Raw genomic sequence first — 56113 nt, 5'->3', positions numbered from 1 at the left:
GTTGTTGCGGCGTGGCAGTCGATCGACCGGCTCCTGCACCCGCAACCGTTGCAGAACGTCTGGTGGGTGGTCGTCGCCGGTGTGATCGGCTTCGCCGGCAACGAGCTTGTCGCGATCTACCGGATCCGCATCGGGAGACGAATCGGGTCGGCAGCTCTGGTCGCGGACGGCGTCCACGCGCGTACCGATGGCTTCACCTCTCTCGCCGTGGTCATCGGCGGTGCCGGAGTGCTGCTCGGCTTTCCCCTCGCTGACCCGATCGTCGGCATCATCATCTCCATCGCGATCTTCGTCCTGCTGCTCGGCACGATCGGCTCGATTGGACGCCGACTCATGGACGCGATCGAACCAGAGCTTCTCGAACGCGCCGAGCACGCTCTCGCCCACGTCGACGGCATCGATAGCGTGGAGCGCATCCGGCTACGGTGGGTCGGTCATCGCCTCGAAGGCGACGCGCTCGTCACCGCCGACCCGGAGCGCACCGAGATCGGCGGCCTCGCCGAGGCAAGCATCCGCGCGCACCTGCCCCACGTCGACGAGTTCCTGATCAGCGTTCGAAGCTCATCGGCCGCTGCACGATGACCTGCGGGCGCACGGTGCTCGTGCCCGTCAGGGCGTGGGGTCGGTTTCGGCGCGGGCGGCCATCCAGACAGCTCGGGCGGCATCGGCGTTGAGGAGGCCGATGCCAGCGTCCACGATGATGTCGAGCCAGCCGGTGGCGAACCAGAACGTGAGGATGCCGACGGCGATGATCGCCAGATCGGCGAGGGCGTCGTTGCGGGCGGAGAGCCATGCCGCCTTCGTGAGGCTGCCGCGGTGGTGGCGGTGACGCACGAGCAGGAATGCCGCGGTGAGGTTGACTAGGAGGGCTCCGATGGCGGTGATCGTGAGAGCTCCCGGCGGCGGGGGCACGGGGTCGAATGCCTTCGCGACGGCAGGCCCACTGACCGCAGCGGCTCCGCCTCGCCCATCACACGCCCGCGTCCACGAGCACCGCGCGAGCAGCGCGCTCGCCGGAGGCGAGAGCGCCCTGGATCGACGCCGCATGTCGGTGGTCGCCGGCGAGGTACATCCGGTCGGTGACGCGCGGCGGGCGGGGCGCGCGCAGCGGTGCCGGTTGGGCGGGAAGCGCATCCGGGATGTCGTCGCGACGCAGCAGCTGCCAGTCCGTGACTCCGGCACCCCACAGCTCGGCGAGGTGCCGGCGCACCTCGTTCTCGCCTGCGGCCGCGCCGCCCCGCGGCAGCAGGCACGTCGCCTCGATGAGATGGCGCGCCACGGGCGCATACGACGGCACGGTGTGCGACACGACCGCCGTGTTCACGACCGGCCCGCGGCGGGCGGCGCCGCGTCCGTCGACGCGCAGCAGCGCGGATGCCGAGGGCTCGTGCGTCGCCGCGAACCACCATGTCTGCAGTCCGTTGGTCGCCGGTCGCGGCACCGGCGTCAGCTCTGCCACCGCCTCCGGCCCGACAGCCACCACGACCCGCCCGGCGCGAAGGGCCTCGCCACCCGCGACACCGACCTCGACGATCGGGCCGTCCGCGTCGATGCGCTCCGCTCGCGCTCCGAGTCGCATCTCCGCTCCCGCAGCACGCGCCCGCGCCGCCAGCTGCGCCGGCACCGCCGCGATGCCCTCCGCGGGAAGCCCCGGCCGCCCGAGCGCGAAGTACCGCACCAACTCCTGCGCGAATGCGTTCGAGGTCACCCCCTCGGCCTCGGCGACGACACCGGCGAGGAACGGCTCGAGCACGGCGGAGCGCAGCGGTCCGCGCAGGCCCGCGGCATCCCACGCCTCGCGCAGCGGGCGGTCATCGCGCGCGCGGTCTGACAGTCGCCGCGTGAACGCCGGTGCGAGCCAGCGCGCGAACGCCACGGCATCCGCGGCGCTCACCAGCCCGCTGCCGATCCCGCGCGCGATCGACGACGGATGGCGCAGCGGATGCCGCACCGCGGCCACCCCGCGATCGGTGCGCACCTGAACGCCGACCGGGAACGATCGCAGCGCGAGGGCATCGAGATCGATGGTGCGACGCAGCGCCGGATACGCCGGGTTGAGCACCTGAAAGCCACGATCGAGTCGGAACCCGTCGACGAGGTCGGTGCGCTGACGTCCGCCGACCTCGTCTCCGGCGTCGAGCACGGCGACCTCGAGACCGCGCTCGGCCAGAACCACCGCACAGCGCAGCCCCGCGAGGCCTGCTCCGATCACCACGACGTCATGCATCGCCGCTCCGCCTCCCGTCGTCGGACGCGTCCGGGGTCCCCCGTCGCGCCGTCGCCTGCGGCCAGCATACGGAGGGCGCGGCATTCGATCTCGGGGTTGACGAGCTTTCCGAGACCGCCCTCGCCGCCCGGCGGCGTGCCTACGATGACGGAATGAAGATCCTCCTCACCGGTGCCACCGGCTACATCGGCTCGTCCGTCCTCGACGTTCTGCGCGCCCATGGTCACGACGTCGTTGCGCCGGTGCGCAGTGCGCACGCCGCGCAGAAGGCCACGGCGGCCGGAGCGACCGCGGTGGTCGGCGACGTCACCGACGCCGACTGGTTCACTCCGCTGCTGGAGGGAGTGGATGCCGCGATCCACACCGCCGCACCGGGTGACGGCACGGCCCCCCAGTTCGACAGCGCCGTCGCCGATGCCGTCATTGCCGCGTTCGGCGGCACCGGCAAGCCCTACATCCACACGGGCGGCCTGTGGATCCACGGCCCGTCGGACGACCTCACCGAGCAGACCCCGTTCCACCCGCCCGCGATCGTCGCCTGGCGTGAGGGAGTGGAGTCCCGGCTCGCCGCCGCAGAGCTCGCCCTCACGATCGTCGAGCCCGGGATCGTGCACGGCCACGGCGCCGGAATTCCCGCCATGCTGGCCTCCGCTCCTCGTGACGGCGAGGGCCGCCTCACCGTCATCGGCGACGGCACCCAGCACTGGGCGACCGTGCACGTCGACGACCTCGCCGAACTGTACGTGCGGGTGATCGAGCGCTCCGAGCCGGTCGGACGCGTGCTGGGTCTCAGCGGCCACAACGCGACGGTCACCGAGCTCGGCGAAGCGGTCGCCGGCGGTCCGGTCGTTCCGGAGGGTGTCGAGGCATCGCGTGCACGTCTGGGCGCACCGTTCGCCGATGCGCTCATGCTCGACCAGCAGGGACGCGGCGAGAAGGCGCGCTCCCTCGGCTGGACGCCCACCCGCCCGTCGCTGCTCGAGGAGATCCGCGCCAGCGCCTACGGCTCGGCCGCGCAGGGCTGATCGGGCTGCCCGCGCGCGCCGCCACCTCTGTCGCTGCGGCGAGCCGCGGTCTACGCTCGCCGCATGTGCCGAAACATCCGGGTGCTCCACAACTTCGAACCGCCCACCACCGATGACGAGGTGCGCGAAGCGGCTCTGCAGTTCGTCCGCAAAGTGAGTGGATCGACGCATCCTTCGCGCGCCAACGCCGAGGCGTTCGACGCGGCCATCGACGAGATCGCCGCCGCCACGCGTCGCCTGCTCGACGCGCTCGTGACGACCGCACCGCCGAAGAACCGCGAGGCCGAGGCGGTCAAGGGACGCGCCCGCCACGAGAAGCGGATGGAGCGCGAGGTGCGCATCCGCACGGCATCCTGATCGCCGGCGGCGGCCGGATGCCGCGGCATCCGGCGACTTCCCAGCTTCGCGTCACTTCGCTGCCCTACTGTGTCAGCAGTCCAGGGGGAGTACTCCGACACGGACGGCTCGTCAATACGGTCGCATCGCGGCCCGGGCCGACCGGTCCCGCAAGGGATGGGGGAGACTCTGGCGTCGACCACGTCACGCCATTCTTCGGGAGACCCCTGTGAACATCACCCCGCTCGTGTGGATCATCACGATCGCCGTCACGATCGCCTTCTTCGTGTGGGAGTTCTTCGCGCACGTGCGCAAGCCGCACGAGCCGACTGTCGGCGAGTCCGCGCGCTGGTCGGCCTTCTACATCGGTCTCGCGCTTCTGTTCGGCGTCGGCGTCGGCATGGTGTCCGGCTGGGGGTACGGCGGCGAGTACTTCGCCGGCTACCTCACCGAGAAGGCGCTGTCGATCGACAATCTGTTCGTCTTCCTCATCGTCATGACCGGGTTCGCGGTGCCGAAGATGTACCAGCAGAAAGTGCTGATGATCGGCATCGTCATCGCCCTCATCATGCGCGGCGCCTTCATCGCCGTCGGGGCGGCGCTGATCGAGAACTTCTCCTGGGTGTTCTACCTCTTCGGCGCGCTGCTGCTGTTCCTCGCCTACCGACAGGCGTTCGCGCACGGCGAGTCCAACCCCGCCGACGGCTGGTTCATGCGCCTCGTGCGCCGCGTGCTGCCGGTCAGCGACGAGTACGACGGCGACCGGCTCACGGTGAAGAAGGACGGTCGCCGCTTCGTCACCCCCATGCTCCTCGTCATCGTCGCGATCGGCTTCATCGACCTCGTCTTCGCCGTCGACTCGATCCCCGCGATCTACGGGCTCACCGAGGAGGCCTACCTCGTCTTCACGGCGAACGCCTTCGCACTGATGGGTCTGCGCCAGCTCTACTTCCTCATCGGCGGTCTTCTCGAGCGCCTCGTGTACCTCGCCCAGGGACTCGCCGTGATCCTCGCGTTCATCGGCGTGAAGCTGCTCATCCACGCGCTCCACAAGAACGAGCTCCCGTTCATCAACGGCGGCGAGCACGTGACGTTCATTCCCGAGATCCCCATCTGGCTGTCGCTGCTGTTCATCGCTGCCACCGTCGCCGTCGCGACGATCGCGAGCCTCCTGAAGACGCGGAAGGATGCCCGGGGCGACGCCCTGCCCGTCGCGCGCCATGACTCCCGGTGAGGGGGGCCGTCGCGCCCTGATCGCACGCGCGGCAGGCCCGGGGGCACTTCCGGCCGTGCGGCTCTCGGCTGGACGCGCCCGAGGCGAGGACGTGGCAGGGCTTCTCCGACGTTGCCGAGGTCCTGGCTGTGAACTGCGGCGATAAATGTCGCCCTTATCGCGCCGCAGGTGGGCCAGCCACACGAAGGGAAGGGCGGTACCTCAAGCTTGCTCCGATCGGCGGTTGTTTCCGCTGTGTGCGGCATGTCGGCGCAGAGGCCCAGCCACGTCTCAGGCAGGACGGGAGTGGATCTCAGCTCGTCGCCGAGGCATTGGGATTATGAGCGTCATCGTGGTTCCCTCGTTGGTCGATGACGACACCCGGGCCAACCCGCCGTAGCGGCTCACCGTGTCCTGTACGAGCGACAATCCAATTCCAAACCCGGTTCTTGATGAGCCACCGCCATCAACGGCATCCGCGGACCGAGCGAATCTGTCGAAGACACGACTCGGTTCGATGCCTCGGATACCGGGACCTTGATCGGTCACACTGATATGAACCCGACGGCCCACCTGGCTCGCCCTTACGGTGACGACTGTTCCCACCGGGGAGTGTTTGATCGCATTGTCGAGAAGGGCGATGAGGCTTCGCCGCAAGCTTGTGTGAGGGATCGAGGCAGACAAGTCGGGTGCGATGTGGGCGCCCATCAAGCGCACGCGTCGTTCGCGCGCGAGGATGGACATGGCCGATATCGCTGATGCGACGCATGTTGCCACGGGGGTTGGTTCTGCCTCTGATTCTGTGGGGACTTCGGCCGCGTGCAGGAGGTCAGAGACGACTCCGATGACGGATAGGGTGTCGTGGCGGAGTTGTGTCACGAGTTCCTGGTGGGGATCTGATGCGCGCGAGCTGCGTTGCAGCAATTGGATACGTGCGTCCAATACAGCCAGCGGCGTTCGAAGTTCGTGTGAAGCGTCGGCAACGAATTGCCTCTGTCGTCTGAGGGCATCCACCAAAGGCCGGACTGCCCGGCGCGTGACGAGCCATCCCAAGAGGCCGGCGAGGGCGATCGCGATGAGACCGATGCTGACTCCACCCACGATGATGTCGAGACCCTGAATATCCACGACTGTTTCTTTCTGCTGCGGGTTGAGCAGGTCGGGCAGGGGGATCTGGGTGAAGACAACGGCGAATGCTGCGATTAGGACGGCAACGACGAGTGCGGAAACTGCCAGAGAGATGGTGAGGGCGACCCGTCGCGCGGCGGAGCGGATGAGCTGCGCGTCTGGGTCTTGCGTGGGGCGTCGTCTGATCATCACACCAGGCCCAGCCGGTAGCCGCGGCCGTGGATTGTTTGGACGATGCTTGGCTCGGTCTTCTTCCGCAGATAATGCACGTACGTGTCGACGGTCCCCGGAGTGTCGTCGGAAGAGAAAACGGCTCGAAGGATTGCAGCGCGAGTGAAGGTTTGCTGCGGGTTTGTTGCTAATAATCGCAGGAGCGCACTTTCCCGTTCCGTAAGGATGGTGCGGCCGTCGTAGGGCGAGTAGACCGCGCGTGAGTCCGGATAGAACTCCCATTCGCCGATGCGAACGAACGGGCCTTCTCCGTTGGTGACGCGCCTGATGGCGCGGAGCCGGGCGAACAATTCGTCGAACTCGAACGGCTTAACCAGGTAGTCAGCGGCTCCGGCGTCCAGTCCTCTGACTTTGTCCTGTACGGTTCCCATGGCCGTGAGGATGAGCATCGGCACCTGTGACCCTGCTCTGCGGAGGGACTCAACGAGGGTGAGCCCGTCGACAGTGGGCAGCCGGCGATCGACCACCATCGCATCGAATGACTGTTCCATGGCGATATCGAATGCTTCGCCGCCATCTGCACAGAGCGTCACGTCGTACACCTCCGCAAGGACCTGCGCCATCAAAGGGCCGAGCTGGGGATCATCTTCGATCAGCAGAAGGCGGGGTTGTGTCGGCGCTGTCGCTACCGTGTCGGCCATTCTGTCTCTCCCTCGTCGGCGCCCTCAATCGCGTCGCACTCTGGCTTTTCGTGAGCGTTGGACGTCAACGGAAGTACGGTCGTTGACTCGGTCGAGCCTGCCTCGTGCGCTCTAAGAAATCACACAGAAGCGCCGCGCGTGGGGCAGTTCTGAGCCTTCGCGGTTTCTTAGAGGCCGCCAGGGACCATCTCTTCAGGGCTCACCGAGAGTCGCAGAAGGGAACGACATGAGCACTGTCAAACGCAAGGGGGTGGGCGCCGGACTCGGCGTCGCAACGCTCGTCCTGTTCAGCGCAGGAGGGGTCGCCGCCATGGCCCTGCCCGCATCGGCCGCCACCACATCGGTGGTCTCGCCCGCACCCGCATCCTCCAATCCCGCCGTCGAGGACGGTACGAACGACGGCGAGACCGCCGACGATCAGGGTGTCGAGGACGGCACGAACGACGGCGAGACCGCCGACGATCAGGGTGTCGAGGACGGCACGAACGACGGCGAAACCGCCGACGACGTCGCCGCCACCCCGGCGAACTGATCACCTGAGCACGTGTGGGTGGCCACCAGCCGCCCACACGTGCTCTGTGACGGCTCGCCTCTTCCTGCTCGCACGAGCGAGCGCAACTTCTGAGTCGATTCTTAGAACGCGATCCCTAGCGTCCCGCGTATGACGACCTCATCCGCGACTGAAGCCGCACCTGTCCGGGTCATGCTGAGCAAGGTGCCCGAGATCACTTTGTGGTTCTGGATCATCAAGATCCTCTGCACCACGGTCGGAGAAAGCTTCGCCGACTGGATCAACACCACCCTCGGGGTGGGACTAGAAGCAACTTCCGTGATCTTCACGGTGGTTCTCGCCGCAGTCCTCTCCTGGCAGCTGGCGTTGCGGCGCTACGTGCCCTTTGTCTACTGGCTGACCGTAGTGGTTGTGAGCGTCACCGGCACCCTCTACACGGATATCCTCACCGACGACCTGGCGGTCCCTCTCGGTGTCAGCACCTTGGTTTTTGCCATCGTCCTGGCTGCGGTGTTCGGCGCATGGTGGGCCAGTCAACGCACCCTATCCATCCACAGCATCACCACCACCCGCCGTGAACTCTTCTACTGGCTCGCCATTTTCGTGACGTTTGCTCTCGGAACCGCCGCGGGAGACGGGATCCTCGAGCTGACCGGTTGGAGTCCAGGAGTATCCGTCCTTCTCCCCGCCGGCCTTCTCGTCGCAGTCATCGTTGGCTGGCGCATGGGAGGCAACCCGGTCCTCGCCTTCTGGCTGGCATACATCCTCACCCGCCCGCTTGGCGCGAATCTGGGCGACTGGATGAGCTTCCCTGTCAGCGACGGAGGCCTGGGAATCGGTGTCGGGCCCACGAGCATCTTCTTCCTCGGCGCCATCCTCGCCACCGTGGTGTACCTCACCATCACCCGAACGGATGCCACGGAGAACGCCCAGACCCACCGGCCACAGACAACACCTCGCCGCCGTCGCGGCACGCTCATCTACTTCTCCGCGGTCGCTGCCATCGCCGCCGCCGTCCTCGTCTGGGCGCACGCACAGCCTCACAGTACGGCTGCGGCCAGCGAGGAGGGCCCCAATACAGTCGTCACCCTCGCGCCTGAAGAGTCGGCCACCATCAACTTCCCCAATGGGAGCGTCGCAAACTACCGCTCCATCGTCGAAGACACCCTGGGTCTCGTCATGGCCGGCGATACCGCAGGTGCGCAAACCCGCATCACCGACCTCGAGAAGGCATGGGATGAGGATCAGCCCACCCTTCAACCGCTGGACGGCACCGGGTGGACCATCCTTGACGGGCAAATTGACGCCGTTCTCAAATCCGTGCGCGCCTCCACCCCGGATCCCACAGCCGAGAAAAGCGCCCTCAGCACCCTTCTCAACACCCTTTCCTCATGATGATCTCTCCCGTGAATACTGCCCTCCACGTTCTGACAGCGAGCTTGCTCCCCGACGCGACAGCCATCCTCCACGCCTTCGGACCCTGGGTTCTCGTCGGGATAGCGCTCATCATCTTTATCGAATCGGGCGTACTGTTCCCCTTCCTTCCCGGTGACTCTCTTCTGGTCACCGCAGCGGTCCTCGCCAGCACCCTCGGCATCCAACCGTGGCAAGTTCTCCTCGTCGGAATACCTGCAGCGATCCTGGGGGATCAGACGGGCTACTGGCTCGGCAGACGCTTCGGGCGACGCATGTTCAAAGACGGTGCACGCGTTCTGCGTCCGGACCGCCTCCACGACGCAGAAAACTTCTTCCATAAGTACGGCGGCGCATCCCTCGTCCTCGGACGCTTCGTCCCCATTGTTCGCACCTACATTCCCCTCGCCGCCGGAACCGCTCACATGCCCTACCGGCGATTCCTCCTCTGGAACACCACCGGGGCAACCCTCTGGGTGGTCGGCATGACAGCTATCGGTCTCGCTCTCGGCGGCATCCCGTTCGTCGTCAACAACATCGACGCACTCATGATCGTCGTCGTTCTCGTATCCGTCCTACCCGTCATCATCGCCGTCATCCGCAAATGGAGCACCAACCGCCGCAATCGGCCCACGCCAGACGGTGCCGGAACGAACGAGGCGAACACATGAGAGCCCACACATACCCCGTTGGGAGCGGCCTACTCACGCCCACACGACGCGGTCGCCGCGTCGTATGGCTCGCCTGCGTCGCGGGGATTCTACTCACCGCCCTGGGCTTTATCCTCCGGGTGGCGCCCTTCGACGCACCCGCCGTCGAAGCCCTAAACCGCGCTCACACCGGCGCATGGGGACAAATAGCCGACGCCATCTACTTCATGCTCGAGCCCGTTCCCGCCGCATTCCTCACACTCCTCATCCTCATCACCATCGCGGCCGTTCTTCGATCCGTGCGCACAGCGATCGTCTTCGGCGGAATCGTTGCATTGACATGGCTCCCTACCGCCGCCATCAAGGTCGTCGTGGACAGACCTCGACCGGATATCTTCACCCTTGTCCACCCATTCACGCCCGCGCAGGTGGATGGATCTTTCCCCAGCGGACACACCGCTTTCATCGCTGCGCTAAGCATCGCCTTCTGGTTTCTTCTGCGCGGTACCCGTGGGGCGTCGATCGCTCTCATCACCGGCACTGTGTCTACCGTCATCGTTGGCCTCGCCGTCGTCAGCGACGGGCTCCACTACCCAACTGATGTCTTGGCCTCCATCGCGTGGGCAATCGCGATGGCACCCACCGCCCGATGGGTCATGGTCGACGTCATCGCTCCTCGCTTGGAGCGATATCGAAAGCGCAGCTGATCGACGGATCTTCTGTCTTGCTGACCTCGCGGTCGATCGCGCGGCGCGGTCTTACTGACGACCGTTCATGAGACGGTCCTCCCGCAGCCGAGCTACGTCCGCGAGTCGTGTCTCATAACCCGTGTCCGCAAACTATGTAACGGACGCGGCGTTCGCCTTACTCTGAGGGCATGGCCACGATCGGATACGCCCGCGTCTCGACGCGCGAGCAGAACCCCGACGGTCAGACCGACGCGCTTGAAGCGGCCGGCTGCGACAAGATCTTCGTCGAGCACGCCTCTGGCGCCCTGGCGAAGCGACCCGCGCTGACCGATGCTCTCGGTTACCTGCGGGAGGGGGACTCGCTCGTCGTGACGAAGCTCGACCGGCTTGGCCGATCCGTCCGCAACCTCAAGCAGATCGCCGACGAACTGCAGCAACGTGGGGTGGGCTTTCGAGCGCTGTCCCAGGGCATCGATACGACCACACCGGGCGGGAGGTTGTTCTTCCACATGCTCGCCGCGATCGCCGAGTTCGAGCACGACCTGATTGTGGAACGGACGCATGATGGCCTGGCGGCGGCGCGAGCTCGGGGGCGTAAGGGCGGCCCAAAGTTCAAGATGACGCCGACGAAGATTCGACAGGCCCGCGCGATGTACGACGAGGGTGCGCACACCGTGCAAGAGATCGCCGACACCTTCGGGGTATCCCGGCCCACGATCTACCGGCACCTGGCCGATCACGTCGAGCGGGCCTGACGAGGGATCATGGCGCACCTCAGCGACCGGCAGAAAGCCGAGCTTGTGTGCCAACACCTCGACGGTGTGCCGTGGACGCGGATCGCGGAGCACTCCGGCGTCACGGTGCGAACCTTGCAACGATGGGCCGCTCGCATCGGTGCGGGGCAGCTCGCAAGACCGCCTCGCCGAGATAAAGGTGCCTCCCGTATCCCCACGGAACTGGTCACGGCGATCGAGGCGCTGGCCGTGCGCCGGCCGGCTCCCACCATCGCGTACATCCATCGGCGCGTCGGCGATATCGCGCGCGATCGAGGTTTGCCAGCTCCCGGGTACACGACCGTTCGCCAAATCGTGCACGCTATCGACCCGGGCCTGACAGCTCTCGCTGAGGGCGGTGACGCCGCCTATCGCGACAAATTCGAGCTCGTCTACCGGCGTACGACAACCGCCCCGAATGAGCAATGGCAGATGGACCACACGCTGCTGGACGTGATGATCCTCGACGACAAGCAGACGCCTGTGCGCCCCTGGCTGACGATCGTGCTCGATGACTACTCCCGTGCCGTCGCCGGATACGCCTTAGCGGTTTCGGCGCCCACGTCCGAGCGCTCCGCACTGGCGTTTCACCAGGCCGCGAGCCGGAAACGACATGCCTCGTGGGTGGTGTCGGGGGTCCCCGATGTTCTCTACAGCGATCACGGGTCGGATTTCACCTCTGCTCGGATCGAACAGGTGTGTCTGGATCTGCACGTGCGCCTCATTCACTCGCGGGTCGGCGTTCCGCAAGGACGCGGCAAGATCGAGCGGTTCTACCGCACCATCACGACCGAATTGCTCCCGCACCTACCTGGCTTCATCCCGCACGGCACCAGCGGCACACCCACCAGCGCCCCCATGTTGACCCTGCACCAGCTCGACGACGTCCTCGAGCGGTTCATCGTCGACGAGTACAACGAGCGCCCGCACTCCGCGACCGGGACGGCACCGCACGCGCGCTGGCGCAGCGGGAGCTTCATCCCGCGTATGCCCGCACACTCGGAAGACCTCGACATGCTGTTGCTGACCGCCACCGCCACCAGACGAGTGCAGCGCGACGGCATCCGATTCGCCTCCACCCGATACGTTTCGCCCGTCCTCGCCGCCTACGTCGGTGAAGACGTCACCGTCCGATACGACCCCCGCGACCTCGGCGAGATCCGACTGTTTCGCGACAGCGCGTTCCTATGCCGCGCGATCGCCCCTGAACGCTCCTCCGAAACGATCACCTTCGCCGACCTGCAGAGCGCAAGGAACACCCGGCGCCGGGCGCTGAAGCAGCAACTCCGCTCCCTCAGCAACGTCGCCAGCTCTCTGCCGGAAGACACTCGGCACCGACCCGCGGCCGCGCCTCTCTCTCCCTCCGAGCCCGACGCGCCAGCCCCGCAATCGAAGAGACACAGGCTGAGGACCTATGCCAACGACTGAATCGACCGTCGGAAAGCCGGTGTCCGTCCTCGTCGGCGCGGACGACGACGGGCGACGGTTCCTCAACGGCACCTTCGACGAATTCACCCAGGCGCCCCCACCGCACACCGACACCCGCCCCGCGTTCGTCAGCACCCGAGAGCACCGACGATTCGTGGAGTTCGCCGACACCGTACGCTCACACCGCTACATCGGCCCGAAAGGGTGGCCTGCTCCCTCCCGTCCCCGAGGGCGTCCAGCAGAGTCGAACGGCGTTCTTCACCCCCACCGTCGCCGCCACCATCAAGCAGATCGACCAGGGCCTGCCCCGCGCGTGCCAACAAGTCTCGTGGGCCATTGATTATGCCCGGTACGGTCACGTCGACCCCTACGTCCATCCTGAATCCCAACACAGCGGGAACACAGAACTGCTTATCATCGACGAAGCCGACCGCCTCAAAACCGCCGGCCTCGAACAAGTCCGCGATTTCTACGACCGCCACCACATGGGCGTCATCCTCATCGGCATGCCCGGCATTGAAAAACGCCTCGCGCGCTACCCCCAGCTCTACAGCCGCGTCGGCTTCGCCCACGAATACCGTTCTCTCCGCAGTGACGAACTCACCGCCGTCGTCACGCAACGCCTCCCCGCACCAGACCCCGGTGATTCAGGGCTCGCTCACACCGCCGCCCTCGCCGCGATCGTGCGCGCCACGAACGGGAACTTCCGCCTCGCCGATCGCCTCGTCACTCAGATCCGACGTGTTCTTGACATCAACGGGCACACCCACCTCACGCCCGAGGCCGTCGACGCCGCCCAGGAAGCCCTCCTCATCGGACACTGAACGACGCGACAACCGCGACATCTATCGCTGCAATTCACAGTCCTGGCCGCCGCGGCACAGCATCCTCTTCGCGAACGGCCTCGACCTGCCGTGGGAGCGGGCCCCCACGTGGGATCCCGCCGTGTTCGAGATCGTCGATTCGGCCCTCACCGCCTGAGGCGCACGCCCGGCATCCGTCTGCGAGCATGAGCGTATGACCATGAGTCCGCCATCCCGGGCCGTGCGCGTGCGCCCGGCATCCGTCGACGACGCCCGGGGCATCGCCGCGGTTCATGTCCAGGCCTGGCGCGAGGCGTATGTCCGCCAGCTTCCGGCGACGGTCCTCGCCGGGTTGCGGGTCGAGCCGCGCATCGAGCGGTGGGCGTCGATCATCGAAGACGACGTCACCGACGTCTTCGTCGCCGAGGTCGACGGGCGGATCGTCGGCTGGGCGACGGCCGGTGACGGGCGCGACGACGATCGGCCGACGTCGCGGGAGCTGGAGGGCATCTACGTCCTGGCGGCGCACCACGGTACCGGTGCGGGGCAGCTGCTGCTGGACGCGGCGATCGGTGCCGGCGACGCCTACCTCTGGATGATGGACGACAACCCCCGCGCCGAAGCGTTCTATCTGCGCAACGGCTTCGTCCGCGACGGGCTCGAACGCGATCAAGTGATGGCCGGGCATCCGATCCACATCGTGCGGCTGGTGCGTCACGCCGCAGTGCCGCAGTGGGTCGCGGTGAAGGATGCCGAGACGGCGCTGCTCGATGCCGACGTGCGCCGCGACGCCGAGACGGTCGATGACCTGCTGCACCCTGCGTTCGTCGAGATCGGCCGCTCCGGCACCCTCTGGACGCGGGAGCAGGTCGTCGGTGCGCTCGCCGCCGAGAGCGCGGACTCGCGCGTCACGCCGCAGACCGATGAGTGGCAGTTCCGTCAACTCTCGCCCGAGCTGGTGCTGGTCACCTATCGGCTCACGACGCCCTCGCGGATCAGTCGGCACTCATCACTGTGGGACGTCGGCGGCACCGCACCGCGCCTGCGCTTCCATCAGGGCACGGTCGTGCCGCCGGCATCCGCTCAGTAGCGGGGCGCGACGTCACCCGTCCTTGCGCTCCCACTCCGCGCGCAACAGCCCGAGAACCACCATGTCCTCGTAGGCGCCCCGCACCCACGCATGCTCGCGCAAGCGGCCCTCGCTGACTCCACGTCAACGGCGGAGCGCGTCACCAGCTCCGGTCGATGTCCACGCCTGCTCGTGCCGGCGGCGGATGCCGTCGAGCAGCAGGTCGAGGGCGAAGGCGAACTCCGCGTCGTCGTCGCAGGCCTCCCCGGCGTGCGGCGCCGTGGTGGCCATGCGGATGATCGCGGGGTAGGCCGTCGCGAACGCGGCCATCGTGGCGGCGCGCTCCCGCGGGTCGTCGGGCGGAACCGGCGTCGGCAGCACGTCGCGGGTGAATCCCCACATGCGGGTGCTCAACGCATGCATGGCGTGATGCACGAGATCCGCCGACAGTCCCCCCTCGAACATGTCCGCCATGAGCGCGTCCATGTGCGCGAGGACGCGAGGCGTGGCGCGCTCACGCGTCTCGATCGCCTGCCGGGTCCAGGCGTGCGACGACAGTGCGGCGCGCACGGCCATGATCCGAGAACGCACGGCGTCGTCCCATGACGCGGTCAGCGCGGGTGAAGCGACGCCGGCGAGAACCCGGTCGAGCATCGCGTCCACGAGGGCGGCGCGGTCATCGAGGTGCTTGTACAGCGCCATCGGCGTGACCCCCAGGCGCTCGGCGACCGCACGCATGCTCGCCGCGTCGAGGCCGCCCTCGTCGGCGATGGCGGTCGCCGCGTCGACGATGCGCTCCAGGTCGAGACGCGGACGCATAGTTGACACGTATACACCGTACACCTAGTCTGTTGCCGAATCGGTGTACGCCGTATACCACCCGCGAAAGGAACCCCGTGTCTCAGCTCGCCCGACGCCAGGCCCGCCTCGCCGGCGTCCTCTATCTCGTCACGCATGTCACCTCGGTCGCCGCCGTGATCGCCTACGGCGGAGGTCTCCTCCGAGCCGGTGTCGCCCTGGAATTCGTGCTCGCACTCGGGTGCCTCGGCACCGGCGTGCTGCTCTGGGTGTTGCTGCAGTCGCGCGGTCCTGCCCGCGCCGCGAGCTTCGCGCTGCTGCGCACGCTCGAAGCGGCGGTGATCGTCGCGGGGGCGCTCCCGATGCTCGGACCGGCGCTTGTGAACGCCACGGCCGAGGGCGAGTCTACGGCGATGCACACGGCCGCGTTCCTGCTCGGTCAAGGCCTCGTCATCAGCGTCAACACCGTGATCCTCGGCTGGCTGCTGTGGGACGCGCGGGCCGTGCCCCGCGCCCTCGCCGCACTGGGAATCGCGGGCGGAGTGATCGTGCTCGTCAGCAACGGGCTGCAGCTGGCCGGAGCGATCCCGCTGAACGGCGTCGCCGCCGGCGTCGCCGCGGTGCCCGTCTTCGCTTTCGAGATCTGGTTCGCCGTCTGGCTCATCGCCGTCGGTGTACGGTCGGAGCCCGGCATCCGCGCAGCACACGAAGGGGGCCTGCCGAACTCACCTCACGCCTTGAAGAGGCCCCAGGTGAACACGTAGAGCAGTCCGACCAGGATCAGCGCTGCCAGCGCGGCGCCGGCCGCGTACAGCAGGCCGAGGAGAATTGTCTCACCGCGCATTCTGGGGGGCATGCGCGGTGAGGCGAGTCGGATGCGTCGCATATTGGAAGGAGGACGACACTGGAGCTCGTGCCGGGGCAGACGCTTCACGACCGTCTTGCGCAGAACGCGTTGACCGGTGAGGAGGTCGTCTCGCTCATCATCGGTCTCGCCGGCGCGCCGGCGGTCGTCCACCACGCCGGCATCGTCCACCGCGATATCAAGCCTGCGAACGTGCTGCTGCGCCCTATCCGGCACGGAGTCGTCCCGTTCCGGCCGGCTCTCGTGGACTTCGGCGTCGCACACCTCCTCGACGCAGCCCGCGTCACCTCGCCCGGAGTCGTGATCGGCACGGCCTCCTATCCCGCCCCCGAACAGGTGCGAGGTGAACCCACCGTGCCGGCGTCCGACATCTATGTGCTCGGTCTGCTCACCATCGAAGCGCTCACCGGGACGAAGCAGTTCGTCGGTGAGTCGATTCAGGCGACGATCCTCGCCCGACTCACTCGACACCCCGAGGTTCCCGGAGGGCTCGGCCAAGGATGGAGGTCGATACTCACCGCGATGACCTCCCTCGACCCGTCGTCGCGGCCCACGGCGGAGGTGTTCCAGCGTGTGCGTGCGCGCCTGCGAAGCGAGCGCCCCGGCCGCCGAGACGGGGTGGCAGGCGCAGGCGGCTGTCCCTCATGCGCGACTGTCTGGCGACTCGAGGCCGAACAGTACCGATGCCGCGCGACGGATGTGCGCTTCGGCGAGGTCGGCGGCGCGGGCCGGATCTCCGTCGTCGATGGCTGCATAGATCGCGCGGTGCTCGCGGCGCAGGCGCTGCGCCTCGTCGGGCCACTCCTCGGTGCGTTCGGCGGCGCGCAGGATCGGCACCTTCATGGCGCTGCGGATCGCCGCGGTCAGCGCGGCCGACAGGGCACTGCCCGAGGCCTCCGCGATCGCGAGGTGGAACTGCGTGTCGGCCTCGTTGAACGAGTCGCGGGAGGAGTGCGGCTGATCCATGCGGTCCAGCGCCTCGACCATCCGCGACCGCGCCGTGTCGTCGTGCCGGCGGGACGCCGATGCCGCGCTGGCGCGCTCGAGCACGACGCGCGCATCGGTCACGTCCTGGATCGTGAAGTTCGACAGCGCGACGTGCAGGCGGAGGAAGCGGGTGAGCGCATCGCGCGGCAGGGCCGCCACGAATGTCCCGGCGGTGGCGCCCGCTCCGGGCTGGGAGCGCAGTACGCCCTGTGCCTCGAGCACACGGACCGCTTCGCGCACTCCCGCCCGGCTGACCTCCAGGCTCGTCGAGAGCTCCCGCTCGGGGGGCAGCGCGTCACCGACCTGCAGGGCGCCGGACAGGATCCGGTCCTCGATCGCCTCGATCACGAGCTCGTGGGCGCGCGCCTTCTTGACCGGCTGCCACAGGGAATCGGGTGCGTTCTCCGCCATCGGATCCGCGCCACCTCTCTCGAATCTCTTGACAGCCTAGCGGTCAGTCACATAGATTGCGCTAGCGGTCAGACCTCTAAAAGGGTCCGCATCCGCACCCCGGTCACTCGGCCCTTCGCACAACGACGTACGAAAAGAGACAGAGATGTACACACCCGAACTCGCCCCGGTCGGCGGGAGCCTCGCGCTCTCCGCTCTCGTGGCCAGCCTCCCGTTCCTCACGGTGTTCCTCGCGCTCGGCGTGCTGCGCTGGAAGGCGCACTGGGCGGGACTGACCGGACTCGCGGTCGCCGTCCTGGTCGCGGTGCTCGGTTTCCGGATGCCGATCGACCTCGCACTCCTGGCGTCCACGCAGGGTTTCGTCTTCGGGCTGTTCCCGATCATGTGGATCGTGCTCAATGCGATCTGGCTCTATGAGCTGACGGTGCGCAGCGGCCGCTTCGAGGACCTCCGGCGCGTGATCAACGCCCTCTCCGACGACCCGCGCATCCAAGCCGTCATCATCGCGTTCGGCTTCGGCGGACTGCTCGAAGCGCTCGCCGGCTTCGGCGCACCGGTCGCCATCACGGGCGTCATGCTCATGGCCGCCGGCTTCTCGCCGATGCGTGCGGCCGTCATCGTGCTGCTGGCCAACACCGCGCCCGTCGCGTTCGGCGCGGTCGGCACGCCCATCGTCACCGCCGGGGCCCTCACGGGCATCGACTACCGGCACATCGGCGCCATCGTCGGCCACCAGACGCCCCTGATCGCGGTCTTCGTCCCGCTCATCATCGTGCTGCTCGCCGACGGGTGGCGCGGCATCCGCGAGACCTGGCCCGCGACGGTCGTGTTCGGTGTCGTGTTCGCGATCGCCCAGTGGGTCAGTGCGACGTGGATCTCGGTGGAGCTCACCGACATCGTCGCCTCGCTCGCCGGCATCCTCGCCGCCGTCATCCTCCTGCGCTTCTGGCAGCCGCGCGGCACCGAGGCCGCCCGTGAACGTCTGCTCACCAACGCCGCCGTCGACCTGCTCGCCAGCGAGAAGGCGGCCACCGGCAGCATCCGCACCCGTCGGGCCGGGTCGCGCGCGGCCCGTGCCGGGTCGGCCACGGGCACGTCCTCGGCATCCGCGTCGACGCGCACCGCCACCGGCCCCGTTGCGACCACCGGCACCGTCCCGGTATCGGACGTCCCGCTCGACGCGCGGACGGTCTTCCTCGCGACCTTCCCGTACCTGCTCGTCATCGTCGTGTTCTCGCTCGCCAAGCTCGTCCCCGACCTCAAGGCGGCCCTCGGCGCGACCGACGTGAAGATCCCCTGGCCGGGCCTGAACGGCCACATCCTCACCTCGTCCGGCGCCGCATCCGGGGCGACGGTGTACACGCTGCCGTGGCTGTCGTCGGCAGGCAGCCTGCTCGTGATCTGCGGCGTCGTCGTGGCGCTCGTCTACCGTCTGCCGCTGCAGGACGCCGCCCGAACGTGGTGGCAGACGCTCGTGAAGCTCCGCTTCTCGCTGCTCACGGTCGGATCGGTGCTGGCCCTCGCCTACCTCATGAACATCTCCGGACAGACGCTGACGATCGGCGCGTTCATCGCCGGCACCGGAGCCCTGTTCGCCTTCCTCTCGCCGATCCTCGGCTGGTTCGGCACGGCGGTCACCGGTTCGGACACGAGCGCCAACGCGCTGTTCGCCACGCTGCAGCAGAGCGCCGCGCTCAAGGCCGGCCTCGACCCGGCGCTGCTCGTCGCGGCCAACACCTCCGGCGGTGTCATCGGCAAGATGATCAGCCCGCAGAACCTCGCCATCGCCGCCACCGCCGTGGGCCTGGTCGGCCAAGAGTCGGCGATTTTCCGCCGCGTCATCTGGTGGAGCATCGGCATGCTCGCCGCCATGTGTCTGCTCGTCGGTCTGCAGTCCTCCGTCCTCTCGTGGATGCTGCCCTGATCCGGCCCGCGTCACCACACACCGTCGTCCCCACCTGAAAGGCCCGCCATGTCACCCGTGAAGCGTCAGCTGCCCAAGCCCGGCGAGCTCCTGGAGCTCATGCAGTTCAAGAAGCCCGAACTCGACGGCCGCAAGCGCCGTCTCGAGGGCGCCCTCACGATCGCCGACCTGCGCACGATCGCCAAGCGTCGTACGCCGAAGGCCGCCTTCGACTACACCGATGGTGCGGCGGAGGGCGAGCTGTCGCTGGCGCGCGCCCGCCAGGCCTTCCAGGACATCGAGTTCCATCCCGACATCCTGCGCCCCGCCGCCGAGGTCGACATGTCGACGGAGATCCTCGGTGGCCCCTCGGCGCTGCCCTTCGGCATCGCGCCCACCGGCTTCACCCGGCTGATGCAGACCGAGGGCGAGACGGCGGGGGCGGGAGCCGCCGGTGCCGCCGGCATCCCGTTCACCCTCTCGACCCTCGGCACCACCTCGATCGAGGACGTCAGGGCCGCGAACCCGCACGGGCGCAACTGGTTCCAGCTGTACGTCATGCGCGACCGCGAGATCTCGTACGGTCTCGTCCGACGGGCGGCGGCCGCGGGCTTCGACACGCTGCAGTTCACCGTCGACACCCCCGTCGCGGGCGCGCGCCTGCGCGACAAGCGCAACGGCTTCTCGATCCCGCCGCAGCTGACGGTCGGCACCATCATCAACGCCATCCCGCGGCCCTGGTGGTGGATCGACTTCCTCACCACCCCCAAGCTCGAGTTCGCGTCGCTGTCGACGACCGGCGGCACGGTGGGCGAGCTGCTGAACTCCGCGATGGACCCGACCATCAGCTACGACGACCTCGACGTCATCCGCAGCCTCTGGCCCGGCAAGATCGTGGTCAAGGGCGTGCAGAACGTCGAGGACTCGAAGCGTCTCATCGACCGCGGCGTCGACGGCATCATCCTCTCCAACCACGGCGGACGGCAGCTCGACCGGGCGCCCATCCCGTTCCACCTCCTGCCGGAGGTCGTGCGCGAGGTCGGCAAAGATGCCACGGTCATGATCGACACCGGCATCATGAACGGCGCCGACATCGTCGCGGCCGTGGCGATGGGGGCGAAGTTCACGCTGATCGGGCGCGCCTACCTCTACGGCCTGATGGCGGGCGGACGTCAGGGTGTCGACCGCACGATCGAGATCCTCCGCACCGAGATCGAGCGCACCATGAAGCTCCTGGGCGTGTCGACCCTCGCCGAGCTCGAGCCGCGGCACGTGACGCAGCTCGAGCGCCTCGTGCCGCGGGCCTCGAACGGGGGCGTGCTGACCTCGGCATCCGTGTGAATCGGAGGCCGGCCGCGGCGGCCGACCCCGTGTCGCGCCGCGGGCGCTCGGTGTAGCCTCGGGCCCACATCGACGGCACCGACGCGAAGGAGCGGAACATGGGACTGATCGTGTTCTCCATGTCGCACTCGCTCGACGGCTACATCACGGATGCCGAGGGGCGCTTCGACTGGGGTGCGCCCGACGAGCACATCTTCCGTGCCGCCCTCGAGGAGGTGCGTGGTCTCAGCGCCCACTTCCTGGGCCGGCGCCTCTACGAGACGATGCGGTACTGGGAGGATCCCGACGTCGAGCCCACCTTCGAGTCGCTTGAGCGCGAGTTCGCCGAGGTGTGGAAAGCGCTGCCGAAGATCGTCGTCTCGTCGACGCTGGATGCTGCGCCCGGGCAGAACACCAGGTTGCTGCAGGGCGATCTCGTGGAGGAGATCGCGCGCCTGCGCGACGACGACGAGGTCGGGGAGATCGCGATCGGGGGTGCGACACTGGCGGCCGCGGTGGCCGCAGCCGGACTCGTGGACGAGTATCGGAGCGTCGTGTACCCGATCCTGCTCGGCGGGGGCACCCCGTTCTATCCGCCGGGCGTCGGTCCGACGAGCCTCGGACTCGTCTCGAGCCACCGGTGGGCCCGCGGCATCCAGGCGTTGCCCTACCGCGTGGTGCGGCCCCCGCGCTGAGCGCGTGCGATGGGCGGGGGTCTGCAGGCGTGCCGACCGCCGGCGGGAGCGGCGGCATGCGGCGGCGGCATCCGAAGTGCAAGGGATGCCGGGCGACACGCCGGTGCGACGCGCGCCCGGGCGGCGTGTCCCCGCGGTGGCCTTGCAGTTCGGGCCGGGGTGCGCTGGGGGAGGTAGCCATGGCCTGGGGTGCCCGCGGGGCGGTGTGGGGTGGCCCGGATCGGCGCGCGGCGCGCCGGGGGCGTGCGTGCCCGGGCGACGCCCACACCCCCGGCATCCGAAGTGCAAGGGATGCCGGGCGACACGCCGGTGCGACGCGCGCCCGGGCGGCGTGTTCCCGCGGCCGCCTTGCAGTTCGGGCTATGGGTGGGATGCAGCAGGCGAGCGAAGTCCTGGCCCGGCGGCGACCGGCGTGCGAGCAGGTCGAAAGTAAGCTCGACGCGTGAGCAGATGGCGGCCGTCCCCCGCGCGATGGACACACCACGCGGCATCCGAGACGCCCCGCTTCTCACCGAGCGTCGAGTCCCGCGCCACCCGCTGGTCGCTGGGATCCGCGCTCGTTGCCGCCGCCACCACCGTGCTCGTCATGGGCGGGGCGCGGATGCCGCTCGGCGGCGGCGAGTCGGTCGGCAGCCTTGCGGCGCTGCTCGCGGCGATCGCGGCCGGTCCGGCGTTCGCCGTCTCGTTCGCGCGCGAACGGCGCCGTGGATATCTCGCCTGGCGCAACAGCCTGCCGCGCGCCAAACGGGCAACCGATCTGATCGCCCTGTCTGCGGCGATGATGATGCTGGCGGCGTTGGTCGTCGTGGCCGTCGCGGAGCTGTTCCAGCTGGGTTTCCGAGGCCTCACGATCGACCCGTTCGGTGCCGCGGCGCTGGTCGCCGCCGCCGTCGGCACGATGACCTACGTTGCATCGGTCTCGGGGGCACGTGTCACCTCGACCGGGGTCGCTTCCCTGGCCACCCTCGTGCTGTTCATCGGCACGCTGGCGAGCATGGTCAGCGCCTCACAGGGCGATTGGTGGAGGTTCCACTTCTCCGAACTGGGCAACGAGTCGGGCTACGCCGGCTACCAGTTCAACCTCTCGCTCATCACGACCGGCGCCGTCATCACCGCGCTCGCCAACTTCGTCGCTCACGACCTCGAGGTGGGTTTGCGTGCGCACGTCGACACCCCACAGCGCCGTGCCCGCCTGTTCGCCTGGCTGTTCGCCGTGATCGGCCTGTGTTTGATGGTGGCCGGGTTCGTCCCGGACGCCGTCGCTTTCCCTGTGCACGTGGGCGCGGCATCCGGAATGGTCGTCATCTTCGGCGTGCTGGTCGGATGCCTGCTGACTCTCGTTCCCGGGATCGGCCGCGATATCGCGGTCTTCTCGGTGCTGGTCGTCGCGGGCATCGTGGTGGCGGTCGCTCTCTGGGTGCCGATCGACTATTACAACCTCACCGGCTCGGAGTTCATCATCGCGGGGCTGCTGTTCGCGTGGCTGATGCTGTTCGTCCGCCAGGCGCGTGCGTATGCGGACGCCGCCGCGCCGGCACCTCCCGTTCCCGCGGCAGCGGCTCCGGCCGCCGCGTGAGCGGGGTGCACCAACTAGCGTGAAGGGGACGAAAGGGTCCGGATGCGTGCAGTGGTGATGGATGCCGTCGGCGCACCGTTGGCGGTGCGTGCGGTCGCTGACCCGGTCGCACCCGCCGGCGGCGTGGTCGTCGAGGTGCGGGCGACGGGGCTGTGCCGCAGCGACTGGCATGCCTGGGCGGGTCACGACGACATCGCTGTGCCGCACGTTCCGGGCCACGAGCTCGCCGGCGTGATCGTCGAGACCGGCGCGGGCGTCGAGCGTTTCGCCGTCGGTGACCGGGTGACCGTGCCGTTCGTCTGCGGCTGCGGGGCATGCGGGTGGTGCCGCGCGGGCGACGCGCAGGTGTGCCCCGATCAGCAGCAGCCCGGGTTCACGCACTGGGGCTCGTTCGCCGAGCGCGTTGCGCTGCACGCCGCCGACACCAACCTCGTGCGCATTCCCGACGACGTCTCCTTCGCCGCCGCTGCCGCCCTCGGATGCCGCTTCGCGACCGCGTTCCGTGCGCTCACCGGACGCGCGCACGCGCAACCCGGCGAGTGGGTCGTCGTGGTCGGGGCGGGTGGGGTGGGACTCAGTGTCGTCATGATCGCCCGCGCGCTCGGTGCTCACGTCGTGGCCGTCGACCGCAACCAGGCCGCGCTGGACGCGGCATCCGCTCTCGGCGCCGATGCCGTCGTCGTCGCCGACGGGGTGGACGTGCCCGATGCCGTGCGCCGGATCACCGGCGGAGGCGCGCACGTCTCGATCGACGCGGTGGGCGCGGAGCAGACGGCGGCCGACGCCGTGCTGAGCCTGCGTCGTCGCGGCCGCCACGTGCAGGTCGGGCTGCTCCCGTCGGAGACGGGGTTGTCGGCAATGCCGATGGCCCGCGTGATCGCGTGGGAACTCGACGTGCTCGGCAGCCACGGCATGGCCGCCGTCGACTATCCGGCGATGCTCGAGCTCATCGCCGAGGGACGCCTGCGTCCGCAGGAACTCATCGAGCGCACGATCTCGCTCGCCGAGGCCGCGGCGCTACTGCCCACCTTCGACCGTGCCACGCTTGCCGGTATGACGATGATCGATCCGGGAGTTCTCGCATGAGCGGGACGAAGCGCACCGAGCCGACCTTCCAGCGCAACGCCCTGGCGCCGGCCTTGCTTGCCGCCGCCGTGCTGTTCCTCGCGCCCGTGCTGCTGACGGCGGGCTGGGGGATCGTGGTGCTCTTCGTCGCCGCGATCCTGGCGCTGATCGTCGGCTGGTTCGCCGTGCAGGCGCGTCAATGGGTGTGGGCGGCGGTGTTCGCCGTGATCGCGGTGGCCTGGAACCCCGTCATCCCGTTCGGGTTCGACGGCTTGGTCTGGTCGCTCGTGCAGCCGGCCGCCGCCATCGTGTTCCTCGTCGCGGGCGCGATGATCAAGACCCCGCGGGACTGAGCGCCTCGGCATCCTGCCGCTGCTGGCGCCGGCCCTCTCGGGTGGAGTTACTCCGGCCGTGCGTTCATAACTCCGGAAATCTCGGGCTGTCTGCCGGTTCAGCGCCCCTTCGGGGCTCGCCGTCGCCAAAACTCCGGAGTTGTACACGGATAGATTGACGGGTCCTTGACACCGACCTCGCGTTCCACACGCGTTGGCACCGCATGACAGGCTCCGGCAACTGGGTCGATCCCGCGACGGGGCACCTCCACGGTCCAGGCGCAGCAGCGTTCGGCGCGGACGCACCGAGCTGAGCTCCCGCGGGACGCGTCCACGTCAGCCCCCCGGTGGGGCGGCGCTCGTCACGACGGCTGCGGTGCGTCCTCGCGGGTCACGGCGAGCTTCTCGGCATCCTGCCGCTGCTGCTCCGCGGCGGTGAGCGGCGACGTATCGGGCTCGCCACGATGGCGCACCGTCTGCACGACGAAGATCGCGACGCCCAGCAGCACGACGGCGAACGATGCCCAGATGTTCGCCGGGATGCCGAGAGGTGCGTCGCTCGTGGGGTCGATGCGGATCGCCTCCAGCCAGCTGCGACCCAGGCCGTACCAGATGAAGTACGCCGCGATGCTGCGGCCCCAGCCGAGACGCACCGTGCGCTCGAGGAGGATGATGAGCGCGGCACCGATGAGGTTCCAGATCATCTCGTAGAGGAACAGCGGGTGAAAGAGCGTGCCGGGCGCGACGCCGTGCGGGAACATCGGCGCGTTGGGGGAGATCTCCAACCCCCACGGGAGCGTCGTCGGCAGGCCGAAAAGCTCCTGGTTGACGTAGTTGCCGAGCCGCCCGATCGCCTGCGCGACCAGCAGCGCCGGCGCGAGCGCATCGGCGAAGGCGAAGAAGCGGATGCCGGCGCGCCGCGTGGCGATGTAGATGCCGATCGCGCCGCCGATCATCGATCCGTAGATGGCGTTGCCGCCGTCCCAGATCGCGACGACCGCCCACGGATTGTCGCCGGGGGCGAAGTAGTCGCCCATGTGCGTGAGCACGTGGTAGATCCGAGCCGCCACGATGCCCAGGGGAACCGTCCACAGCGCCACGTCGAGCACGGTGCCCGCCGGCACCCCGCGGGCGCGCAGCCGCCGCTCGGTGATGATCACCGCGGCGATGATGCCCGCGATGATGCACAGGGCGTAGACGTGGATCGTCAGCGGGCCGACGTGGAAGCTGGACCAGCTGAGGTCGGGGCTCGGGATGCTCAGGCGCACGCCCGCCATTATGTGCCTGCCGGGTATGAGTTGGCCCGGGGGGCTCGGGGTTCCGTTCCGCGGTGACCGAACTGCAAGGCGTCGACCGCAACAGGCGGGGTCAGGCCCGGATGCTGCGGCGTGTCGCTCGGCATCCCTTGCAGTTCGGGTCGGGAATGGGCGTTCCACTGACGCGCGGGGGGCGCGGGGGGAGCGGCGCGATCAGTCGGCGCGGGCGGGCGGCGTCGCTGTTTCCTGCTGGGGCTGCCGGGATCGGCGTATCTCTATCAGGGAGAGGAGCTCGGCCTGCACGAGGTGGCGGAGATCCCCGCCGACCAGCGGCAGGACCCGACCTTCTTCCGCACCCACTAGGAGCAGTACGGACGTGACGGATGCCGCGTGCCGCTGACGTGGACCCGCGAGGGCTCCTCGTTCGGTTTCGGTTCGGGGGGTGCGCACCTGCCGCAGCCGTCGTGGTTCGCGGACGCGTCGGTCGAGGCGGAGGAGAGCGACCCGGCATCCACCCTCTCGCTCTACCGCCGGGCCCTCGCCCTGCGGCGTGTCGTGCTGTCGAGCACTCCGCTCGACGGCGACACCGTGCCGGGGGAGACGACGGTCTGGATCACGGGGGGCTGATCCGGCCGGTCGCGTTGCGGGTGGGGGCGGGTGCCGAACTGCAAGGGATCGCCGTCGACACGCGGGGGTGGGTGAGGGATGCCGCGGCGTGTCGCCCGGCATCCCTTGCTGTTCAGGCGGGGACGGCGCGAGCGACCCGATCGATGCGTTCAACGGGAGCGTGGCGTCGACCGAGAACGACAAACTGAGCCGATGAGCACAAGGTCAGGCAGGAGTGCCGCGGCATCCGTTCTTGCCGTCGCCGTCATCCAGGTCGTCGCTTTCGCGATCACGACCGCGATCTGGGTCGGGAGCACGATCTTCGCCGGGGGCGCATGTGCGCCTCGCTGCGACTGGTCAGGCGCCGACTTCGCGGGCGTCGTCTACTACCTCGTCGCCGTCGTGATGTTTGTCTGCACCGCAGCGGCGGCACGCTTCGCGCGGCGGACGGAGAAGGATCTCACCGGGGTTCCGCTCGCCGCCAGTGCGGGCATCGTGGCGGGGCTGTTGATAGCGCTCAGACTCTTCCAGGCGGCGATGGGATCTTGAGCGTCAGCGGGGCCGGCGGCTCAGCAGGGGGCCGAGGGGGATCTCCAGCAGCAGGACGAGCAGCCAGAGAGCGCCGTACTCAGGAAACAGCAGCACGAGCACGAGCGCGACCGCCATCAGGATCGCGCCGATCCAGTGCCTCAGCGGCGGTGCGGGTGCACGGTCGCTCAGCCCCGCCCGCTGCAGCGCGATCGCCTGCACGCGCAGGATCACCCCGCCCAGCAGCATCGTTCCGATGTATGCCCCCAGCCCGACCCGGTCTGTACCCGGCCCGGCGAGATCGAGTGCCGTCGCGACCGGCAGGAAGACGATCGTCGCGAGCCAGAGGGTCTGCAGGCGGCCGACCAGGCGGTTGTAGCCGTGGGCATGCACGAACATCACGTGGTTGGCGCGCCAGAAGGCCGCGATCACCACGAAGCTCAGCGCCGCAGAGATCATCCCGGTCACGTTGTCGGCGAAGAAGGCCGACGCCGACTCGGCATCCATCGCCTTATCCACCAGGGGCAGCACGACGAGAGTGATCGCGATCGCGACGACCGCATCGCTGAACGCGACGAGCCGGTCGAGGGCCTTCTCGCCTTGAGCGGCCCCGTGGGCGCCATCGTCGATCTGCTCTGCGGACATGGCGCCAGGCTCGCGGGGCAGAGGGGCTGTGGAGACCTTCCGAGGCGGGCTCACGCGGATGGCTAGGATGCCGGGGTGACAGCCCCCCGCCTCGTTTCCCGTGCCGCCTTCGCCCTCCTCGTCGCCGCCGGAGCTCTCGCCTTCGCGGGATGCGCCGCCGGAAGCGGAACGGCTGCGTCGCCCTCGGTCTCTGCGTCCGGAGCCATCGGTGGCGGCACGAGTGCGCCGTCGGACGGCGCGAGCGACCCCGGCGATGGGGACGGGGATGGGGGCGGAGATGCCGGCGGTGGCGCTGCGCCGGCCGCACCCAGCATGGCGCTCGCCGATGTGCTCGCCCGCTACCCCGACTGCGCCGCCATGGGCTCTGTGCTCGGCTCGGCGATCGACGGACTCGAACTCGGCGAACAGAGCAACGAAGACGGCACCGTGCAGTGCAACTGGATGTCGACGACCGGCGACTACGTGAACACCGTTCTGCTCACGGTGACAACCAACAACGGAGCCGGCGATGTGCCCAAGAAGGAGGACATCGCCGCCATCGGGTCGGAGTACATCGCCGATGCGGCCGTCGAGGCGCGGGGCGGCATCGCCTACGGCACGAAGTCCACGGGAGACCTCCGCATCTACGGCACGCTCGTCGACATGCCGGGAGTGGGCGTCTCGATCAGCTCGGGTGCGCTCAACGAAGACCCGCGTCTCTTCGGCGCACCGGCTGTCGCCGCGGCGAAGCAGCTGCTCGGCATCGCGGGCTGAGGCCCCGGGACGCGCCGGACGCCCCGCACCTCTCGTCCCGTCGGGCTCGCGCTCAGCCGCGTCCGATAAAATCCCTCGTGCCCGAAACGCCTGCAGACACCGAGATCACGCCCGACCCGGACGACGCGGCGACCCCGGCCCCCATCGCGATCGACCCCCACGAGCTGGAGATCGCGCTGCGCGTCATCGACGCGGCATCCCTGCTCGATCGCGACGACCCCGCCTACATCGCCCTGCGCCGGCAGACCGGCAAGATGTACAAGGACGTCAAGCGCATGTCGCGCAAGGAGAAGCGCCAGCGCATCGCCGACGCCGATCGTGCCGTCGTCGCCGCGACCGCCACGGGAGCGCCCGACCGCATCGACGACGAGACCCGCGGCATCCCGCTCGCGTCCCGCACCGCGGCTCCGACCGCGGGCGAGCTCATCAAGCCCCGCGCCTGCTATATCTGCAAAGAGCAGTACACGATCGTCGACGCGTTCTACCACCAGCTCTGCCCCGACTGCGCGGCGATGAGCCACGCCAAGCGCGACGCCCGCACCGACCTCACCGGCCGGCGCGCCCTGCTCACGGGAGGCCGCGCGAAGATCGGCATGTACATCGCACTGCGCCTGCTGCGCGACGGCGCCCACACGACCATCACGACCCGCTTCCCGCGTGACGCCGTCCGCCGCTTCTCGGCACTGCCCGACAGCGGCGACTGGATCCACCGACTCAAGATCGTCGGCATCGACCTGCGCGACCCCGCCCAGGTCATCGGCCTCGCGGATGCCGTCGCCGCCGACGGACCGCTCGACATCCTCATCAACAACGCGGCGCAAACCGTGCGTCGCTCCGCCGGGGCGTACAAGCCGCTCGTGGATGCCGAGCTCGCGCCGCTGCCGCAGGGTCCGCTGCCCGAACTGCTGACCTTCGGCCACACCAACGACGCCCACCCGCTCGCACTGGCCCAGTCGGTCTCGAGCCATCCCATCCTCGCGGCCGCCGCACGCACGGCCGAGGAGCTCACCGCCGAGGCGATGGCCGCCGGGTCGTCGTCGCTCGAGCGTCTCGCCGCCGGCACGGCGATCGACGCGGGCGGGCTCGTGCCCGACGAGAACCACATCAACAGCTGGACGCAGTCGGTCGACCAGGTCGAGCCCCTCGAGATGCTCGAGGTGCAGCTCGCGAACATGACCGCGCCGTTCCTGCTCGTCTCGCGTCTGCGGCCCGCGATGGCGGCCTCGCCGGCCCGGCGGAAGTACGTCGTGAACGTCTCGGCGATGGAGGGCGTGTTCGGTCGTGGATACAAGGGTCCCGGACACCCCCACACCAACATGGCGAAGGCGGCGCTCAACATGCTCACGCGCACCAGCGCTCGCGAGATGTTCGAAACCGACAACATTCTCATGACGGCCGTCGACACGGGGTGGATCACCGACGAGCGCCCGCACTACACGAAGGTGCGCCTCGCGGAGGAGGGCTTCCACGCCCCGCTCGACCTGGTCGACGGCGCCGCCCGCGTGTACGACCCGATCGTGCGCGGCGAGGCGGGCGAAGACCTCTTCGGCATCTTCCTCAAGGACTACCGCAAGAGCTCGTGGTGAGCCGGTCGGCCGGCGCCGGCGCTCAAGCCTCGGGCAGGAAGTAGGCCGCGGCGAGAGGGGCGACCTCCAGAGCGGATGCCGAGCCCCGGTCGACCCAGCGCAGCTCCTCGATCTCGGCATCCGTCACGGGCTGCTGATCGCCGATGTCGACGCGGAAGACGTCGGCGACGACGGCGAAGCCCGGCTCGTTGGCGGCCGGGGCGGTGAACTCGCCGAGCGGCGTGAGGTCGGTCGGCTGCAGGCGCAGCCCGATCTCCTCGGCGAGCTCGCGGATGAGGGTCTGCGCGGCATCCTCGCCCGCCTCCGGCTTGCCGCCCGGCTGCATGAACGCGGTCGTCCCCGTCTTGCGCACGAGCAGCAGCCGTCCGTCGACGTCGGTGATGACAGCCGCGGACACGCGGATCGAGCGAGAAGTCGCGGAGTCGGGGGCCGGCGGCGTCGAGGTCACTCTCGAACGCTAACACTGCACCGCCGGCAGGCGGAGGCTCACCCCCTGGCCGCGCGCCGCCGTACGCGATTGACTGGGCGCATGAAGCTTCTGCTGACCTCGGGCGGGGTCACCAACGACAGCATCCGCACCGCGCTCGAAGACCTGCTCGGCACACCCATTGCCGACAGTTCCGCGTTGTTCATCCCGACGGCGCAGTGGGGCCAGCCGATGTGCTCGCCCGAGACGGTGTGGCGTTCGACGGCGGGGCGGTGGCCGGGCGGCATCCACAGTCCCGTCGAGCTCGGCTGGCGCTCCGTGGGGGTGCTCGAGCTCACCGCCCTGCCGACGATCGCGCCGGAGCGATGGATGCCGTGGGTGCGCGAGGCCGATGCGCTGCTCGTCGACGGCGGCGAGGCGGTGTACCTGGCCGAGTGGATTCGCACCTCGGGGTTGGCCGACCTCCTGCCGGAGCTGCATGAGACCGTCTGGGTCGGCATCAGCGCGGGCAGCATGGCCCTCACGCCGCGTATCGGACCGGAGTTCGTCGACCGGCATCCGGGTGGCACCGACCAGACGCTGGGGCTGGTCGACTTCTCGATCTTCCCGCACCTGGACTACCCGGGCTGGACCGGAAACACGACCGCGGCGGCCCACCGGTGGGCGGAGGGCATCGGCGGCCGTGCCTACGCGATCGACGACCAGACGGCGATCCGTGTCGTCGACGGCGAGGTCGACGTGATCTCCGAGGGCAACTGGGAGCTGCTCAACGGGTGAGCCTGCCGCCGGGCGCTCCGACGGCTCAGACCGTCAGCATCACCTTCAGCGCCTCGCGCGAATCCATCGCCGCATAGGCGGCGGGGGCGTCGGCGAGCGGCATGATGCGATCGAACACGCGGCCGGGCTCGATCGTGCCGTCGAGCACGAGGGGGATCGCGTCGTCGAGGTAGGCGCGCACCGGGGCGACGCCGCCGGTCAGGGTGATGTTCTTGCCGAACAGCGAGGCGAAGCCCACGGGGGCGTTCTCGTACTGGGGCACGCCGACCCGCGAGATGACTCCGCCGGGGCGCACGACGCCGTAGGACTGCTCATACGCGGGCATGTGCCCGACCGCCTCGATCACCACATGGCTGCCCAGCGCGTCGGTGAGATCCATCACCCGGGCGACACCCTCGGCGCCGCGCTCGGCGACGACGTCGGTGGCGCCGAACTCGACGCCCAGGTCGGTGCGGTCGGTGTGGCGGCCCATCAGGATGATGCGCTCCGCGCCGAGGGTGCGGGCGGCGAGCACCGCCGACAGGCCCACGGCGCCGTCGCCGACGACCGTGACGGTCTGGCCGGGCCGCACGCGGGCGAGATGCGCGGCGTGATAGCCCGTCAGATACACGTCCGACAGTGTCAGCAGCGACGCCAGCAGGGAATCGGATGCCGCGTCGGGGTCGACACCCGGCACGACCACGAGCGTGCCATCGGCCTGCGGGATGAGGGCCCGCTCGGCCTGCAGCCCGCCGACCCGCCCGTTGCCGTAGAAGCCGCCGTGCTGGCAGGAGGTCTGGAACCCTTCACGGCAGAAGACGCACGTGTTGTCGGAGTAGACGAAGGGCACGACGACGAAGTCGCCGGGGCGCACCGTGGTGACGTCCGCGCCGGTCTCCTCGACGACGGCGATGAGCTCGTGCCCCATCCGCCGGCCCGTCGAACTCTCGGTCATCGAGTGATACGGGTGCAGGTCCGAGCCGCAGACGCACGCGCGGACGATGCGCACCACGGCATCGGTCGGCTGCTGGATGACGGGATCGGGGACGTTCTCGACGCGGACGTCTCCCGCGCCGTACATGACGGTTGCTCGCATGAGTACATTTCACGCCATCCGGGGTGCCCTTTCCATTATCCCGCGCGCAGGGGGACTTGCCGCAAGGCCCCCTGCGTGAGGCAGAATCGCAGGTCGCGTCGGCTTTTCGGCGCCAGAGGGGGAGTGGGATGCCGAGCGAAAAGTCTCAGGAAAGCGTGTTCGATCTTCCATCGCGGCTTCGGCGGAAGGCCGACCCCGCGCTCATCGACCGCGACGAACGACAGTTCGCGGCGATCGCGAGGGTGCTGGCCGCCGAGGTCGAGCGCACCCAGACGCGGCTGGTCGCGCTCCGGCACGAAGCCGTCAACGGAGGCCAGCGCGCACTCGAACGCGATCTGGAGGTGCGGAGCCTGTCGGCGCGGTTGCGCATCCTTCGCCGGTTCGGCCTCGACGCGTGCATCGGTCGCATGGTCGACGAGGAGGGCATCGTCACCTACATCGGACGCTTCGGCCTCGCGGATGCCGCGGAGGAGCGGCTGCTGATGGACTGGCGGGCCCCGGCATCCGCGCCGTTCTTCGCCGCGACGGCGGCGCATCCGCTCGGGCTCACCAGTCGACGCCGGTATCGGTGGCGCGAGGGGCGCGTCGTGGACTACTGGGACGAGGTTTTCGCCGACGACGGCATCGATCACCGCGCGGCCCTCGACGACCAGTCCGCCTTCATCGCCAGTCTCGGCGAGAGCCGGTCGCCGAAGATGCGCGACGTGCTGGCGACGATCCAGTCCGATCAGGACGCCATCATCCGCGCCGACTCCCGGGGCGCGCTCGTCGTCGACGGCGGCCCCGGAACCGGCAAGACCGTCGTGGCGCTGCACCGCGCGGCGTATCTGCTCTACGCCGATCCGCGTGTGCAGTCGGGGGGCGGCGGACTGCTGTTCGTTGGACCGCACCGCCCCTATGTCGACTACGTCGACGACGTGCTGCCGAGCCTCGGCGAGGACGGCGCACTGGTCTGCGCGGTGAACGACCTCGTCGACGGCGGCGATGTGGGGGAGGAGGACGATCCGGAGGTTCGCCGTCTGCTCGGCGACGGCCGTGTCGTGGACGCCGTCGGAGCCGCCGTGCGTCTCTGGCAACGCCCGCCGCGGCGACGCACGCCGATCGAGACCGCATGGGGCGCCGTCGTGCTGGGCCCCGCGGAGTGGTCGGAGGTGTTCGCCGACGCCGACGGCCTGCCGCACAATGCGCTTCGTGTGCACGCGTGGGAGCGTCTGCTCGACGTTCTGGAAGACCGTGTCGACGACGAGCTGCGCGACGGCGGAGGAGGCGGCGACGGGTGGGGCGAGGGCTGGGGAGAGGCGTCCCGTTCCTCGCCCCGCTCCGGTGACGACTTCGACGCCTACGGGGCGGGCTGGGACGCGGACGAGTCGACGCGCGAGACGCTCGAGAACGACGAGGAGCTGCAGGCGCTCTTCGACCGGGCCTGGCCGCTGTTGGATCCCGATGCGCTGCTGTGCGGTCTGCTCACGACGGGAGAGATGCTGCGGCGCTGCGCGCCGTGGCTGAGCGCTGTCGAGGTCGACGTGCTCATCACGCGCGGCGCTCCGACGCGATGGACCGACGTCGACCTGCCCCTGCTGGACGCTGCGCGCCGCAGCGTGGGCGACCCGCACAGCGAGGTGCGTGCGCGCCGAGACCGACGCGCGGCCGCCGAGGAGCATCGGGTGATGTCGGACGTCGTCAGCGACCTCATCGCCGCCGACGATGGCGACCTGCGCCTCATGTCGATGCTGCGCGGTCAGGACCTGCGCCGCACGCTCGCGCAGCCCACGGCATCCGATCGCGAGCCGTTCGCCGGGCCGTTCGCGCATCTCGTGATCGATGAGGCGCAGGAGCTCACCGACGCGCAATGGCGGATGCTGCTGCAGCGGTGCCCCTCGCGCAGCCTGACGATCGTCGGGGATCGAGCGCAGGCAAGACGCGGGTTCGCCGAGAGCTGGGACGATCGACTCACGCGCGTCGGGATCGACCGCTCGCACGTGACGACGCTCACCGTCAACTACCGCACGCCGAGCGAGGTGATGGATGTCGCGGGTCCGGTGATCCGCGCCACGCTGCCCGACGCCAACGTCCCCGCGTCGATCCGCAGCACGGGAGTCCCGGTGAGCTACGGCTCGCGCCGCGACCTCGACGCGATCGTCGACGCCTGGGAACGCGAGAGCGCCGACGGCACAGCGGTGGTGATCGGCGCGCCCGCCTTCGTGCCGCGCCCGCGCGTGGCCGCGCTCGATGCGCAGCGGGTGAAGGGGCTCGAGTTCGACCTGGTCGTGCTCGTCGACCCCGACCGGTTCGGCGACGGCGTCTCGGGCGCCGTCGACCGCTACGTCGCGATGACCCGGGCGACCCAGCGCCTCGTCGTGCTCTCGTAGGGCGGGGTGCCGCGGAGCTCCCGTCGGCGCCCTGCTCAGCCGGCGCGGCGCACGCGCAGCGCGACGAAGAGCGCAGCGCACAGCGTCGTCAGCCCCGCCGCGAGAAGGACGACGGCCGTCCAGCCGGCGCTCGCGAACAGGTGTGTGGATGCCGCGCCCGACACCGTGCTGCCGAGGTAATAGGTCAGCAGGTAGGCGCTCGATGCCCGCGAGGTGCTGCGCCCCACCGCCTGAGCGCGCGCGACGACCCACCCGCTGAGGATCGAGTGCGTTCCGAGAAAGGCCGCCGTCAGAAGTCCGAGACCCGCGAACACCGCGATGACGTCCGGCCAGAACACCAGGCCGATCGCGGCGAGCATCGCGAGCGCGCCCAGCAGCGAGGTGACCGCGCGGCCGAGGCGTCTCGAGATCCGGTGGAACAGGCCCGGCGCGAGGATGCCGAGGGGGTAGGCGACGTAGACGAACACCTCTGCCGCGCCGAGCGAGAACGGCGGGCCATCCAGCCGGAACGGCACCGCGTTGTACAGCCCGACGAAGGTCGCCATCGCGAGCGCCCCCGCGACGCACACGGCGAGGATGACGGGGTCGCGGAGGGAGGCGACCGTGCCGCCGAGCAGGTCACCGATCCGCAGCGGCAGCGGGGCGGCGCCGTCGCGGGGGAGCGCGAACCAGACCAGCACGCCCACGACGACGCTGAGCACACCGAGCACGGTGCTCACGAGCTGCCAGCCGCCGAGGGTCGCGAGCGGCAGCGGCGCGAGCCGGCCCACGGCGCCGCCGAGGGCCGTGCCCGAGATGTACAGCGCATTGGCGCGTCCGTGCGCGTCGTCGCGGACGGCGTCGCGCAGGTACGCGAGCGCGACGGCCGGCAGCACCGCCAGTGCCAGGCCCCCCGCGGCGCGGAGGGCGAGGAAGGCCTCCCACGTGGGTGCGAACGCGCACGCCACCGAGAGGATGCCGGCCATCACGAGCGATCCGCTCATCGCGGACACCCGCCCGATGCGGTCGGACAGCGGCGCCGACAGCAGCAGGCCGAGCAGCATGGCCGCGGTCGTCGCCGAGATCGTGAGTCCGCTGGCCCCGGCATCCACTCCGAACGACGCCGCGATCGCCGGCAGCAACGGTTGCGGGAAGTAGATGATCGCGAAGTTCGCGAGTCCGCCTACGGCGAGCAGGCCCACGACGCGTCGGTAGGAGGGGGTGCCCGCGGCGATGCGCGCGATCGACCCGGTGGGGGTGCGATCGAGCACGGTGACGGCCATGCGGACCATCGTCGTCCGGTCACGGATGGGCCGGAAATGAAACGGATGCCGCTTGTGATGCGATCGGCGCATAATCGGTGTCATGGACGAGCAGACCCTCCGCATCTTCCTGTCGCTGGCCGAGACGCAGAACACTCGCGACACCGCTGCGGAGCTGCGCATCAACCAGTCGAACGTGTCGCGCGCGCTGGCCCGCCTCGAAGACGAGGTCGGCATGGCGCTGTTCTCGCGACACGGCAAGCGGCTCGAGCTGAACGCCAACGGTCTCGCCTTCCGGGCCGATGCGGCCGGCGTCCTCGACGCGGTCGAGTCGGCCCGCCGCCACGCCGAGCTGATCGCCGACGAGGGTCGCCTGCTGCGCGTCGGGTTCTTGCACTCGGTGGCGCGGTGGATGGTGCCCGACGTCATCCAGCGTTTCCGCGCGCTGCGACCCGACGTGCGCGTCTCGTTGCGACAGGGCTTCGCCCGCGACCTCTACGGCTGGCTCGCGCTCGACACGATCGACGTCGCTCTGAGCACGGCACCGCTGGCGACGTCGGCGACCTCGGACGACATCGGCTGGCTTGCGCTCGCCGAGGAGCCGCTGTGCATCGCCGTGCCCACCGGTCACCCGCTCGCGGCGGCATCCGGCCCGGTCGACGTGCGCGCGCTGGCGGGGCGCGACTTCATCGGCTTCTCGCGCATCGCGGAGCTGCGGACGGCGGTCACCGGCATCCTGGACGAGGCCGACGTCACGGTGAACGTGACCTTCGAGAGCAGCGAGATCGACACGATGCGCAGCCTGGTCGCGGGCGGGCTCGGAGTGTCGATCCTTCCTCGGACTCCGGGTCGCGACGACCCCGGCGTCGTCTATCTGCCGCTGGAGCCGCAGCGCGTGCGCGCGATCGGCATCGCCTGGAGCACGACCGCCCAGGGCTCTCGCTACGCGAAGGAGCTCGCCACCGCGCTGCGGCAGCGGTGAGGGGGCATTGCGGCTGGGCGTGGCGGTGCCCGTCTGTGGCGGACAGAGTCGCCGCATGACGCCGGTGCACACGTCATCGACACCACGCAGAGGCTGATCGCGGCCGCCGCGGCGGGCGAGGCTGCGGCACTCGTCTGCCCGGGATCGCAACCCGACGTGCGCGATCCGGCGGACGGGGAGGGCTCACCGCTCAAGAGCCCGAGCGGTTCGTCGCCGCCCACTGGCCCGAGATGGCCCATCATGATCCGACGTGGAGCATCAACCTCTCGCTGCCTGCGTCGGGCGTCGTCGCGGGTGCGCAGTATCCAGGCGACGTCTTCTACCGGGAGGCCGGCGGCGAGCTCTGTCTCGTCGACATCGCCTGGTGGACGGTGCAGTAGGCGCGGCGAGGCACCACAGCCTCGGCATCGACCGGCGGACGGGATGACCGGTCGACGCCGCTGATCCGGACACACGGATGCCGCGGCATCCGCCAGAATCGTGGTGCCCGCGCGGCGCGCACCGGCGGCATCTCCGCTCGACCGCCCTCTCCCGAAGGACGTGACCCGATGACCGACAACTGGCTGCTCGCCCGACCCGAGGTCGACCTCGACGAGGTCCGCGCGCTCGCCCGGCGCGAGTACGGCGTGGACGGCGAGCTCACCGAGCTGGGCAGTCAGCAGGACCGCAACGTCCTCGTGCGCGGCGTGGACGGGGCGGGCATGCTCGTCAAGATCTTCCACCCGACGGTCGACGCGTTCGCCGTCGACCTGCACATCGCGGCCTCCGATCGCCTGCGCTCAGAGGGACTGCTGACACCGGAAGTGCTGACGACCGTCGACGGCGTTCGCACGACGCAGATCGTCTGCGCCGACGGGCAGGTCTCTCGGGTGGCCGGCTTCGAGATCGTCGACGGCGAGCCGCTGTCCGACCTCACCGACGCCGACGGCGCCCAGGCCGAGGAGCTGGGCGAGCTGGTCGCCGAGGTCGCCGACGTGCTGGCCGGAATGGATGCCGAGGACACCGACCGCAACCTGCAGTGGGAGCTCGGCAACGCCCTCGCCGTCGTCGAGCAGCTCATCGACGACCTCCCCGAGGACCGTCGCGAGCAGTGCCTGACGGCGGCCCGCCGCGCCGCCGCCGAGCTCGATGCCGTCGCGGCCGACCTTTCGCGGCAGGTGACCCACGGCGACCTCACCGCTGACAACGTCATGCGCGATCGGCGCGGACGGCACTGGGTGATCGACCTGGGCGATGTCGCCACGTCGTGGCGCGCCGCCGAGCTGGCGATGCTCCTCGCCGACCTCATGGGTCGCACCGACGACCTCGCAATCGTCGCCCGCGCGGTCGCGGGCTTCGATCGGCGCGCGCGCCTCACCGACGCGGAGATCGAGGCGCTGTGGCCCCTCGTCGTGCTGCGCGGAGCGGTGCTCGCCGTCAGCGGGTGGAGCCAGCTGCGCATCGACCCGGGCAACGACTACGCGCGCGAGCGGGTCGAGCACGAATGGCAGGTCTTCGCGCGCACGGCGCGGGTGCCGTCCGCCGAGGTGACGGCGCAGCTGCGCCTGGCCGCGGGCCGGCCGCACCGCGCGGGCCTCGTCTACCGTCCCGTCCTGTCGCAGCTGGATGCCGCGGCCACCGTGGATCTCGGCATCCGCAGCGCGCATCTCGATCGCGGTCGCTGGACGGTTCCCGGCACCGAGCAGGCGCTCGTCCGCGAGACCCTCGCTTCCGCCCCGGTCGCGGTGCTGCGCTACGGCGAGAGCCGCCTGAGCCGCGTGTCGACCGACACCACCCGACCCGCTGCCACCCGGGCGCGGTGCGTCGAGCTGTGGACCCGCCCGGGTGTCGAGGTCACCGCGCCGTTCGGCGGCATCCTGACGGTCGACACCGATCCGGGCGGCGGCGCCGGCGCGGTCGAGGTGCGCGATGCCGGTGTCGTGCTGCGGATCGAGGGTCTGGTCGTCGAGACGGCACCGGAGCACTCCGTGCACCCCGGCGCCCCGCTCGGTCGCGTTGCCGAGCTCGAACCGGGACTCGGCCGCCTGCGCATCACTCGCCGTCTGCGTGGGGCCGCCGCCGACGCGGCATTCACGGATGCCGAGGGCGAAGCCGAGACCCCGGGCGCGGCAGATCCGTCGGCGATCCTGGGCACCGATCGCGTGGCCGATCCGGTGCGGGCGACGCGGCACGCCCGACGGGTGCGCGAGGAGGCGATCGGCGCCGCCGCCGAACGCTTCTACGCCGAGCCGCCGCAGATCGAGCGCGGCTGGGGCGCGCTCCTCATCGACACGCAGGGACGCGCCTACGTCGACCTCGTCAACAACGTGACCGCGATCGGACACGCTCATCCCGTCTTCGCCGACCGCATCGCCCGGCAACTGCACCTGCTGAACACCAACTCGCGCTTCCTCTACGACGCCTTCGCCGAGTTCACCGCGCGGCTCGTCGCGCACAGCCCCGACCCGTCGCTCGACACCGTCATCCCCGTCAACAGCGGGTCGGAGGCCGTGGACCTCGCCCTCACGCTCGCCCGGGTCGCGACCGGTCGGCGCGACGTCATCGCGGTGCGCGAGAGCTACCACGGCTGGACGAGCGCCGCCGACGCGGTCAGCACCTCGGCGTTCGACAACCCGCACGCCGCCGACTCGCGTCCCGACTGGGTGCACCTCGTCGACGCGCCGAACGCCTATCGCGGCCGTCACCGCGGACCGGATGCCGGGGCCGCCTACGCGCGCGAGGTCGCCGACCTCGCGCGCTCCCTGGCCGACGAGGGCCGCCCGGCCGGCGCCTTCATCTGCGAGCCGGTGCTCGGCAACGCCGGCGGCGTCATCCCGCCGGCCGGATATCTCACGGCCGTCGCCGACGCGGTGCGCGCGCACGGCGGCCTGGTGATCGCCGACGAGGTGCAGGTCGGCTACGGACGCCTGGGATGCTCGTTCTGGGGGAGCACGATGCAGGGGCTCGTGCCCGACATCGTCTCGGTGGCGAAGGCGGCGGGCAACGCCTACCCCCTCGGCGCCGTCATCACGCGCCGCGAGATCGTCGATGCCCTCGCCCGCGAAGGAACGTTCTTCTCCTCGGCCGGCGGCACGCCCGTCAGCGCGGTCGCCGGATCGGCGATCCTCGACATCATCGACGCGGAAGGGCTGCAGCAGAATGCAGCGCGGGTCGGCGGCATCATCGCCGAGGAGGTGCGGGCGCTGATGCCTCGGCATCCGCTCATCGGCGCCGTCCACGGAACGGGTCTGTATCTCGGTATCGAGCTGGTGCGTGACCGCGAGACGCTCGAGCCCGCGCGCGAAGAGGCGGCGCGCGTGTGCGATCTGCTGCTCGGACACGGGTTCATCGTGCAGGCCGCCTCCGAACGGCAGAACGTGTTGAAGGTGAAACCGCCCCTCGTGCTCACCGAGGTCGATGCGCGCCGGTTCGTCGCCGCGCTCGACGCCGTGCTGGGCGCTCTCCGCGACTGAGCGCGACCGCGGTATGCCGGGGCGGGCGGCCCCCGCGGATAGGTGCGGCGGGCGGGCGGCCCCGGCACGGGCTCCGCTCGTAGAGTGGAGGAGATGACTTCCTCGTCGCAGTCCCGTCGTCCCCTGTCGTCCCGCCCCCTGGCCCGTCGGGCCCCGGAGCGCCTCGGCATCCGCGAAGCCGCCGTGCTGGCGCTCGCCGAGCGTCTCGCCACGGAGGGTCTCGACCCGCACGCGCTGCTGGTCGCCCGCCACGGCGAGGTGGCCTTCGAGACCGCGTGGGCGCCGTACCGGCTGGAGTGGCCGGCGCTCGTGTACTCGGCATCCAAGACGTACACGGCGCTGGCGATCGGCTTCCTCGCCGACGAGCGGCGGCTGGGCCTCGACGATTCAGCGGGTCTGCACGTGGGGGAGGAGAACCCGCACGGCATCACGGTGCGTCATCTGCTCACGATGAACACGGGCCACACGGCCGAGCAGATCGAGCGCATCGGCACCGATCCGCTCATACTGCTGCGCGAAGAGCCCGCGTTCGCTCCCGGCACACACTTCGCGTACAACTCCCCGGCCACGCACACGCTGTCCGCGATCGTCACCGCCCTCACCGGCGAGCCGCTCACCGCGTACCTGCGCCCGCGCCTGCTCGACCCGCTCGGCATCGGCGAGCGGTGGATGCAGCCCTACGGCGGCATCGAGCACGGTGCGTCCGGCTTCCACCTGACGGTCGATGACCTCGCGCGCACGGCCATCATGCTGAGCGCCGGCGGGGCGTTCGACGGCGTGCAGGTCGCGCCCGCGTGGTACGTCGAGGAGATGTCGCGCCCCTGGTCGGATACCTCGGTGTTCGAGGGGCCGATCGCCGCCGACGGCGAGGTCAACGACTGGAGCCTCGGCTACGGCTACCAGGTGTGGCGCGGCCGTGAGGGGTTCCGGCTCGACGGCGCGTTCGGCCAGTTCGCGCTCGTGCTGCCCGACCACGACCTGGTCATCGCCTACCAGGGCGCCACCCTCGATACCCAGGCGACGCTGCGCGCGTTCTGGGCCTTCGTCGCGGCCGTCGAGGTCGCGGACGCGGCAGGCGGAGCGGATGTCGCAGGCGGGGCCGATGCCGCCGGCCGGGCGGATGCCGGTGTGGCAGATGCCGCCGTGTCGGCGCGCCGCGTCGAGCGCGACACCTGGGCCGCGCGCGACCGGCTGCTCGCCGCCGACCCGTTCGACGGTGCCGCACTGCACGACCGCGCCGATGGCGACGGCTGGACGCTGGTGTTGCCGGGCGTCGGCTCGGTGCCGGTGGACACGTTCTGGCAGGAGGTGTCCGTGACGGGCCCCGCCCTCGAGGACGCCCCCGCCGCCACTCATCTGCGCCTCGCGACGCGCGGGGAACGCCGCGACGACGGCGCCGCGCTCGTGCACCTCGTCGACACGACCTCGCCGCACCGGGTGATCGTGTCGCGCGACGGTGATGGCACCGTCCACGCCGGGTGGCACGTGCCACCGCTCGGCGGAGGGTGGGAGGTGCTGCGCGTGCCGGCATCCGTCGTTCGCATCGAGACGCGGGCCGCCGCGCTGCTGCTGGACATGGACGGCACGCTCGTCGACTCGCACGCCGTGGTCGAGCGCCTGTGGACGCAGTGGTCGCTCGATCACGGCGTCGATCCGGCGCAGACGCTGGGGATCATCCACGGTCGGCAGGGCCAGGACTCGATGGCGCTGCTGCTGCCCGACCGTCCGCACGAGGTCAACCTCGCCGAGAACGCCGAGCTGCTCGCCGCCGAGACGGCGCAGACCGACGGCGTCGTGGCGATCCCCGGTGCGGCCGACCTTCTCGCCGCGCTGGCTCACGAGGGCGTGCCGTACGCCCTGGTCACGTCGGCGACCACCGAGCTGGCCACTGCGCGCATGCGGGCTGCCGGGCTGCCGATGCCTCCCGTCGTGATCGCGGCGGCCGACGTGAGCCGCAGCAAGCCCGATCCCGAGGGCTTCCTCGCCGGCGCCGCGGCGCTCGGGGTGGATGCCGCGCGCTGCATCGTGGTCGAGGACTCCGCCAACGGCATCGCCGCCGGACTCGCCGCCGGCATGCGCGTCATCGGCGTCGGCCCCCACGCCGCCGCGGCGGCGCCCACGTGGACGGTCTCCGATGCCCGCGGCATCCACGTGTCACGGGACGCGGACGGCGGGGCTGTCGTCACGCTCGACTGACCGGGCGGCCGGCGCGAGAAACCGCATTCACCTCGAGAAACCACATCCGCCGTCAGAAACCACCGTGCCGACGATTTCTCGGAGCGAAAGTGGTTTCTCGACCGCGGCCCGCCGGCGTCAGTCGGTCTCGCCGTGGGCGGCGCGGTGGCCCTCGCTGAAGCTGAGGTTCTTGCCGAAGGCCTTGCCGATGATCAGCGCGATGCCGACGATCACGAGACCCACGGCCAGGCCCGCAACGGCCGACACGAAGGTGTCGCCGACCCAGACCACCACGGGCCCGAGGGGCTCGAGCGCGTGCTCGACGGCGTGCAGGAGTTCGACCGGGGCGTGCCAGCCGACCTCGCCGAGGTTCGCGAGCACGAGATGGCCGCCCACCCACAGCATCGCCACGGTGCCGACGATCGAGATGACGCGGAAGACCGCGGGCATCGACCGCACGATGCGCGCACCGGTGTGACGCACGCGCACCGAACCGCTCTTCGCCATTTTCAGGCCGATGTCGTCGATCTTCACGAGCAGGGCGACGGCGCCGTACACGAGCGCCGTCATCGAGAGCGCGATGACCGCGAGCACGGCCAGGCGCAGCCAGAAGTCCAGGTCGGGATCGACGTTCGACAGGCCGATCAGCATGATCTCGGTCGACAGGATCAGGTCGGTGCGGATCGCGCCCATGACCAGTCGCTTCTCGTCGCGCCCGCCCTCGTCGTCGTGGCCGCCGTGGTGGAAGCCGAACCACTCGAGCACCTTCTCGGCGCCCTCGAAGCAGAGGTATCCGCCGCCGACGATGAGCAGCCACGGCAGAACCCCGGGCGCGAAGGCGGTGAGCAGCATCGCGATCGGGATGATGATCAGGAACTTGTTCGCGAGCGACCCGAGGGCGATGCGACCCACGACCGGAAGCTCCCGTGCAGGAGAGAGCCCCTGCACGTACTGCGGGGTGACGGCGGCATCGTCGATCACGACGCCTGCGGACTTGGCCGATGCCTTCAGCGCCGCGCTGAGGATGTCATCGACGACGGCGAGCAGACCTACGGACATGCCTGCAACAGTACCGGCCGGGCAGGACCCGACCGACGGATGCCGAGGCTTGCGCTCATCGAATCGATTCGATAGCCTGGAATCCGGCGCTCCCGTGAGGAGCGCCTTTCGCCGTTTCCGCCCCCGTCTCGAACCCGGTCGTATGTCACGTTCTCTCACCACCGGTAGCCCCTGGCGCGTCATCCTCGCGTTCGCGGTGCCGCTGCTCATCGGCAACGTCGTGCAGCAGCTGTATCAGTTCGTCGACGCGATCGTCGTCGGGCGCCATCTCGGCGTCGATGCACTCGCCGCCGTCGGCGCGACCGGAAGCCTGCTGTTCCTGCTGCTCGGGTTCGCCTGGGGTCTGACGAGCGGATTCGCGATCCCCACGGCGCAAGCCTTCGGCGCCCGCGACGTCACGGCGGTGCGCCGCTCGGTGGCGGCGGGAACGATCCTCACCGCGATCACGACGATCGTGCTGACGGTCGGCGCGCCGCTGCTGGCCGGTCCCGCCCTGCACCTGCTGCAGACGCCGCCCGAGCTCATGGACGAGGCGACGGTGTTCGCCCAGGTCAGCTTCGTCGGCGCCGGCGCCATCATGGGCTTCAACTACCTCTCCGCGATCATCCGGGCGATCGGCGACTCGCGCACGCCGTTGCTGTTCCTCACGATCGCCTGCGGACTCAACGTGGTGCTCGTCATCCTCATGGTCGGTCCGTTCGGTCTGGGCGTGGCCGGCGCGGCGCTCGCGACCGTCGTCTCGCAAGCACTCTCGGTGATCCTCTGCCTCGTGTACGTCCGCCGTCGGCTGCCGGTGCTCCACGTGCAGCGCGCCGACTGGCGCATCACGCGGGCCGATCTCGTCGAGCACCTGCGACTCGGCCTGCCCATGGGTTTCCAGGCGTCGATCATCGCCATCGGCACCCTGACGGTGCAGGTCGCGCTGAACACCCTGGGCGCCGACGCCGTCGCCGCCTACACGACCGCGTCGCGCGTGGACGGCCTCGCCATCGCGCTCCTGCAGTCGCTCGGGCTCGCGGCATCCATGTACGCCGCCCAGAACCTCGGGGCGCGTCGCCCGGATCGCATCCGTCGCGGCGTCGGGCAGGCGGTCTGGATGGCGCTTGCCGCCGCCGTCGTGCTCGGCGCGCTGCTCATCACGTTCGGAGCCCCGCTCGTGCGCCTGTTCGTCGGCGACGGCAGCGACACCGTCGTACAGCTGGCCGCGCTCATGCTGCTCATCAACGGCGCCAGCTACACGGCGCTGGGCGTGCTGTTCATCCTGCGCGGCACGCTGCAGGGTCTTGGCAGCACCGTCATCCCGACGGTGACCGGCCTCGTGGAGCTGGCGATGCGCGTGGGCGCGGCGGTCATCCTCGGCCACATCTTCGGGTTCGTCGGCGTCGTGTGGAGCAACCCGCTCGCCTGGGTCGGCGCCAGCGTCATCCTCATCCCCGCGTACCTGCGCGCCCACCGGGCGCTCGAGCGGATGCCGGTCGAGCCCGCAGAGCCGACTCTCACCACCCCCATCGCCGTCATCGGCCCGACGGACGGCTCGATGGTGGTGGATGCCGTGGTCACCCAGTCCATCCCGCTTCCGCAGCAGCCCGCCGCCGACCTCGTTGCGGGCCGGGTGCGACGGTGGAAGGGTGGGGTGCGAGCGAAGCGGAGGACGCGATGAAGGCTGTTCTGGGCGATGTGACGGTGGCGGAGGCCGACCGCGACGACCTGATCTCCATCGAAGGCAACTGGTACTTCCCGCCGTCGAGCGTGAACTGGGACCTCCTGCAGGAGAGCCCCACGCCCTACACCTGCCCGTGGAAGGGCGAGTGCCAGTACTACTCCGTGCGCTCCGGCGACGAGCTGCTCGCCGATCGCGCCTGGTCGTACCCGACGCCGTACGAGAGCGGCATCGCCCGCGTCGGCAAGGACTTCTCGGGCTATGTCGCGTTCTGGAAAGAGGTCCGCGTCGAGGAGTGACCGGTCGCGGCGACCGGGGCCGCCGAATCGACGGCAGGATAGAAGCCGTGACCGCGCCGCTTCAGAACCTCACGCAGATGCCCGACCCGCAGTACCTGATGGTCGGCGACGGCTACCGCATCGCGACGTACTCGTGGGGTGACGAGGACGCACCCACCGTCGTCGTCGTGCACGGCTTCGCGTCGAGCACGAAGGACAACTGGGTCGCGACGGGCTGGGTGCGCGATCTCACCGCTGCCGGATATCGGGTGCTCGCGCTCGACCAGCGCGGCCATGGCGCCAGCGACAAGCCGCACGAGCCCCGCGCGTACGACATCCGCCAGCTCGCCGGCGACGTCGAGACGATGCTCGACACCTACCTCGTCGACGAGGCGTTCTACGTCGGCTACTCGCTCGGCGCCCGCGTGGGATGGGAGGTCGTGCAGGACATCGCCCCGCGCATCCCGCGGGCCGTGCTCGGCGGGGTTCCCGACGGCATCCCGCTCGCCCGCCTCGACCTCGATCAGGTGCGGGCGCTCATCGCCGACGGCACGCCGGTCACCGACCGTGTCACGCAGAACTACATCGCCCTCGCCGAGCGCGTGCCCGGCAACGACCTGCGTGCGCTCCTCGCGATCGCCGAGGGCATGCGGTCGTCGAAGACGGTCGACCCCGACCCCGCCCATGCGCCGCAGCAGCCGGTGATGTTCGCGACGGGATCGCTCGACGGCATCATCGAGGGTTCGAAGACGCTCGCTGCCGCCTGCCCGCAGGGACGCTTCGTCGAGATCCCCGACCGGCACCATTTCAACGCGCCCGGCTCCCGCGTCTTCCGCGGCGCCGCCCTCGAGTTCCTGGGTTCGTAAGCCCCCCACCCGTTAGCGGCTCGGCATCCGCACCGGGGCGGGGAGGGGGTCAGGCTTTGGCGATGGCGTCTTCGAGGGCGACCCAGGCGAGCATCGCGCACTTCACGCGTGCCGAGAACTTCGACACCCCCGACAGGGCCGCGGCGTCGCCGTAGACCTCCTCGTCGAGCTCGAGGGTTCCGCGCGAGCGCAGCGCCTCACGGAACCCCTCGATCAGCTGCAGGGCCTCGGCCCGGCTGAGCCCTTCCTCGGCGACGAGGTCGGCGAGCATGGATGCCGAGGCCTGCGAGATCGAGCAGCCCCGACCCTCCCACCGCACGTCGGCGATGGTCTCGCCGTCGACGCGGGCGCGCAGCGTGATCTCGTCGCCGCAGACGGGGTTCTTCTGGTGCGAGGTGCCGATCGTGCCGACCGTGGCGGGTGCGTCGCCCTCGTCGGTGAGGCCGAAGTGCTGCGGGTGCTTGGAGTGATCGAGGATCAGCTCACGGTAGAGGGCGTCGAGATCGCTCATGTCAGACTCCGAAGTAAGGGCGGATGCCGGCGACGGCCTCGATGAGACGGTCGACGTCGTCGGTGGTGTTGTAGAGGGCGGTGCTGGCGCGAACGCTGGCCGTGACGCCGTAGCGCGAGTGCAGGGGCGCGGCGCAATGGTGGCCGACGCGGACGGCGATGCCCAGCGCGTCGAGGTACTGGCCGGCATCATGGGCGTGCACGCCGTCGACGTCGAAGGCCCACAGCCCGACGCGCTCGACCCCGGCGGCGTCGCCGAGCAGGCGGACGCCGGGGATCTCCGCGAGGCCCGCGTGCATGCGCTGAGCGAGCATGCCCTCGTGGGCATGGATGCGATCGAGGCCGATGTCGTCGAGGTAGCGCACGGCGGCGGCCAGGCTGATCGCGGGGCCGACCGGCTGGGTGCCCGCCTCGAAGCGCTGCGGCGGCGGCAGGTACTCGGCGCGATCGAGCGTCACGGTCGTGATCATCGAGCCGCCCGTGAGGAACGGCGGCAGCGCCTCGAGCACCGGCGTGCGCCCATACAGGCCGCCGACACCGTACGGGCCGAGCATCTTGTGTCCGCTGAAGACCGCGAGGTCGACGCCGAGAGCGGGCAGGTCGAGAGGCAGGTGCGGCGCTGACTGGCAGGCATCCATCACCGTGATCGCGCCGACGCCCTGAGCGAGGGCGATGAGCTCGGCGACGGGGTTCACGATGCCGAGGACGTTCGAGACGTGCGTGAAGGCGACGACCCGGGTGCGCTCGGTGATGAGGGATGCCGCGGCATCCATGTCGAGCGTGCCGTCGTCGTGCGCCGGGATGTGGCGCAGCACGGCGCCGGTGCGGGCCGCGAGCTCCTGCCACGGAATGAGGTTCGCGTGGTGCTCGATCGCGGTCGTGACGATTTCGTCACCCGGTCTCACGAGGCGCGCATTCCCGATGGAGTATGCGACGAGGTTGAGGCCCATCGTGGCGCCGCTCGTCCAGACGAGCTGTTCGGGCTGCGCGCCGACGAACCCGGCCACGGTGGCTCGCGCGTCTTCGAACAGCTCCGTCGCCTCGGCGGCCAGCGTGTGCGCCCCACGGTGCACCGCGGCGTTCGCGTGCGTGAGGAAGTCGCGCTCGGCGTCGAGCACCGCGAGCGGCTTCTGACTGGTGGCCGCGGAGTCGAGATAGGCGAGGGGGTGGCCGTTGACCTGCTCGGCCAGGATCGGGAAGTCGGCCTTGATCGCGGAGGCGTCCAGGGCCGTTACGGGCGCGGTGGAAGCGGGAGACGCGGTCGCGGAAGTCACCCCTCTAGGCTACGCCCCGGCATCCGTCACGGCTCCGGCGCGACGGAGCCGCCTCGGATGCCGTCAACTCTCGTCTTCGGTGTGGGCGACCAGCCCGTAGCTCGGCAGCCGTCCGTCACGACGGTCATCTCCGAGAAGCGGGCGGGAGCGGCGGCCGTAGATCAGCTCCGACGAGTCGAGCAGCCACGGCACCAGCGTGATCTGCACGCCGTGCACGAGCATGAGCTGCTGTGCGATGCGGCGCGCGCGTCGGTTGTGCAGGAACGTCTCCCACCAGTGACCCACGATGTACTGCGGCATGTAAACCGTGACGACGGCGCTGCCGTGCTTCTCGCGATACTTCGTGATGAACTGGGCGATCGGAGGCGCGTAGTGGCGGTAGGGCGATTCGATCACCACGAGCGGGACCGGCATGTTGTGCAACTTCCAGTCCTCCTGCACGTCGCGGGCTTCTTCCGCCGTGACCGCGACGTGTACCGCCAACGTCTTGTCGTGCCTGCCCGACAGGGCGTAGTCGATCGCCTTCGCCGTCGGCTTCTGCAGCGTGCCCACCAGCACGAGCGCGACATCTCCGGTCGAGCCGTAGTGCACGTCGTCGTCCATGGCGATCTCGTGCGAGACGTCGCGGTAGTAGCGGTGCACCCCGATCATGAGGAACGACAGCAGCGGGATCGCGATGAAGACGAGGTAGGCGCCGTGGGTGAACTTCGTGATCGTCACGATCACGAGGACGACGATCGTGAACGTCGCCCCGAGCGCATTGATGAACAGGCCCGAGATCGCCTCTCGCCGTGCCTTCGCCGCCTTCGGGGAGAGTAGCCGCAGCTCGCGCCGCCAGTGCTTGACCATGCCGAGCTGGCCGAGTGAGAACGAGACGAAGACGCCGATGATGTACAGCTGGATCAGCGTGGTCAGCTTCGCCTGGAAGATCACGAGCACCAGCACCGCGGCCAGGCCCAGGATGATCATGCCGTTCGAGTAGACGAGACGGTCGCCGCGCGTGTTCAGGGCCTTCGGAGCATAGCCGTCGCGTGCGAGCACCGAACCCAGCAGCGGGAAGCCGTTGAAAGCCGTATTGGCGGCCAGCAGCAGGACGGCGGCGGTTGCGGCCTGCACCACGAAGAAGAGGATGCTGCCGTTGCCGAACGTCGCAGCGGCTACCTGCGCCATGAGGCTCGGCTGCACGAGCGCCTCGCAGTTGAAGCCGACGAGTCGGCACGGGTCCTCCGAGTAGTGCACGCCGGCGACGAGGGCGAGCACCGTGAGGCCCGCGAACATCGTGATGGCGATCGAACCCATCAGAACGAGCGTCGTCTGGGCGTTTCGGATCTTCGGCTGGCGGAACGCCGGAACACCGTTGGAGACGGCCTCCACGCCGGTCAGGGCGGAACAGCCGCTGGAGAACGCGCGCAGGATCAGCAGGATGAGAGCGGCCTGGCTGAGATCCTCGGCCTGCACGGCGAACTGGGCGCTCTCGGCGATCGGCGCGTCGCCCAGCATCCAGCGCACGAGCCCGGTGCCGATCATGAGCATGACCGAGCCGATGAACAGATAGGTCGGGATCGCGAAGGCCGTCGATGCCTCGCGCACACCGCGGAGGTTGACCAGGATGATGAGCACGACGAAGCCGACCGCGAGCTCGACGCGCCAGGGGTCGAGGTTCGGCAGGGCCGAGATGATGTTGTCCACGCCCGAGGCGACCGACACGGCCACCGTCAGGATGTAGTCCACCAGCAGGGCCGCCGCGACCACGACGCCGGCTTTCTCGCCCAGGTTCGTGCGGGCGACCTCGTAGTCGCCGCCGCCCGAGGGGTAGGCCTTGATCAGCTGGCGGTAGCTGAGCACCACCACGATGAGCAGGGCGACGACCGCCGCCGCAACCCAGGGGCTGAGCGCGAGGAAGGCCGTCCCGCCGATCAGCAGGATCATCAGCAGCTCCTGCGGCGCGTAGGCCACCGAGGAGAGAGCGTCGGAGGCGAAGATCGGCAGCGCCATCTTCTTGGGGAGCAGCTGGCCTTCGAGCTCTTCGCTCGTGAGGGGCTCACCGATGAGGATGCGCTTGGCGATCGGCGTCTCTTCGCCGGGGCCGCGACTGTCGTCTGTCACGGCGGGCGACATTACGCGGTCGCGTGTCGCCGCGCAATCCCGGCGAGCGTGAGAATGACGCCGCGAGGCTGCAAGGATCGACGCATGCGGAACGAGGTCTACTCCGGTGTCGTCGCGCTGGCCATCGGATTCGCGGTCGGAATCGTGCTGTTCGTGCCGTTCGTGGCGATCAGCTACCGTCGCCGCGGCCGGCTCACCGTCGGCCGATTTCTGCTGTGGGCCGCCGCCCTCGTCTACTTCTGGGCCATTTGGACGTACACGCTGCTTCCCCTGCCCGACGCCGAGAATTACGCCTGCGCGAGGGTGAACCTGAACATCTGGGCCTTCGTCGACGACCTCCGCGGTGCCCGCAGCCTCACCGACTTCGCCGTCCTGCAACTGGCGCTGAACGTGCTGCTGTTCCTGCCGCTCGGCTTCTTCCTCCGTGTGCTGGGCGGTCGCGGCATCCTCGTCGCGTTCGCGACCGGCCTGCTGGTGTCGCTCACCATCGAGACCACCCAGCTCACCGGGGTGTGGGGACTGTACCCGTGCGCGTACCGCGTCTTCGACGTCGACGACATGCTCACGAACACGGTCGGGGCGGTGCTCGGCTCGCTCGTCGCGCTGATCGTCCCCCGACGGTGGTGGGTGCGTCGATCGACGGATGCCGGGAGCCGCCCGCACCCGGTCACGCGCGGACGCCGGCTGCTCGCCATGTTCTGCGATCTGCTCGGCGTCGTGCTCGTCGGGTACGGTTCGGCCGTCGCCGTGCAGGTGTTCCTCGAGTACGTCGTCCGCGACCACGCCGCGGTCCTGGACGGTGCCGCCGGCCGATTCGCCCTGGCGGTGACGCCGATCGCGATCTGGGCCGTCGTCGTGCTCGCCACCGGCCGCACGCCCGGTGACCTGGCCGTCGAACTGCGCTACCGCGGCGGGCCGCTGCCGGCCCCGGTGGCGCGGCCGCTGCGGTTCGTCGCCGGCATCGGCGGCTATCTGCTGTTGGGGCTCGTGCCGGCGCCCTGGACGTTCGTGCAGTTCGTGTTCGCCGCGGCATCCGTCGTACTCGTGTTCACGACGCGCGACGGCCGCGGGCTGCCCGGGCTGCTGAGCGGGCAGCGGCTCGTCGACGCGCGTGAGCCGGCTGCCGCGGTGGGCGACGGCGGGACGGTGTTCACAACTCCGGAGAAATCGTCCCGAAACGGGTGAACGGCCGGGCGCCGGCTGCTGGCGGCGTCGAGTCTCCGGAGTTGTGAACCGAGCGGAAGGGCGCCCGTCCGATCCGCGGCGGCGACCTACTGCGGAGCGTAGAAGTACAGGATCGTGCCGACCGGGCCGTCGGCACCGTCGGTGTCGGCGAACACGCTGTACGAGGGCGTGCCGTTCTTGAACGAGGAACGCTGGGGGTCGAAGGCGAAGCGGATGCTGCCCGAGGCGCGCGGCGTCTCACTCGCCGGCGCCGGCGTGAGGGCGCGCACCTCGGCCGCGCTCATTCCGATCTTCAGGCCGAACTCCGCCGTGACCGGCACTCCGCCCACCTCGTTCGCGGTGAACAGCGCGTAGGCCGGTTGCGAGAAGTCCGCCCGCGTCAGCGTCGCGGTCGGGACCATCTCGAACAGCGAGAATCCGTTCCACGTGTACACGGTGTAATCCGGCAGTGTCGATCCGTTGCCCGCCTGCGTGCGCTGCGTCGGAGGCGCCCCGAAGGCCGCGGTGAGGGCCGCGACGGCGGCGGCGGGTTCGTCGGCCCATCGGTAGGTGAAGGGCTGGCCGGCGGCGGTCGTGAGCGTGAAGCCGGTCGCCGAGAACGCCACGCCCGTGGCCGCGGCGGTCGTGGTGGGACTCGGCGTCGAGGAGGGAGTGGATGCCGGGACCGACGCATCGTCGGTCGCCACCGCCGTCGCCGACGTGGCCGGTTGCGCCGAATCGGACGGGCGGGTCAGCGCGAAGCCGACCACGGCGACGACGGCCACCGCCAGCACGCCGGCGACGATGCCGAGGATCAGCGTCGTGCGAGAACCGCCCCCACCGCCCGGGGTGCGGGGTTCGCGCGGTTCGCGCGGCGGCTTCGGATCACGCGGTTCGCGCGGAGGGCGCGGTTCGCGCGAAGGCCGAGGCTGGCGCTCCGCCCGGGGCTCGCTCTCCGCCCGGGGCTCGCGCTCCGCCCGGGGCTCGCGAGCCGGGCGCTCCGGCTCGTCGGGCTGGGGGCCGAACAGATCCTCGAGGCTCATCCGAGGAACTCCCGTGCCGCGACGACCAGCGCGTCCACTCCGCGCTCGATCGTGGGGTGCAGGATCGGGGCGAAGAAGGGCGAGTGGTTGGTGGGGATGTCCTCGTTCACGGTGCCGCGCGCGACGGCATCCGCGAACTGCTGCGGGTCGAGCCCGCCCCAGAACCAGTAGACGAGCGGCACGCCCGCCTCGCGGGCGAACCACGAGACGTCCTCGCTTCCGGTGAACATGCCCGGGTCGACGACCGTCCCTTCGCCGAAGGCGCGTTCCCACGCGGCGGACAGGCGCGCGGTGGCCTCGTGGTCGTTGATCGTCGGCGGCAGCGAGTGGTCGGTCGTGATGACCGGCTCCTCCTCCGCTCCGGATGCCGCGGCCTCCGCCCGCACGATGCGTTCGACGCGTGCGAGCACGTCGGCGCGGGCCTCGTCGTCGGGGTAGCGCAGGCTCAACTCGAGCTTCGCCTCGGCGGGGATGATGTTGTTCTTCAGTCCCGCGTGGATCGAGCCGACGGTGACGACGGCCATCTCCCGCGGGTCGATCTCGCGCGACACGACGGTCTGCAGGCGCATGACGGTGGCGGCGGCCATGACGACGGGGTCGATGGTGGCGTGCGGTCGCGAACCGTGGCCGCCGCGGCCGAGAAGGCGCACGGTGAGGCCGTCCGAGGCCGCCATCTGCGTTCCGGGGCGCACACCGATCGTGCCCGCCGGGAGCGGCGTCAGGTGCTGGCCGAGCACGATGTCGGGCTTCGGGAAACGGTCGAGCACGCCGTCGGCGATCATCGCCTGGGCGCCCGCACCGTGCTCCTCGGCGGGCTGGAAGACGGCGACGACGGTTCCCGACCACTCGTCGCGGGTCGCCGCGAGCCGCTCGAGAGCGCCGAGCAGGGCCGCCACGTGCATGTCGTGGCCGCACGCGTGCATCACGGGCACGTCGGTGCCGGCCGGGTCGATGCCGCGGACGGTGCTGGCGTAGGCGAGACCGGTCTGCTCGGCGACCGGAAGGCCGTCCATGTCGGCGCGCAGCCACACGACGGGTCCGTCGTCGGTGGCCGTGCCGGTGATGCTCGTGGCGACGCCGGTGGTGCCGAGGCCTTCGACGTACTCGAGACCGAGAGCGGTGAGCTCGCGGGTGATGACACCCGCCGTGCGGGTCTCCTGGAACGACAGTTCCGGGTGGCGGTGCAGGTCGATGTAGAGGGCTTCGAGGTCGATGCTCATGCCATCGAGAGTACGCGGCGGTCACTCGGCCGTCGCCGAGAGCGCGCGCTGCGGCCGTTCGCGCCGCGTCGCGGGGACTGCTCGCGCCGCGTCGCCGGGACTGCTCGCGCCGCGTCGCGGGGACTGCTCGCGCCGCGTCGCGGCATCTCCCCGTTCCGTACTCAGTCTGGCCGGTCCCGGCATCCGGTGTGGTCCGCGTGATTCCGCGGCACGGGCGCCGAGGTCCCGAAGCGCAGACTGAATACGGAACAGGGGAGGGCGGGCGGCGCGAACCGGTGGTCAGTGCGGCGGCGCGGTGGAGCCGCGGACCACGAGCTCGAACGGCAGGGATGCCGAGGCAGCCGCCGGCTCGTCGACGCCCAACTCCGCGAGGATCGTCTGTCCGGCGCGCTCGCCCTGTGCGTGCGGGAACTGCTCGATCGTCGTCAGCTCGAACAGTTCCGCCAGCTCGTGCCCGTCGACGCCGATGACCGACAGCCGGCCGGGCACCTCGATGCCGAGTTCGCGCGCCGCCGCCAGCACGCCGAACGCCATCTCGTCGGATGCGGCGAAGATCGCGGTGGGCGCGTCGGGGCCGGAGAGCAGTTCACGCGATACGCGGCGCGCCCCCTCGACGGTGAAGTCGGCCGTGACGAAGCGGGGTGCGGCGACACCGGCATCCCTCATCGCCTGCGCGAATCCGCGGCGCCGACGCGTGGGGATGTCGAGGGTCTCGCCCGCATCGTCCGGCAGACTCCAGCCGAGGTGCACGATGTCGCGGTGGCCGAGTTCCAGCAGGTGCTGCGTGGCGAGCCGGCCCACGGCCGTGTCGTCGACGCGCAGCCCCCGCAGCTCGGCATGCGGAACGCCGAGCGCCACGACGGGAACGGGCAGCTCGTTCAGCTGGCGCAGCTCGTCGGCGCTCAGCTCGACCGACAGCACGATGAGGCCGTCGACGCGTCGGCGGCGCAGCGACGCCTCGAACAGGCTCCGCCGCTGCGCCGGATCGTCGGTCAGGTTGTACAGCGTCATGTCGTAGCCGCGCGGCGCGAGCTGCGCGGCGATGCCGTCGAGCACGGTGGCGAAGAACCACCGGTCCAGCAGCGGCACGATCACGCCGATGTTCTCGGCGCGGCCCGAGGCGAGGGTGGATGCCGCGGCCGAGACGACGTAGCCGAGGTCGGCGGCCGCGGCGCGCACACGCTCGCGCGTCGCCTCGGAGAGGCGTCCCCGTCCGCTGAGGGCGCGCGACACCGTCGCCGTCGAGACGCCGGCGGCGCGCGCGACCTCCTCGATGCCGGTCACGTCAGTCCGCGACCATCCACACCGCGACGTCGACGGGCAGCTCCGTGCCGTCGAACGGCTCGCTCGAGACCAGCACGGTACCCGACGGCAGCATCACCGGCGCGGCCCCGGCGTTGGCGATCACGGTGACCCGACCGGACCGGAACGCGATCACGTCGTCGCCGTAGCCGTCGAGCCACTCCAGCGTCGCCGCTCCGAGGCCCTCGGCGCGGCGGGTCGCCAGGAGCGTCCGGTACAGCCACAGCGTCGAGTCGGGGTCGGACTCCTGCGCGTCGCGGGCGAGCGTGGCCCATTCGGCCGGCTGCGGCAGCCACGACTGGCCCGTCGGGCTGAAGCCGTAGGCGGCGGCATCCGCGGTCCACGGGATCGGCACCCGGCACCCGTCGCGGCCGTAGCGCTCGCCGTCGGTACGGAACCAGGTCGGATCCTGCCGAGACGCGGGCGGCAGCGCGATGACCTCGGGAAGGCCGAGCTCCTCGCCCTGGTAGAGGTATGCGGAGCCGGGCAAGGCGAGCATCACGGTCGTCGCTGCGCGGGCGCGGCGCAGGCCCACCTCGGGAATCGGCTGGCCGGGCGAGTCGGGACCGATGCCGTGGCCCTGCGGGTTCTCGGCGGTCAGCGCGAGCCGCGACGCGTGGCGCACGACGTCGTGGTTCGACAGCACCCAGGTGGCCGGGGCGCCGACCGCAGGGAACGCGCGCAGCGACTCGGAGATGACCTCGCGGATGGCCGCGGCATCCCACTCGGTCATGAGGTACGGGAAGTTGAACGCCTGGTGCATCTCGTCGGAGCGCACCCACTCGCCGGTGCGGTCGACGGTGGGCAGCCACGCCTCGGCGCAGAGCGCACGGTCGCCGTCGTACTCCGCGAGCACACGGTGCCAGTCACGGTAGATCTCGTGCACACCCTCCTGACCCCAGTACGGCACGTCGTCGTCGGAGCCGCCCATGCTGTCGGCATCCACCGCGGGAAGGTGATCGGGCAGACCGTCGGTCTTGACGAGGCCGTGCGCGACATCGACGCGGAAGCCGTCGACGCCGCGGTCGAGCCAGAACCGCAGGATGCCGCGGAACTCCTCCTGCACCTCGGGGTTCGACCAATCGAAGTCGGGCTGGCTCGTGTCGAACAGGTGCAGGTACCACTGCTCCGGCGTGCCGTCGGCCTCGGTGACGCGGGTCCACGCCGGGCCGCCGAAGACCGACTCCCAGTTGTTGGGCGGCAGCTCGCCGTTCTCACCCTTGCCGTCGCGGAAGAGGTAGCGGGCGCGCGCGGCACTGCCGGGGGCTGCGGCCAGCGCCTCCTGGAACCAGACGTGCCGGTCGGAACTGTGATTGGGCACGAGGTCGACGATCACGCGGATGCCGCGCTCGTGCGCGCCGGCGAGCATCTCGTCGAAGTCGGCGAGCGTGCCGAACAGGGGGTCGACGTCGCAGTAGTCGGCGACGTCATACCCGGCATCCTTCTGCGGAGAGCGGTAGAAGGGGCTCAGCCACACGGCATCCACGCCCAGGGCGCGCAGGTCGTCGAGATGCTCCGTCACGCCGGGGAGGTCACCGATGCCATCGCCGGAGGCGTCGGCGAACGAGCGCGGGTAGATCTGGTAGATCACCGCGGTGCGCCACCATTCGGCGCCGGGGCGGCTCTCGCCGATATCGGGGAGGGAGAAGGTCAACTGCGACGTCATGGCA

At 70.1% G+C, this 56113-nt stretch carries 52 protein-coding genes and 3 pseudogenes (1 of these 55 only partly in view); 35 read left to right on the top strand and 20 right to left on the bottom strand.

Annotated elements, in window-relative coordinates; translation table 11 throughout:
• Positions 1 to 582, top strand: the 3' portion of a protein-coding gene (locus tag JOE53_RS13380; RefSeq protein WP_204948009.1) for a cation diffusion facilitator family transporter. Its footprint begins 462 nt before the window's first position; the window shows 582 of its 1044 coding nt (coding positions 463-1044); its start codon lies beyond the left edge, outside the window; it ends in the stop codon at positions 580 to 582.
• Positions 583 to 609: 27 nt separating this feature from the next.
• Here the strand turns inward: JOE53_RS13380 and JOE53_RS13375 are convergent, their stop codons facing one another.
• Both JOE53_RS13375 and JOE53_RS13370 read right to left on the bottom strand, forming a co-directional pair.
• The gene (locus tag JOE53_RS13375) at positions 610 to 912 is read right to left on the bottom strand and encodes a cation transporter (RefSeq protein WP_271170965.1); all 303 of its coding nucleotides are present in this window, start codon (positions 910 to 912) and stop codon (positions 610 to 612) included.
• Between the two features lie 58 nt (positions 913 to 970).
• Positions 971 to 2227 carry an NAD(P)/FAD-dependent oxidoreductase gene (locus JOE53_RS13370; protein ID WP_204948008.1) on the bottom strand — a complete coding sequence of 419 codons (1257 nt, stop codon included), beginning with the start codon at positions 2225 to 2227 and terminating at the stop codon, positions 971 to 973.
• 152 nt (positions 2228 to 2379) lie between these two features.
• On the opposite strand from JOE53_RS13370, the gene JOE53_RS13365 reads away from it, so the two are divergent.
• From JOE53_RS13365 to JOE53_RS13355, 3 genes are all read left to right on the top strand, one after another.
• Positions 2380 to 3252, top strand: a complete 873-nt coding sequence (locus JOE53_RS13365; RefSeq protein WP_204948007.1) for an NAD-dependent epimerase/dehydratase family protein — start codon at positions 2380 to 2382, stop codon at positions 3250 to 3252.
• Between the two features lie 63 nt (positions 3253 to 3315).
• A complete protein-coding gene (locus JOE53_RS13360) occupies positions 3316 to 3609 on the top strand; it encodes a DUF2277 domain-containing protein (RefSeq protein WP_036291017.1) in 294 nt (97 codons plus the stop codon).
• Positions 3610 to 3817: 208 nt separating this feature from the next.
• On the top strand, positions 3818 to 4822 hold the full coding sequence (locus JOE53_RS13355) for a TerC family protein (RefSeq protein WP_204948006.1): 1005 nt from the start codon (positions 3818 to 3820) through the stop codon (positions 4820 to 4822).
• A gap of 270 nt (positions 4823 to 5092) precedes the next feature.
• Here JOE53_RS13355 and JOE53_RS13350 read toward each other — a convergent pair whose 3' ends face one another.
• Positions 5093 to 6118 (bottom strand): sensor histidine kinase, encoded by a 1026-nt coding sequence (locus JOE53_RS13350; protein ID WP_016463895.1) that lies wholly within the window; start codon positions 6116 to 6118, stop codon positions 5093 to 5095.
• On the bottom strand, positions 6118 to 6801 hold the full coding sequence (locus JOE53_RS13345) for a response regulator transcription factor (protein WP_005051512.1): 684 nt from the start codon (positions 6799 to 6801) through the stop codon (positions 6118 to 6120). The genes JOE53_RS13350 and JOE53_RS13345 overlap by 1 nt, the downstream gene beginning before the upstream one ends.
• Before the next feature lie 226 nt (positions 6802 to 7027).
• Here JOE53_RS13345 and JOE53_RS13340 point away from each other — a divergent pair, with 226 nt between their 5' ends.
• From JOE53_RS13340 to JOE53_RS13305, 9 genes and pseudogenes are all read left to right on the top strand, one after another.
• Entirely contained in the window at positions 7028 to 7333 is a 306-nt protein-coding gene (locus JOE53_RS13340; protein WP_005051515.1) for a hypothetical protein, read from the top strand.
• Between the two features lie 129 nt (positions 7334 to 7462).
• Positions 7463 to 8707 carry a COG4705 family protein gene (locus tag JOE53_RS13335; protein WP_233449576.1) on the top strand — a complete coding sequence of 415 codons (1245 nt, stop codon included), beginning with the start codon at positions 7463 to 7465 and terminating at the stop codon, positions 8705 to 8707.
• Entirely contained in the window at positions 8704 to 9396 is a 693-nt protein-coding gene (locus JOE53_RS13330) for a DedA family protein (protein ID WP_204948005.1), read from the top strand. Before JOE53_RS13335 ends, JOE53_RS13330 begins: the two co-directional genes overlap by 4 nt.
• 119 nt (positions 9397 to 9515) lie before the next feature.
• Positions 9516 to 10082, top strand: a complete 567-nt coding sequence (locus tag JOE53_RS13325) for a phosphatase PAP2 family protein (protein ID WP_197461886.1) — start codon at positions 9516 to 9518, stop codon at positions 10080 to 10082.
• A 170-nt stretch (positions 10083 to 10252) separates the two neighbouring features.
• Entirely contained in the window at positions 10253 to 10819 is a 567-nt protein-coding gene (locus tag JOE53_RS13320) for a recombinase family protein (RefSeq protein ID WP_061681986.1), read from the top strand.
• A 228-nt stretch (positions 10820 to 11047) separates the two neighbouring features.
• Positions 11048 to 12265 carry a Mu transposase C-terminal domain-containing protein gene (locus JOE53_RS13315; RefSeq protein WP_271170966.1) on the top strand — a complete coding sequence of 406 codons (1218 nt, stop codon included), beginning with the start codon at positions 11048 to 11050 and terminating at the stop codon, positions 12263 to 12265.
• A pseudogene (locus JOE53_RS15145) lies at positions 12226 to 12735 on the top strand (hypothetical protein); the annotation flags it as partial. The gene JOE53_RS13315 and the pseudogene JOE53_RS15145, both read left to right, overlap by 40 nt.
• A gap of 15 nt (positions 12736 to 12750) precedes the next feature.
• Positions 12751 to 13089 carry a hypothetical protein gene (locus JOE53_RS14835; protein ID WP_005051528.1) on the top strand — a complete coding sequence of 113 codons (339 nt, stop codon included), beginning with the start codon at positions 12751 to 12753 and terminating at the stop codon, positions 13087 to 13089.
• A gap of 199 nt (positions 13090 to 13288) precedes the next feature.
• Positions 13289 to 14158 carry a GNAT family N-acetyltransferase gene (locus JOE53_RS13305; protein WP_005051531.1) on the top strand — a complete coding sequence of 290 codons (870 nt, stop codon included), beginning with the start codon at positions 13289 to 13291 and terminating at the stop codon, positions 14156 to 14158.
• Between the two features lie 123 nt (positions 14159 to 14281).
• Here JOE53_RS13305 and JOE53_RS13300 read toward each other — a convergent pair whose 3' ends face one another.
• Positions 14282 to 14956 carry a TetR/AcrR family transcriptional regulator C-terminal domain-containing protein gene (locus JOE53_RS13300; RefSeq protein WP_005051535.1) on the bottom strand — a complete coding sequence of 225 codons (675 nt, stop codon included), beginning with the start codon at positions 14954 to 14956 and terminating at the stop codon, positions 14282 to 14284.
• 77 nt (positions 14957 to 15033) lie between these two features.
• Here JOE53_RS13300 and JOE53_RS13295 point away from each other — a divergent pair, with 77 nt between their 5' ends.
• Positions 15034 to 15699, top strand: coding sequence for a DUF4386 domain-containing protein (locus JOE53_RS13295; RefSeq protein ID WP_061681980.1), 666 nt, complete (start codon positions 15034 to 15036; stop codon positions 15697 to 15699).
• Here the strand turns inward: JOE53_RS13295 and JOE53_RS14830 are convergent.
• Entirely contained in the window at positions 15666 to 15971 is a 306-nt protein-coding gene (locus tag JOE53_RS14830; RefSeq protein WP_233449574.1) for a hypothetical protein, read from the bottom strand. The two genes, JOE53_RS13295 and JOE53_RS14830, sit on opposite strands and share 34 nt — an antisense overlap.
• On the opposite strand from JOE53_RS14830, the pseudogene JOE53_RS14825 reads away from it, so the two are divergent.
• A pseudogene (locus JOE53_RS14825) lies at positions 15891 to 16301 on the top strand (protein kinase domain-containing protein); the annotation flags it as partial. The gene JOE53_RS14830 and the pseudogene JOE53_RS14825 sit on opposite strands and share 81 nt — an antisense overlap.
• A 141-nt stretch (positions 16302 to 16442) precedes the next feature.
• Here JOE53_RS14825 and JOE53_RS13285 read toward each other — a convergent pair.
• Positions 16443 to 17198, bottom strand: coding sequence for a FadR/GntR family transcriptional regulator (locus tag JOE53_RS13285; RefSeq protein WP_204948003.1), 756 nt, complete (start codon positions 17196 to 17198; stop codon positions 16443 to 16445).
• A gap of 145 nt (positions 17199 to 17343) precedes the next feature.
• Here JOE53_RS13285 and JOE53_RS13280 point away from each other — a divergent pair, with 145 nt between their 5' ends.
• From JOE53_RS13280 to JOE53_RS13255, 6 genes are all read left to right on the top strand, one after another.
• Positions 17344 to 19122: an L-lactate permease gene (locus JOE53_RS13280; RefSeq protein WP_204948002.1), complete on the top strand. Its 1779-nt coding sequence runs from the start codon at positions 17344 to 17346 to the stop codon at positions 19120 to 19122.
• 48 nt (positions 19123 to 19170) lie between these two features.
• Complete coding sequence (locus JOE53_RS13275) at positions 19171 to 20442, top strand: alpha-hydroxy acid oxidase (RefSeq protein WP_204948001.1); 1272 nt, start codon at positions 19171 to 19173, stop codon at positions 20440 to 20442.
• Positions 20443 to 20540: 98 nt separating this feature from the next.
• Positions 20541 to 21116 (top strand): dihydrofolate reductase family protein, encoded by a 576-nt coding sequence (locus JOE53_RS13270; protein WP_204948000.1) that lies wholly within the window; start codon positions 20541 to 20543, stop codon positions 21114 to 21116.
• A gap of 442 nt (positions 21117 to 21558) precedes the next feature.
• The gene (locus JOE53_RS15140; protein ID WP_204947999.1) at positions 21559 to 22692 is read left to right on the top strand and encodes a DUF998 domain-containing protein; all 1134 of its coding nucleotides are present in this window, start codon (positions 21559 to 21561) and stop codon (positions 22690 to 22692) included.
• Between the two features lie 42 nt (positions 22693 to 22734).
• Positions 22735 to 23778 carry a zinc-binding dehydrogenase gene (locus JOE53_RS13260; RefSeq protein WP_204947998.1) on the top strand — a complete coding sequence of 348 codons (1044 nt, stop codon included), beginning with the start codon at positions 22735 to 22737 and terminating at the stop codon, positions 23776 to 23778.
• The gene (locus JOE53_RS13255) at positions 23775 to 24110 is read left to right on the top strand and encodes a DUF6804 family protein (RefSeq protein ID WP_204947997.1); all 336 of its coding nucleotides are present in this window, start codon (positions 23775 to 23777) and stop codon (positions 24108 to 24110) included. The genes JOE53_RS13260 and JOE53_RS13255 overlap by 4 nt, the downstream gene beginning before the upstream one ends.
• 341 nt (positions 24111 to 24451) lie before the next feature.
• Here JOE53_RS13255 and lgt read toward each other — a convergent pair whose 3' ends face one another.
• Positions 24452 to 25366 carry a prolipoprotein diacylglyceryl transferase gene (gene lgt / locus JOE53_RS13250; RefSeq protein WP_204947996.1) on the bottom strand — a complete coding sequence of 305 codons (915 nt, stop codon included), beginning with the start codon at positions 25364 to 25366 and terminating at the stop codon, positions 24452 to 24454.
• A gap of 197 nt (positions 25367 to 25563) precedes the next feature.
• On the opposite strand from lgt, the pseudogene JOE53_RS13245 reads away from it, so the two are divergent.
• A pseudogene (locus tag JOE53_RS13245) lies at positions 25564 to 25972 on the top strand (alpha-amylase family glycosyl hydrolase); the annotation flags it as partial.
• A 192-nt stretch (positions 25973 to 26164) separates the two neighbouring features.
• The gene (locus JOE53_RS13240) at positions 26165 to 26500 is read left to right on the top strand and encodes a hypothetical protein (protein WP_204947995.1); all 336 of its coding nucleotides are present in this window, start codon (positions 26165 to 26167) and stop codon (positions 26498 to 26500) included.
• 3 nt (positions 26501 to 26503) lie between these two features.
• Here the strand turns inward: JOE53_RS13240 and JOE53_RS13235 are convergent, their stop codons facing one another.
• Positions 26504 to 27124, bottom strand: coding sequence for a TMEM175 family protein (locus JOE53_RS13235; protein ID WP_204947994.1), 621 nt, complete (start codon positions 27122 to 27124; stop codon positions 26504 to 26506).
• A gap of 75 nt (positions 27125 to 27199) precedes the next feature.
• On the opposite strand from JOE53_RS13235, the gene JOE53_RS13230 reads away from it, so the two are divergent.
• Positions 27200 to 27877: a hypothetical protein gene (locus JOE53_RS13230; protein ID WP_204947993.1), complete on the top strand. Its 678-nt coding sequence runs from the start codon at positions 27200 to 27202 to the stop codon at positions 27875 to 27877.
• Positions 27878 to 27981: 104 nt separating this feature from the next.
• Positions 27982 to 29463, top strand: a complete 1482-nt coding sequence (locus tag JOE53_RS13225; protein WP_204948258.1) for an SDR family oxidoreductase — start codon at positions 27982 to 27984, stop codon at positions 29461 to 29463.
• A gap of 22 nt (positions 29464 to 29485) precedes the next feature.
• Here JOE53_RS13225 and JOE53_RS13220 read toward each other — a convergent pair whose 3' ends face one another.
• Positions 29486 to 29911 carry an NUDIX hydrolase gene (locus tag JOE53_RS13220; RefSeq protein WP_204947992.1) on the bottom strand — a complete coding sequence of 142 codons (426 nt, stop codon included), beginning with the start codon at positions 29909 to 29911 and terminating at the stop codon, positions 29486 to 29488.
• An 81-nt stretch (positions 29912 to 29992) separates the two neighbouring features.
• On the opposite strand from JOE53_RS13220, the gene JOE53_RS13215 reads away from it, so the two are divergent.
• A complete protein-coding gene (locus JOE53_RS13215; RefSeq protein WP_204947991.1) occupies positions 29993 to 30667 on the top strand; it encodes a Type 1 glutamine amidotransferase-like domain-containing protein in 675 nt (224 codons plus the stop codon).
• Positions 30668 to 30692: 25 nt separating this feature from the next.
• Here JOE53_RS13215 and JOE53_RS13210 read toward each other — a convergent pair whose 3' ends face one another.
• Complete coding sequence (locus JOE53_RS13210; protein ID WP_204947990.1) at positions 30693 to 31742, bottom strand: zinc-binding dehydrogenase; 1050 nt, start codon at positions 31740 to 31742, stop codon at positions 30693 to 30695.
• Positions 31743 to 31897: 155 nt separating this feature from the next.
• Here JOE53_RS13210 and helR point away from each other — a divergent pair, with 155 nt between their 5' ends.
• Positions 31898 to 34111, top strand: a complete 2214-nt coding sequence (gene helR, locus JOE53_RS13205; RefSeq protein ID WP_309297561.1) for an RNA polymerase recycling motor ATPase HelR — start codon at positions 31898 to 31900, stop codon at positions 34109 to 34111.
• 35 nt (positions 34112 to 34146) lie between these two features.
• Here helR and JOE53_RS13200 read toward each other — a convergent pair whose 3' ends face one another.
• Complete coding sequence (locus tag JOE53_RS13200; RefSeq protein WP_233449573.1) at positions 34147 to 35373, bottom strand: MFS transporter; 1227 nt, start codon at positions 35371 to 35373, stop codon at positions 34147 to 34149.
• 82 nt (positions 35374 to 35455) lie between these two features.
• Between JOE53_RS13200 and JOE53_RS13195 the strand changes: the two genes are divergently transcribed.
• From JOE53_RS13195 to JOE53_RS13180, 4 genes are all read left to right on the top strand, one after another.
• Complete coding sequence (locus JOE53_RS13195; protein WP_204947987.1) at positions 35456 to 36334, top strand: LysR family transcriptional regulator; 879 nt, start codon at positions 35456 to 35458, stop codon at positions 36332 to 36334.
• Between the two features lie 230 nt (positions 36335 to 36564).
• Complete coding sequence (locus tag JOE53_RS13190) at positions 36565 to 36714, top strand: hypothetical protein (protein WP_204947986.1); 150 nt, start codon at positions 36565 to 36567, stop codon at positions 36712 to 36714.
• Positions 36715 to 36882: 168 nt separating this feature from the next.
• Positions 36883 to 39786 (top strand): aminotransferase class III-fold pyridoxal phosphate-dependent enzyme, encoded by a 2904-nt coding sequence (locus tag JOE53_RS13185; RefSeq protein ID WP_204947985.1) that lies wholly within the window; start codon positions 36883 to 36885, stop codon positions 39784 to 39786.
• A 93-nt stretch (positions 39787 to 39879) separates the two neighbouring features.
• Complete coding sequence (locus tag JOE53_RS13180; protein ID WP_204947984.1) at positions 39880 to 41982, top strand: HAD-IA family hydrolase; 2103 nt, start codon at positions 39880 to 39882, stop codon at positions 41980 to 41982.
• 117 nt (positions 41983 to 42099) lie between these two features.
• Here the strand turns inward: JOE53_RS13180 and JOE53_RS13175 are convergent, their stop codons facing one another.
• The gene (locus JOE53_RS13175) at positions 42100 to 43020 is read right to left on the bottom strand and encodes a DUF808 domain-containing protein (protein ID WP_204947983.1); all 921 of its coding nucleotides are present in this window, start codon (positions 43018 to 43020) and stop codon (positions 42100 to 42102) included.
• A 142-nt stretch (positions 43021 to 43162) separates the two neighbouring features.
• On the opposite strand from JOE53_RS13175, the gene JOE53_RS13170 reads away from it, so the two are divergent.
• From JOE53_RS13170 to JOE53_RS13160, 3 genes are read left to right on the top strand one after another with little or no spacing between them, the layout of a single operon-like run.
• Positions 43163 to 44680, top strand: coding sequence for an MATE family efflux transporter (locus JOE53_RS13170; RefSeq protein ID WP_204947982.1), 1518 nt, complete (start codon positions 43163 to 43165; stop codon positions 44678 to 44680).
• Positions 44677 to 44979: a DUF427 domain-containing protein gene (locus tag JOE53_RS13165; RefSeq protein ID WP_036318744.1), complete on the top strand. Its 303-nt coding sequence runs from the start codon at positions 44677 to 44679 to the stop codon at positions 44977 to 44979. The genes JOE53_RS13170 and JOE53_RS13165 overlap by 4 nt, the downstream gene beginning before the upstream one ends.
• A gap of 47 nt (positions 44980 to 45026) precedes the next feature.
• Positions 45027 to 45824 (top strand): alpha/beta fold hydrolase, encoded by a 798-nt coding sequence (locus JOE53_RS13160; RefSeq protein ID WP_204947981.1) that lies wholly within the window; start codon positions 45027 to 45029, stop codon positions 45822 to 45824.
• Positions 45825 to 45873: 49 nt separating this feature from the next.
• Here the strand turns inward: JOE53_RS13160 and sufU are convergent, their stop codons facing one another.
• The 3 genes from sufU to JOE53_RS13145 form a co-directional block, all read right to left on the bottom strand.
• Positions 45874 to 46335 carry a Fe-S cluster assembly sulfur transfer protein SufU gene (gene sufU / locus JOE53_RS13155; RefSeq protein ID WP_036318749.1) on the bottom strand — a complete coding sequence of 154 codons (462 nt, stop codon included), beginning with the start codon at positions 46333 to 46335 and terminating at the stop codon, positions 45874 to 45876.
• 1 nt (position 46336) lies between these two features.
• Positions 46337 to 47608: a SufS family cysteine desulfurase gene (locus JOE53_RS13150; RefSeq protein ID WP_204947980.1), complete on the bottom strand. Its 1272-nt coding sequence runs from the start codon at positions 47606 to 47608 to the stop codon at positions 46337 to 46339.
• Positions 47609 to 47671: 63 nt separating this feature from the next.
• Positions 47672 to 49726: an APC family permease gene (locus JOE53_RS13145; protein ID WP_061681938.1), complete on the bottom strand. Its 2055-nt coding sequence runs from the start codon at positions 49724 to 49726 to the stop codon at positions 47672 to 47674.
• 72 nt (positions 49727 to 49798) lie between these two features.
• On the opposite strand from JOE53_RS13145, the gene JOE53_RS13140 reads away from it, so the two are divergent.
• Positions 49799 to 50899, top strand: a complete 1101-nt coding sequence (locus tag JOE53_RS13140; protein WP_204947979.1) for a VanZ family protein — start codon at positions 49799 to 49801, stop codon at positions 50897 to 50899.
• Positions 50900 to 50985: 86 nt separating this feature from the next.
• Here the strand turns inward: JOE53_RS13140 and JOE53_RS13135 are convergent, their stop codons facing one another.
• The 4 genes from JOE53_RS13135 to JOE53_RS13120 all read right to left on the bottom strand — a co-directional run bounded on the left by JOE53_RS13135 (position 50986) and on the right by JOE53_RS13120 (position 56109).
• Positions 50986 to 51921: a hypothetical protein gene (locus JOE53_RS13135; RefSeq protein WP_204947978.1), complete on the bottom strand. Its 936-nt coding sequence runs from the start codon at positions 51919 to 51921 to the stop codon at positions 50986 to 50988.
• Positions 51918 to 53141 carry an amidohydrolase gene (locus tag JOE53_RS13130; RefSeq protein WP_204947977.1) on the bottom strand — a complete coding sequence of 408 codons (1224 nt, stop codon included), beginning with the start codon at positions 53139 to 53141 and terminating at the stop codon, positions 51918 to 51920. Before JOE53_RS13130 ends, JOE53_RS13135 begins: the two co-directional genes overlap by 4 nt.
• 279 nt (positions 53142 to 53420) lie before the next feature.
• Complete coding sequence (locus JOE53_RS13125; RefSeq protein WP_204947976.1) at positions 53421 to 54425, bottom strand: LacI family DNA-binding transcriptional regulator; 1005 nt, start codon at positions 54423 to 54425, stop codon at positions 53421 to 53423.
• A 1-nt stretch (position 54426) separates the two neighbouring features.
• A complete protein-coding gene (locus JOE53_RS13120) occupies positions 54427 to 56109 on the bottom strand; it encodes a glycoside hydrolase family 13 protein (protein WP_204947975.1) in 1683 nt (560 codons plus the stop codon).
• Positions 56110 to 56113 lie beyond the last annotated feature (4 nt).

It is taken from the genome of Microbacterium laevaniformans (assembly GCF_016907555.1).
GTDB lineage: Bacteria > Actinomycetota > Actinomycetes > Actinomycetales > Microbacteriaceae > Microbacterium > Microbacterium laevaniformans.
This window is presented reverse-complemented; position numbering and strand designations above follow the sequence as displayed.

What these genes read in the sequence shown, in the direction of transcription:
- JOE53_RS13280 (WP_204948002.1), top strand. Translation starts at nt 17,344, where the DNA reads ATGTACACACCCGAACTCGCCCCGGTCGGCGGGAGCCTCGCGCTCTCC.
- JOE53_RS13300 (WP_005051535.1), bottom strand. Translation starts at nt 14,956, where the DNA reads ATGCGTCCGCGTCTCGACCTGGAGCGCATCGTCGACGCGGCGACCGCC.
- JOE53_RS13200 (WP_233449573.1), bottom strand. Translation starts at nt 35,373, where the DNA reads ATGGCCGTCACCGTGCTCGATCGCACCCCCACCGGGTCGATCGCGCGC.
- JOE53_RS13340 (WP_005051515.1), top strand. Translation starts at nt 7,028, where the DNA reads ATGAGCACTGTCAAACGCAAGGGGGTGGGCGCCGGACTCGGCGTCGCA.
- JOE53_RS13120 (WP_204947975.1), bottom strand. Translation starts at nt 56,109, where the DNA reads ATGACGTCGCAGTTGACCTTCTCCCTCCCCGATATCGGCGAGAGCCGC.
- JOE53_RS13210 (WP_204947990.1), bottom strand. Translation starts at nt 31,742, where the DNA reads ATGCGAGCAACCGTCATGTACGGCGCGGGAGACGTCCGCGTCGAGAAC.
- JOE53_RS13130 (WP_204947977.1), bottom strand. Translation starts at nt 53,141, where the DNA reads ATGAGCATCGACCTCGAAGCCCTCTACATCGACCTGCACCGCCACCCG.
- JOE53_RS13360 (WP_036291017.1), top strand. Translation starts at nt 3,316, where the DNA reads ATGTGCCGAAACATCCGGGTGCTCCACAACTTCGAACCGCCCACCACC.
- JOE53_RS13195 (WP_204947987.1), top strand. Translation starts at nt 35,456, where the DNA reads ATGGACGAGCAGACCCTCCGCATCTTCCTGTCGCTGGCCGAGACGCAG.
- JOE53_RS13370 (WP_204948008.1), bottom strand. Translation starts at nt 2,227, where the DNA reads ATGCATGACGTCGTGGTGATCGGAGCAGGCCTCGCGGGGCTGCGCTGT.
- JOE53_RS13330 (WP_204948005.1), top strand. Translation starts at nt 8,704, where the DNA reads ATGATGATCTCTCCCGTGAATACTGCCCTCCACGTTCTGACAGCGAGC.
- sufU (WP_036318749.1), bottom strand. Translation starts at nt 46,335, where the DNA reads ATGAGCGATCTCGACGCCCTCTACCGTGAGCTGATCCTCGATCACTCC.
- JOE53_RS13305 (WP_005051531.1), top strand. Translation starts at nt 13,289, where the DNA reads ATGAGTCCGCCATCCCGGGCCGTGCGCGTGCGCCCGGCATCCGTCGAC.
- JOE53_RS13165 (WP_036318744.1), top strand. Translation starts at nt 44,677, where the DNA reads ATGAAGGCTGTTCTGGGCGATGTGACGGTGGCGGAGGCCGACCGCGAC.
- JOE53_RS13145 (WP_061681938.1), bottom strand. Translation starts at nt 49,726, where the DNA reads ATGTCGCCCGCCGTGACAGACGACAGTCGCGGCCCCGGCGAAGAGACG.
- JOE53_RS13350 (WP_016463895.1), bottom strand. Translation starts at nt 6,118, where the DNA reads ATGATCAGACGACGCCCCACGCAAGACCCAGACGCGCAGCTCATCCGC.
- JOE53_RS13275 (WP_204948001.1), top strand. Translation starts at nt 19,171, where the DNA reads ATGTCACCCGTGAAGCGTCAGCTGCCCAAGCCCGGCGAGCTCCTGGAG.
- JOE53_RS13365 (WP_204948007.1), top strand. Translation starts at nt 2,380, where the DNA reads ATGAAGATCCTCCTCACCGGTGCCACCGGCTACATCGGCTCGTCCGTC.
- JOE53_RS13260 (WP_204947998.1), top strand. Translation starts at nt 22,735, where the DNA reads ATGCGTGCAGTGGTGATGGATGCCGTCGGCGCACCGTTGGCGGTGCGT.
- JOE53_RS13335 (WP_233449576.1), top strand. Translation starts at nt 7,463, where the DNA reads ATGACGACCTCATCCGCGACTGAAGCCGCACCTGTCCGGGTCATGCTG.
- JOE53_RS13180 (WP_204947984.1), top strand. Translation starts at nt 39,880, where the DNA reads ATGACTTCCTCGTCGCAGTCCCGTCGTCCCCTGTCGTCCCGCCCCCTG.
- JOE53_RS13235 (WP_204947994.1), bottom strand. Translation starts at nt 27,124, where the DNA reads ATGTCCGCAGAGCAGATCGACGATGGCGCCCACGGGGCCGCTCAAGGC.
- JOE53_RS13345 (WP_005051512.1), bottom strand. Translation starts at nt 6,801, where the DNA reads ATGGCCGACACGGTAGCGACAGCGCCGACACAACCCCGCCTTCTGCTG.
- JOE53_RS13170 (WP_204947982.1), top strand. Translation starts at nt 43,163, where the DNA reads ATGTCACGTTCTCTCACCACCGGTAGCCCCTGGCGCGTCATCCTCGCG.
- JOE53_RS13135 (WP_204947978.1), bottom strand. Translation starts at nt 51,921, where the DNA reads ATGAGCCTCGAGGATCTGTTCGGCCCCCAGCCCGACGAGCCGGAGCGC.
- JOE53_RS14835 (WP_005051528.1), top strand. Translation starts at nt 12,751, where the DNA reads ATGGGCGTCATCCTCATCGGCATGCCCGGCATTGAAAAACGCCTCGCG.
- lgt (WP_204947996.1), bottom strand. Translation starts at nt 25,366, where the DNA reads ATGGCGGGCGTGCGCCTGAGCATCCCGAGCCCCGACCTCAGCTGGTCC.
- JOE53_RS13320 (WP_061681986.1), top strand. Translation starts at nt 10,253, where the DNA reads ATGGCCACGATCGGATACGCCCGCGTCTCGACGCGCGAGCAGAACCCC.
- JOE53_RS13240 (WP_204947995.1), top strand. Translation starts at nt 26,165, where the DNA reads ATGAGCACAAGGTCAGGCAGGAGTGCCGCGGCATCCGTTCTTGCCGTC.
- JOE53_RS13175 (WP_204947983.1), bottom strand. Translation starts at nt 43,020, where the DNA reads ATGTCCGTAGGTCTGCTCGCCGTCGTCGATGACATCCTCAGCGCGGCG.
- JOE53_RS13185 (WP_204947985.1), top strand. Translation starts at nt 36,883, where the DNA reads ATGACCGACAACTGGCTGCTCGCCCGACCCGAGGTCGACCTCGACGAG.
- JOE53_RS13270 (WP_204948000.1), top strand. Translation starts at nt 20,541, where the DNA reads ATGGGACTGATCGTGTTCTCCATGTCGCACTCGCTCGACGGCTACATC.
- JOE53_RS13190 (WP_204947986.1), top strand. Translation starts at nt 36,565, where the DNA reads ATGGCCCATCATGATCCGACGTGGAGCATCAACCTCTCGCTGCCTGCG.
- JOE53_RS13255 (WP_204947997.1), top strand. Translation starts at nt 23,775, where the DNA reads ATGAGCGGGACGAAGCGCACCGAGCCGACCTTCCAGCGCAACGCCCTG.
- JOE53_RS13140 (WP_204947979.1), top strand. Translation starts at nt 49,799, where the DNA reads ATGCGGAACGAGGTCTACTCCGGTGTCGTCGCGCTGGCCATCGGATTC.
- JOE53_RS13215 (WP_204947991.1), top strand. Translation starts at nt 29,993, where the DNA reads ATGAAGCTTCTGCTGACCTCGGGCGGGGTCACCAACGACAGCATCCGC.
- JOE53_RS13285 (WP_204948003.1), bottom strand. Translation starts at nt 17,198, where the DNA reads ATGGCGGAGAACGCACCCGATTCCCTGTGGCAGCCGGTCAAGAAGGCG.